At 64.5% G+C, this 43,343-nt stretch carries 34 protein-coding genes and 2 riboswitches; of the genes, 17 read left to right on the forward strand and 17 right to left on the reverse strand.

Annotation, left to right across the window (positions count from 1 at the left end; translation table 11 throughout):
• Positions 1-143: 143 nt before the first annotated feature.
• From ISS20_RS07455 to ISS20_RS07495, 9 genes are all read right to left on the reverse strand, one after another.
• Positions 144-3,797, reverse strand: a complete 3,654-nt coding sequence (locus ISS20_RS07455; RefSeq protein WP_291435223.1) for a hydantoinase B/oxoprolinase family protein — start codon at positions 3,795-3,797, stop codon at positions 144-146.
• Between the two features lie 48 nt (positions 3,798-3,845).
• Entirely contained in the window at positions 3,846-4,394 is a 549-nt protein-coding gene (locus ISS20_RS07460; RefSeq protein WP_291435225.1) for a hypothetical protein, read from the reverse strand.
• Positions 4,395-4,425: 31 nt separating this feature from the next.
• Entirely contained in the window at positions 4,426-5,391 is a 966-nt protein-coding gene (locus tag ISS20_RS07465; protein WP_291435227.1) for a TRAP transporter substrate-binding protein, read from the reverse strand.
• Between the two features lie 42 nt (positions 5,392-5,433).
• Entirely contained in the window at positions 5,434-6,732 is a 1,299-nt protein-coding gene (locus ISS20_RS07470) for a TRAP transporter large permease subunit (protein ID WP_291435228.1), read from the reverse strand.
• A 21-nt stretch (positions 6,733-6,753) separates the two neighbouring features.
• Positions 6,754-7,263 (reverse strand): TRAP transporter small permease, encoded by a 510-nt coding sequence (locus tag ISS20_RS07475; RefSeq protein WP_291435230.1) that lies wholly within the window; start codon positions 7,261-7,263, stop codon positions 6,754-6,756.
• 101 nt (positions 7,264-7,364) lie between these two features.
• Positions 7,365-8,330: a TRAP transporter substrate-binding protein gene (locus ISS20_RS07480; protein ID WP_291435232.1), complete on the reverse strand. Its 966-nt coding sequence runs from the start codon at positions 8,328-8,330 to the stop codon at positions 7,365-7,367.
• Positions 8,331-8,355: 25 nt separating this feature from the next.
• Entirely contained in the window at positions 8,356-9,150 is a 795-nt protein-coding gene (locus tag ISS20_RS07485; protein ID WP_291435286.1) for a putative hydro-lyase, read from the reverse strand.
• Positions 9,151-9,455: 305 nt separating this feature from the next.
• A complete protein-coding gene (locus tag ISS20_RS07490; protein ID WP_288851336.1) occupies positions 9,456-10,367 on the reverse strand; it encodes a LysR family transcriptional regulator in 912 nt (303 codons plus the stop codon).
• Between the two features lie 253 nt (positions 10,368-10,620).
• Positions 10,621-11,079: an Lrp/AsnC family transcriptional regulator gene (locus ISS20_RS07495; RefSeq protein ID WP_056067700.1), complete on the reverse strand. Its 459-nt coding sequence runs from the start codon at positions 11,077-11,079 to the stop codon at positions 10,621-10,623.
• 447 nt (positions 11,080-11,526) lie between these two features.
• Between ISS20_RS07495 and ISS20_RS07500 the strand changes: the two genes are divergently transcribed.
• From ISS20_RS07500 to ISS20_RS07545, 10 genes are all read left to right on the forward strand, one after another.
• Complete coding sequence (locus ISS20_RS07500) at positions 11,527-12,498, forward strand: TRAP transporter substrate-binding protein (RefSeq protein ID WP_056067699.1); 972 nt, start codon at positions 11,527-11,529, stop codon at positions 12,496-12,498.
• Between the two features lie 125 nt (positions 12,499-12,623).
• Positions 12,624-13,118 (forward strand): TRAP transporter small permease, encoded by a 495-nt coding sequence (locus ISS20_RS07505; protein WP_291435240.1) that lies wholly within the window; start codon positions 12,624-12,626, stop codon positions 13,116-13,118.
• On the forward strand, positions 13,115-14,392 hold the full coding sequence (locus ISS20_RS07510) for a TRAP transporter large permease (protein ID WP_146871063.1): 1,278 nt from the start codon (positions 13,115-13,117) through the stop codon (positions 14,390-14,392). The genes ISS20_RS07505 and ISS20_RS07510 overlap by 4 nt, the downstream gene beginning before the upstream one ends.
• Positions 14,393-14,397: 5 nt before the next feature.
• Positions 14,398-14,503: riboswitch (glycine riboswitch) on the forward strand.
• Between the two features lie 13 nt (positions 14,504-14,516).
• A riboswitch (glycine riboswitch) is annotated at positions 14,517-14,645 on the forward strand.
• A gap of 49 nt (positions 14,646-14,694) precedes the next feature.
• A complete protein-coding gene (gene gcvT / locus ISS20_RS07515) occupies positions 14,695-15,837 on the forward strand; it encodes a glycine cleavage system aminomethyltransferase GcvT (protein WP_291435244.1) in 1,143 nt (380 codons plus the stop codon).
• An 86-nt stretch (positions 15,838-15,923) separates the two neighbouring features.
• Positions 15,924-16,298: a glycine cleavage system protein GcvH gene (gene gcvH, locus ISS20_RS07520; protein ID WP_291435246.1), complete on the forward strand. Its 375-nt coding sequence runs from the start codon at positions 15,924-15,926 to the stop codon at positions 16,296-16,298.
• A 130-nt stretch (positions 16,299-16,428) separates the two neighbouring features.
• A complete protein-coding gene (gcvP, locus tag ISS20_RS07525; RefSeq protein WP_291435248.1) occupies positions 16,429-19,332 on the forward strand; it encodes an aminomethyl-transferring glycine dehydrogenase in 2,904 nt (967 codons plus the stop codon).
• A gap of 190 nt (positions 19,333-19,522) precedes the next feature.
• Positions 19,523-19,891 carry an FKBP-type peptidyl-prolyl cis-trans isomerase gene (locus tag ISS20_RS07530; RefSeq protein WP_291435288.1) on the forward strand — a complete coding sequence of 123 codons (369 nt, stop codon included), beginning with the start codon at positions 19,523-19,525 and terminating at the stop codon, positions 19,889-19,891.
• A gap of 4 nt (positions 19,892-19,895) precedes the next feature.
• Positions 19,896-20,939 carry a MerR family transcriptional regulator gene (locus ISS20_RS07535; protein ID WP_291435250.1) on the forward strand — a complete coding sequence of 348 codons (1,044 nt, stop codon included), beginning with the start codon at positions 19,896-19,898 and terminating at the stop codon, positions 20,937-20,939.
• Positions 20,940-21,017: 78 nt separating this feature from the next.
• Positions 21,018-22,298 carry an acyltransferase family protein gene (locus tag ISS20_RS07540; protein WP_291435252.1) on the forward strand — a complete coding sequence of 427 codons (1,281 nt, stop codon included), beginning with the start codon at positions 21,018-21,020 and terminating at the stop codon, positions 22,296-22,298.
• On the forward strand, positions 22,288-23,658 hold the full coding sequence (locus ISS20_RS07545; protein WP_255409859.1) for an MFS transporter: 1,371 nt from the start codon (positions 22,288-22,290) through the stop codon (positions 23,656-23,658). The genes ISS20_RS07540 and ISS20_RS07545 overlap by 11 nt, the downstream gene beginning before the upstream one ends.
• Positions 23,659-23,721: 63 nt before the next feature.
• On the opposite strand, the gene ISS20_RS07550 is transcribed toward ISS20_RS07545, so the two are convergent.
• Entirely contained in the window at positions 23,722-24,378 is a 657-nt protein-coding gene (locus tag ISS20_RS07550; RefSeq protein WP_291435257.1) for an NAD(P)H-dependent oxidoreductase, read from the reverse strand.
• Positions 24,379-24,615: 237 nt separating this feature from the next.
• Between ISS20_RS07550 and ISS20_RS07555 the strand changes: the two genes are divergently transcribed.
• Positions 24,616-26,826, forward strand: coding sequence for an ATP-binding protein (locus ISS20_RS07555; protein WP_291435259.1), 2,211 nt, complete (start codon positions 24,616-24,618; stop codon positions 26,824-26,826).
• Complete coding sequence (locus ISS20_RS07560; RefSeq protein WP_291435261.1) at positions 26,813-27,475, forward strand: RluA family pseudouridine synthase; 663 nt, start codon at positions 26,813-26,815, stop codon at positions 27,473-27,475. Before ISS20_RS07555 ends, ISS20_RS07560 begins: the two co-directional genes overlap by 14 nt.
• A gap of 72 nt (positions 27,476-27,547) precedes the next feature.
• Here the strand turns inward: ISS20_RS07560 and ISS20_RS07565 are convergent, their stop codons facing one another.
• The gene (locus tag ISS20_RS07565) at positions 27,548-28,453 is read right to left on the reverse strand and encodes an EamA family transporter (protein ID WP_291435263.1); all 906 of its coding nucleotides are present in this window, start codon (positions 28,451-28,453) and stop codon (positions 27,548-27,550) included.
• Between the two features lie 75 nt (positions 28,454-28,528).
• Between ISS20_RS07565 and ISS20_RS07570 the strand changes: the two genes are divergently transcribed.
• The 4 genes from ISS20_RS07570 (at position 28,529) to ISS20_RS07585 (ending at position 32,293) form a co-directional block, all read left to right on the forward strand.
• A complete protein-coding gene (locus ISS20_RS07570; protein WP_291435265.1) occupies positions 28,529-29,041 on the forward strand; it encodes a MarR family transcriptional regulator in 513 nt (170 codons plus the stop codon).
• A gap of 42 nt (positions 29,042-29,083) precedes the next feature.
• Positions 29,084-29,845, forward strand: coding sequence for an SDR family NAD(P)-dependent oxidoreductase (locus ISS20_RS07575; protein ID WP_291435267.1), 762 nt, complete (start codon positions 29,084-29,086; stop codon positions 29,843-29,845).
• 91 nt (positions 29,846-29,936) lie between these two features.
• Entirely contained in the window at positions 29,937-31,121 is a 1,185-nt protein-coding gene (gene bktB / locus ISS20_RS07580) for a beta-ketothiolase BktB (protein WP_291435270.1), read from the forward strand.
• Between the two features lie 188 nt (positions 31,122-31,309).
• Positions 31,310-32,293, forward strand: a complete 984-nt coding sequence (locus tag ISS20_RS07585) for a tripartite tricarboxylate transporter substrate binding protein (RefSeq protein WP_291435290.1) — start codon at positions 31,310-31,312, stop codon at positions 32,291-32,293.
• A gap of 192 nt (positions 32,294-32,485) precedes the next feature.
• On the opposite strand, the gene ISS20_RS07590 is transcribed toward ISS20_RS07585, so the two are convergent.
• The 4 genes from ISS20_RS07590 to ISS20_RS07605 all read right to left on the reverse strand — a co-directional run bounded on the left by ISS20_RS07590 (position 32,486) and on the right by ISS20_RS07605 (position 37,536).
• Entirely contained in the window at positions 32,486-32,923 is a 438-nt protein-coding gene (locus tag ISS20_RS07590; protein WP_291435272.1) for a universal stress protein, read from the reverse strand.
• Positions 32,924-33,035: 112 nt separating this feature from the next.
• Entirely contained in the window at positions 33,036-33,815 is a 780-nt protein-coding gene (locus ISS20_RS07595) for a 2OG-Fe dioxygenase family protein (RefSeq protein WP_291435274.1), read from the reverse strand.
• 127 nt (positions 33,816-33,942) lie between these two features.
• Positions 33,943-34,434, reverse strand: coding sequence for a hypothetical protein (locus ISS20_RS07600; protein WP_291435276.1), 492 nt, complete (start codon positions 34,432-34,434; stop codon positions 33,943-33,945).
• 204 nt (positions 34,435-34,638) lie between these two features.
• Positions 34,639-37,536 carry an EAL domain-containing protein gene (locus ISS20_RS07605; RefSeq protein WP_291435278.1) on the reverse strand — a complete coding sequence of 966 codons (2,898 nt, stop codon included), beginning with the start codon at positions 37,534-37,536 and terminating at the stop codon, positions 34,639-34,641.
• Positions 37,537-37,724: 188 nt separating this feature from the next.
• Between ISS20_RS07605 and ISS20_RS07610 the strand changes: the two genes are divergently transcribed.
• Entirely contained in the window at positions 37,725-38,099 is a 375-nt protein-coding gene (locus ISS20_RS07610) for a PilZ domain-containing protein (protein WP_291435280.1), read from the forward strand.
• Between the two features lie 31 nt (positions 38,100-38,130).
• Here ISS20_RS07610 and ISS20_RS07615 read toward each other — a convergent pair whose 3' ends face one another.
• Entirely contained in the window at positions 38,131-39,816 is a 1,686-nt protein-coding gene (locus ISS20_RS07615; protein ID WP_291435282.1) for a long-chain fatty acid--CoA ligase, read from the reverse strand.
• A gap of 175 nt (positions 39,817-39,991) precedes the next feature.
• Positions 39,992-43,343 (reverse strand): DUF3418 domain-containing protein (locus ISS20_RS07620; protein WP_291435284.1); only part of this gene is annotated, 3,352 nt, incomplete at its 5' end.

The raw sequence follows: 43,343 nt of genomic DNA on the forward strand, positions 1-43,343 counted from the left end.
TTCATGAGCGTTCTCCTGTTTCATTTCCCGCACCGTGCGGGGGTCGAAGTCGGTGGTGACCAGCGCCGTGCGCCATGCACCGTGCGCCTCTAAAGGCTCACAGCACACAACACCTGCCCCACCGGGGTCAGCGGGCCATCAAGTCAGGACGTGACACATTCGCCAAAGCCACCACCGCCGGGGGTGGCGATCTCGAACACATCGCCGGGCTCCATCAGCGCTGCGCCAATGTGGCCCAGCTCCTCCACCTGACCGTTGGCACGCAGCACGCGGTTGGCACCAGGCCTGCCCGGCTGGCCGCCCGCCATGCCAAAGGCGGGGTTCAGTCGCCCGTTGGACAAGATGCTGGCCGTCATCGCCTCCAGGAAGCGCACGCGCCGCACGCCGCCATCGCCACCCGCCCAGCGGCCTGCGCCGCCCGAGCCGCGCTGGATCTCGTAGCTGTCGAGCACCACCGGGAAGCGGAACTCCAGCACCTCGGGGTCGGTGAGGCGCGAGTTGGTCATATGGGTCTGGACCACGCTGGTGCCGTCAAAGCCGCGCACCGCCCGGCCCGACGCGTCCAGCACCGCACCCGCACCGCTACCACCGGCAATGGTTTCGTAGTACTGGTACTGCGCATTGCCGAAGGTGAAGTTGTTCATGGTGGGCTGGCTGCCCGCCATCACGCCCAGGGCGCCAAACAGCGCATTGGTGATGCAGGTGGAGGTCTCCACATTGCCTGCCACCACCGAGGCCGGCGGGTTGGGGTTGAGCATGGAGCCTTGCGGAATGATCACCTGCAGGGGCTTGAGGCACCCGGCATTGAGCGGGATGTCGTCGTCCACCAGCGTGCGGAACACATACAGCACGGCCGCCATGCACACTGCGCGCGGGGCGTTGAAGTTGTTCATCTGCTGCGGGCTGGTGCCTGCAAAGTCGATGACCGCGCTGCGCTCGGCCACATTGACCTTGACCGACACGCTGATCTGCGCGCCGTTGTCCAGCGGCAGGGTGAAGCTGCCGTCCTTGAGCTGGGTGATCACACGGCGCACCGACTCTTCGGCGTTGTCCTGCACATGGCACATGTAGGCCTGCACAACATCCAGGCCAAACTGGTCCACCATTTTCGACAGCTCCTGCACGCCTTTTTCGTTCGCCGCGATCTGTGCGCGCAGGTCGGCCAGGTTCTGCTGCGGGTTGCGGCTGGGGTATGGCGTGGTGCCGCCGCCCGTGGCCAGCAGGGTGCGCACCTCCTCTTCCAGAAAGATGCCCCGGTCCACCAGCTTCACGTTGTTGATCTGCACACCTTCTTCATCAATGCGTGTGGAGAACGGTGGCATGGACCCCGGGGTGGTGCCGCCAATGTCCGCATGGTGGCCCCGGCTTCCCACATAAAACGTGGGTTCGTTGCCCTCGGCCACGTACACCGGGGTGATCACCGTCACGTCCGGCAGATGGGTGCCGCCGTGGTACGGGTCGTTGAGCATGTACACGTCGCCCGGGTGCATCTTGCCCGCGTTCTCGCGGATCACGGTCTTGATGCTCTCGCCCATGCTGCCCAGGTGCACGGGCATGTGGGGCGCGTTGGCGATCAGGTTGCCGGCCGCGTCGAACAGCGCACAGCTGAAGTCCAGACGCTCCTTGATGTTGACCGAATACGCCGTGTTCTGCAGTTGCAGCCCCATCTGCTCGGCGATGTTCATGAACAGGTTGTTGAAGACCTCCAGCAGCACCGGGTCCACCGTGGTGCCTGCGGCGTACTGCACCTTGCGGGCCGTCACGCGGTCCAGCACCAAATGGTCCAGGTCGGTCAGGCGCGCAGACCAGCCGGGCTCCACCACGGTGGTGGTGTTCTTCTCGGCAATGATGGCGGGGCCGGGGATCACGTCGCCGGGGTGCAGGTCCTCGCGCACCACCAGGGCCGCATCGTGCCATGCGCTGCCCGAGTACATCTTGACCACCTCGCGCTGCGGATGCTTGCGGTGCGAGTGCACGGGCAAGCGCGGCTCGGCGGGGGCGTCACCGGCAATCATGGCCTCGACCGACACGGCCTCCACCACCAGGCCCTTGCCCACCATGAGGAAGGCAAAACGCTGGCGGTAGGCGGCCTCAAAGGCCGTCTGGATGCTGGCCATGTCACCAAACGGCACGACCAGGGCCGAGTCCGTGCCCTCGTAGCGCACATGCACGTTGTGGCGCACCTGCACGGGGTTGGTGCTGACCTGCTGGCGCTCCAGCTCAGCCTGCGCGGCAGAACCCAGCATATCCAGGCGCTCGGCGATCAAGGGCAGAGATTCAGCCGCCAGCGGCATCTCCACCGCCTGCTCGCGGATCACGGTCTGGTCGGCCAGGCCCATGCCATAGGCGCTGAGCACCCCCGCCAGCGGGTGCACGAACACGCGCGACATGCCCAAGGCATCGGCCACCAGGCAAGCGTGCTGGCCGCCTGCACCACCAAAGCACTGCAGGGTGTAGCGCGTCACGTCATAGCCGCGCGCCACGCTGATCTTCTTGATAGCGTTGGCCATCTGCTGCACGGCAATCTGGATGAAGCCTTCGGCCACTTCCTCAGGCCTGCGCTGGGTCTGCACAGCAATTTCCTCAAAGCGGGCGCGCACCGCGTCAGCGTCCAGCGTCTCGTTGGCTGCGGGGCCAAACACACTGGGGAAGTAGCGCGGCTGCACCTTGCCCACCATCACGTTCGCGTCGGTCACGGCCAGAGGGCCGCCCCGGCGGTAGCTCACGGGGCCGGGGTTGGCACCGGCACTTTCGGGGCCCACGCGGAAGCGCGATCCGTCATACGCCAGCACCGATCCGCCTCCCGCCGCCACCGTGTGGATGCTCATCATGGGCGCACGCATGCGCACACCGGCGACGTGGGTTTCGAACTCGCGCTCGAACGCACCGGCGTAGTGGCTCACATCCGTGGACGTGCCCCCCATGTCAAAGCCAATGACTTTTTCGTGCCCGGCCAAGCCCGCCGTGCGCGCCATGCCCACAATGCCGCCTGCGGGGCCGGAGAGGATCGCGTCCTTGCCCTGGAAGGTACCCGCATCGGTGAGACCGCCGGACGACTGCATGAAGAACAGCTTGACGCCTGGCATTTCGCCGGCCACCTGTTCCACGTAGCGGCGCAGGATGGGCGAGAGGTAGGCATCCACCACCGTGGTGTCACCCCGGCTCACGAACTTCATCATGGGGCTGGTTTCGTGCGAGGTGCTGATCTGCGTGAAACCCACCTCCTTGGCAATGCGCAGGGCCGCCTGCTCGTGCTGGGTGTACCGGTACCCGTGCATGAACACAATGGCCAAGCTGCGCAGGCCACGCCCGTAGGCGGCCAGCAGGTCACCACGCAAGGTAGCCTCATCCAGGTTCTGCAGCACGTCGCCATGGGCACCCATGCGCTCGCGGGCCTCGATCACCTCGGTATAGAGCAGCTCTGGCAGCTGGATATGGCGGTCAAACAGACGCGGGCGGTTCTGGTACGCAATGCGCAGCGCATCGCGAAAGCCGCGTGTGGTGACGAGCAGCGTGGGCTCGCCCTTGCGCTCCAGCAATGCGTTGGTGGCCACCGTAGTGCCCATCTTCACGCATTCCACCAGCGCGGGGGTGACGGGCTCGCCGGGCTTCAAACCCAGCAGGTGGCGAATGCCCGCCACGGCGGCATCTTTGTATTGCTCGGGGTTTTCGGACAGCAGCTTGTGCGTGGTGAGCGAGCCGTCGGGCCGCTTGGCCACAATGTCGGTGAAAGTGCCGCCCCGGTCGATCCAGAACTGCCAGCGTGGGGTGTGCGATTGAGGTGTCATGGTGGTCATGTGTAGTGGCTCCGAGATAAAAAATGGAAAGAGGTGGTGGCTTTGTGGCTAGGCGATGGCAAGGTTGGCGGGGGCCAGCCTTTGCATGACCTGCCACACGGCAGGAATGGGGGGTGCGGTGGCCAGAGCCCGCTCCACGGGGCACCAGGGGCCCGCCAGCGCGGCAGCCCAGGCCATCACGGGCAAGATGTCGGCGGGTGGCAGCGTCTGCATGGTGTCGATCACGATGCGCAGCTCTTGCGCCAGGCGGTTGCCGGGAGCAAATCGCCAGTGGTACTGGCCGCCTGCCACACACACGGCGCGGTTGTCCTTGGCCGTCATGGCAGACAGCCACAGGCAGTGAAAGTCTGCGCAGGCCGGGGCTGGAGGCTCGGTCAGGCAAAAGGTGTAGGCGTTTTCGTAAGCGCGGCCAAAGTTGCGCACCAGGGTCTCGGCAATGGCCTCGCGGCCCAGGGTGCATGCCGGGGCCTGCCCGTCGCCCTGGCGCATTTCCATCTGCAGCAGCGCGCCACCGGCAAAGGCTTGCGCGATGAGGTGCGGGCGATTGAGATCCTTGGCGCGCAGGTACATCTCGATGGTGTCCGAGGGCGTGTGCATGGTGCTTCTCCTGAAAGGCGTGCAGGAAAGGTCAGCGCTGCGTGTAGTACGGGATGAAGATCTGGTTGGCCTCGCTGCCCACCGAGCGCACCCACTCGCGCGAGAACCGTTCGCCCAGGCGCTTGAGCTCGGCATCAAAATCCGCTGGCGCACGATCCACCTTGATGCCCTTGCGCTGCAGCTCCGCCACCGACTCTTCGGCCACCGCAGCGCTCATGGCCCAGCCGCGCGTTTCTGCCTCGACGGCGGCCTTGGTCACCGCCTGGCGAGCGGGTGCAGGCAGTGCGTCAAAAGCCTGCTGGTTCACAAAAACGATGTTCTTGGGAAACCAGGCGTTGATGCCGTAGTACTGCTTGATCTGGCCCCAGACCTGGTTCTCGACCCCCGTGAGGGCCGAGGTGATCATGGAATCGAGCTTGCCGGCCGATAAGGCCTGGTTGACTTCGACCATGGGCACGTCTACAGGTGTGGCGCCCAGCAGCTCAGCAATGCGCACCGTGCCGGGGTTGTAGGTGCGCATGCGCGTACCTTTGAAGTCCGCCGATGAGCGCACCGGACTGATCGAAAAAAGCCCCTGAGGAGGCCACGGCACGGCGTACAGCGCCTTGAGACCTTTGCTGGCCATGTGCGCCTCTATCAGCGGACGCTGAACATCCCACATGCGCCGCGCGTCGGCATAGCTGCGCACCACGAAGGGCACGGCATCGGCCCCGGCAATGGGAATGTCCCGCACCAGGTTGGTCATGATGGTCTCGCCCGCCTGGACCTTGCCGTCCTGCACCGCCTGCGGAATCTCACCCAGCTTGAACAAGGCGTTGTTGGAGTGGACCTCGATGCGCAGCGCGCCTGCCGAGGCACGCTCCACATCCTGCGCAAACTGCACGAGGTTGCGGGTATGAAACGACTCCGCGCGGTAACCGGTGGCCAGTTTCCACTGGGTCTGGGCGTGCAGCACCGGGGCCACGGCGAGCGCGGCCAACAACACCAAAGTTTTCATGGAGAACTCCTGCGCGGACGTTTCAGGCGTGGGGGCTGGGGGTCAGCCTTGCATCTGGCGTGGTAGCCAGAGCACGACATCGGGCACGAAGTACGTCATCACGACGGCCACGATCATCAGAGCGAACAGAGGCAGCGCCGTGCGTGCAATCCAGGTCACTTCGCGCCGCGTCATGCCCTGCAACACGAAGAGGTTGAAGCCCACAGGCGGCGTGATCTGCGCCATCTCGACCACCAGCACGATGAAGATGCCGAACCACACCAGGTCAAAGCCTGCGGCCTCCACCGTGGGCAGCAACACAGCGATGGTCAGCACCACCATGGAGATGCCGTCCAGGAAGCAGCCCAGCACAATGAAGAACACGATGAGCAGCAGCATCAGCGCAAAGGGCGACAGGTGCAGCGCGCCGATGAACTCGGCCAGGTGCCGCGGCAGGCCAATGAAGCCCATGGCCAGCGTAAGGAACGCGGCACCCGCCAGGATGAGGCCGATCATGCAGTACACGCGGCATGCGGCGACCAGCCCTTCCTTGAAGCGCTCCCAATTCAACGACCCCTCGATCTTGGCCAGGATCAACGACCCGGCCACACCCAGCGCCGCAGCTTCGGTGGCGGTGGCGATACCGCTGTATATGGCGCCCAGCACCACGATGATGAGCGACACCACAGGGATCAGATGGCGCGACGCATAGAGCTTCTGCACAAAGCTCAGGCGGGCATCAGGGGCTGGCACCTTGTCCTTGTTGAACAAGGCCCACACGATGATGTAGCCCATGAACAATGCAGCCAGCATCAGGCCTGGAATCACCCCAGCCAGGAAAAGCTTGGAGATCGATACATTCGCTGCCACGCCATAGACGATCATGATGATCGACGGCGGAATCAGCAGGCCGAGGGTACCCGCACCGGCCAGCGTGCCCACTGAGATATCTTCCGGATAGCCGCGTTGCTTGAGTTCAGGCAGCGTGATCTTGCCGATGGTGGCGCAGGTAGCAGCCGATGAGCCCGAGATGGCGGCAAAGATGGTGCAGCCCACCACATTCACATGCAACAGGCGGCCTGGCAGGCGCTCCAGCCACGGCGCCAGGCCCTTGAACATGCTGCTCGATAGCTTGCTGCGAAACAGGATTTCGCCCATCCACAGAAACAGAGGCAAGGCAGTCAGCGTCCAGCTGGAGGTAGACCCCCAGATGGTCAGCATCATGCTGTCTCCCACTGGGCGGTTGGTAAAAAACTCCATGCCGACCAAAGCCACTGCCAACAGTGACAGGCCGATCCACAGGCCCGATCCGAGCACTGCGAACAGCACCAAGATCAGGCCCAAAGCAATGATGACGTCCATGATGATGTCTCCTGGATCCAGTTATTCGGAACGGGCTGCTTCGGACACAGCCATGAAAGCCACACCCTGAAAGCGCAGCACCAGCGCATGGGCAAACGCCAGCGCAAAACCAATACAGCCCATGGCCATGCTGATCTGGGGAATCCACAGCGGCGAGGCGTCGGCTGCGGGCGAGATGTCGTGGGTGATGTAGGAGATCCACACCGATCGCACGGCATAGCAGGCGATGTACACCGAAAGCACCAGCGCGCTGACCAGGCAGAACCACTCAAAAGCGCCGCGCCAGCGTGCAGGCAAACGGTCAAGAACCAGAGTCACGCGGATGTGGTCGCCGTTTTGCAGCGTGCTGGGCAGCGCAAAGAACAAGGCGGCTGCAATCGCGTATCCCGCATAGGCGTCGAGTCCGTCGATATTGAGGTGGATGACTTCGCGGGCAAAAACGCCCAGCGTGACTGCGCCGAACGCAGCCAGCATCGACAGGCCGGACAGCAGCATCAGCAGCCTGTAGAAATTTCGGACGAGTTTGTCCATGGCGTACTCCTGTAACGCTGAAAAAAGAGGGGGAGCGGAAACGAGAATGTGGGGGTAGCGCGCGCTGCGCTACCCGGCCCCGTGGGGGCCAGGGAACGCGACTACTTCTTGCGGTAAGCGTCGATGATGGCCTGCCCATCGGCCCCGGCCGATTTCACCCAGTCGGCGGTCATGGATTCGCCGATGCTCGCCAGCTCCTTCTTGATGCTGTCGCTGGGTTCGGCCACCGTCATGCCTTTGGCCGACAGTTCCTTGATGAACTCCTTGTCCACACGCTCGCTGGTGGCCCAGCCGCGTTCCTCGGCGGCAGCTGCAGCCTTGAGCACAGCGTCCTGCAGGGGCTTGTCGAGGGCATCGAAGGCCTTCTGGTTCACCACCGTGGCGTTTCGGGGCAGCCAGGCGCTCACGGGGTAGAAGTACTTGACCTGCTCATACAGCTTGGACTCCACACCGCTCGCGCTTGATGTCAGGAAGTTCTGCACTGTGTTCGTAGCCAGGGCCTGGCCCAGCTCCGACAGCTGGATGGTCACCGGCTGCGCCTTGAGCAGCTGGGCAATGCGCGTGGTGGCGGGGTTGTACGCGCGCATCTTGGTGCCCGCAAAGTCTGCGGGCGCGCTCACCGGCTTGAGCGAGTACAGCGATTGGCCAGGCCATGGCACCGAGAAAAGCACCTTCACGCCCTGTGCTGCGAGCAGCTTCTCTTGCGCAGGCTTGGCGGCCAGGTACAGGCGCTTGGACTCTATATAGGTCGTCGCCAGGAACGGGACTGAATCCACGCCAAACAGAGGGTTCTCATTGGTAGCGCCCGACAGAATGAACTCTGCCGAAGGCACCTGACCGGTCTGTACCGCGCGCTTGATCTCGTTGGCCTTGTACAGCGAACCACCGGGGTGCAGGGTGATCTTGAGCTTGCCGCCGGTGAGCTTGTCCACTTCATCGGCAAACTGCTGCACGTTTTGCGTCTGGAAGCTGTTGGCGCCATAGCCTGTGGGCAGATCCCACTTGACCTGGGCCTGTGCCGCGCACACGCTGAGTGCGGCTGTCATACACAGTGCAAATTTTTTCATGGGGAGACTCCTGGGGGTAAGCCGCTTAGAAGCTGGCGAGTTGGTGGTTAAGAAGGTCGGTGATCAACATGCAACCCGGGGCGTGGGTGATGCAGAAGGCCGGTTGGGCATTGAGGATGGCCGATTGCGGTGTCACGCCGCAGGCCCAGAAAACAGGGATCTCACCGGGCATCAGCGCCACGGCATCCCCGTAGTCGGGATGGGCCAGATCGGCGATGCCGATGAGTGCCGGGTCACCGATATGCACAGGCGCGCCATGCACATTGGGAAACCGCGAGGTGACCTGTACAGCCCGAATCACATCTGCTGCCGGCATGGGACGCATGGTCACCACCATGGCGCCACCAAAGGGGCCAGCGGGCTCGGTTTGCACATTGGTGCGGAACATCGCCACGTTCTTTCCTTCGTCAATATGGCGCAGGCGGATGCCTGCCTCGATCAACGCGGACTCGAACGAGAACGAGCAACCGAGAACGAAGGTGACCAAGTCAGATCGCCAGAGGCTGGCGATGTCCGCCACCTCTTCCGACATTTCACCGTGACGCCAGATACGATAGAGCGGTACATCGCTGCGGATGTCGATATCTTTGCCCAGCGAGGGCAAGGTGAACTGTCCGGGCTCGCTGACCGCCAGCACAGGGCAAGGCTTGGGGTTGCGTTGACAGAACCGGAGGAAGTCACTAGCAAGCACCTCGGGGAGGATGACCACGTTGCCCTGGACATGGCCATCCGCGAGACCACTGGTATGCGATGTCCACAGGCCCTTGCGGATGGTGTCACGGACATGGATCGGGTTACTGGCACCTTCGGAACCAAACACCGCGAGCGAATTTTCTTGAACGAAGTCCACCGTTTTTCCTTGCATTGAGAAATGTCAATTGCATGACGTTGGGCAGATTGTGTTGGGCGGTGATAGCCCCTGGCAAATTCAAAAAATTTCTATCAGCTCATCGATTTTTTCCATGCACTTCATTGGGGAGAGTCGAACCAACTTGGTGCCGAGGGAAAACCCTGGGAGGGAATTTACGGGTAAACCCTGACACCAACGAATCCCTGGATTGCAGGAAAAAATGGCATGCGCCGCGCACACCCGACAGGGTGCACCGAAGCTTTTTGACGAAAGGCTCAGCCCTTGCGAGGGCGGCGGACTGGCGCGGGCTGTTGCTGCTCAATGAAGTCCAGCGCCGACCGCACCACGGCCTCCATGGCGGGTGACGAGGGGTCTTCGCGGTAGCTCACATGGATGGGCAGCGGCCGCAGTGCGGTGTCGCAAGCCAGTGCACGCAGGTCGGGGAACGCGAGCAGGCGCTGCACTGCCAGGCGCGGCAAAGTGGCCACACCAAAGCCGCCCTGCACCAGCTGCACCATCGCAGAAATCGACGAGATGGTGTGCACGCAACGCGGCTCTACCTGGGCCTGGCGCAGCGTATCGAGAAGGGACACGTGCGGCTGCGAGCCACGCTGAAACGTCAGGATGTCAGCGCCTGCAAAGTCTTCCAGCGCATAGCGGCGCTTGCGGTGCGTCTTGCTGTTGCCCACGAACACCATCTCCATGGGCGTCACCGCCTGGCTGCGGATGCCATCCGCGGCCGCCGGCAGGGCTGCGAAAACGGCATCCAGCGTGCCGCGGCGGATCTGGTCGAGCAACACGGGGGTGGTCTCGACCGTCAGCTCTAGCTCCAGCAACGGGTTGTCCTTGCGCAGCTGTTCCACCCACGGAATGAGCCACGAGTGCAGTACCGATTCGATGGCGCCCAGACGAATCGATACTTCCAAAGGGCCGCCTGATCCCATCTCGGTCTTGAGCTGGCGCTGTAGCTCCAGCATGCGCTTGGCGTACACCAGGAACCGGGCACCGGCCACCGTGAGCTTGAAGTGCTTGTCACGCCGGTCCAGCAACAGCACGCCCAGCTCCTCTTCGAGTGCGGAGATGCGGCTGGACATCGCGGACTGGGTCAGGAAAAGCTTCTCGGCGGCGCGTGTCACGCTCTTGAGAGAGGCCACCCAGTAAAAGGCTTCGACAAAACGCAGGTTCATGGTGTTTTTCGGAAGGGCTGGGTGTGCCTGTGTACCAACGGCTTTGCGCACTGCCCAGACGGGCGCACTGTGATGGTGCGCGGTGTCGGAATCCACATGCCTTTTTCCGGCAAACACCGCGCTGTAAAAGCCATTGTGCCGTCGCATTTCAAGGACACAACGCAGAACTGCTCGCAGTGGGGGCGCTGGCTAAAAGTGCGTTGCCAGTTTTCTGCAAGGAACCTGTGGCGTCTTGCCACGCCACACCACCGGCCTACCCGGTGAACAAGGGCAGGTCTGCCTTCTTCAAGGTCCGCAGCACAAAGCTGGAGCGGCTGTGCCGTATGCCTTTGATCTTGTAGAGCTTCTCGCGCAGCAGGCGCTCGTAATCGCGGGTGTCCTTGACGACGATGCGCAGCAGGTAGTCGTAGTCACCGGAGACCAGGTGCGCCTCGATCACTTCGGGAATGCTGGCCAGTGTCTCGCCAAACTTTTCGAGCGTGTTGTCGGAGTGGCTGTCGAGCGTGACCTGCACCAGCACCGTGTCGGCCAGGTCCAGCGACTGGGGGTTGATGCGCACCGTGTAGCCCTGGATGACACCGGCCTCTTCCATCTTTTTGATGCGCCCCCAGCAGGGCGACGGGCTCAAGCCCACGGCCTGCCCTATCTCTTGCAGGCTGGCGCGAGCGTTGGCCTGCAAGACAGCGAGAATTTTTCTATCCAGTCGATCCATCGGCCGGATTATTCAGCAAATCATGCGAATGCAGAAAATTATTCTGCACATTCAGCGAAATGCACCAAGTTCAGCAAATTCATCTGCAACACCCGGCGCATACTTCTTCCATCAAGGCGCTCTTACCGGAGCGCACAAATTGACAAGGCCCCGGCTGGTTACCGCCAGCACGGGGCCCTTGGCATTCCAGATGCCTCCCCAGATTGAATAGCCGCTTGCATCCGTCGGCTGCATGCGTCCTGTGTCCGAACCTCAGCGCCCCATTCCAAAGAGGTGTCGCCAATGCAACTGCAAACGCGGGGTTGACCAGTTGATAAGCACGCTTACCAGCACAAACCCGGATGCCTGCGGCCATGCTGCACCGCCATAATTTGACTGAGGCCAGGGGTGGCTCTGCAAGGAGCCCAAGTGCCCCGTTCCCCTGCCCCAACATCAACAGGAGACACCATGCAATTGACCAAACTCGTCGTTGGACTGAGCCTTGCGCTCGGCTTTGTGGCCACCGCTGCTGCGCAGACCACTATGCGCATCAGCATCTCGACGGCCCAGAACTCCCACCAGGGTGTAGCCATCGACACGTTTGCCAAAGAGGTCGAAAAACGCACAGGGGGCCGTTACAAGGTACAGACCTTCTACAACGGTGCACTGGGTGGCGAGCGAGAGTCGATTGAAGCGGTGCAGCTGGGGACACAAGAGCTGGCGTTCAGTTCTACAGGCCCAGTGCCCAACTTTGTGCCTGAGACCAAGATCCTGGATGTCCCCTTCCTGTTCCGCGACAAGGCCCATGCACGCGCGGTGCTGGATGGACCCATCGGCCAGGACCTGCTGTCCAAGTTCGATGCCAAGGGTTTCAAGGCGCTGGCATGGGCCGAGAACGGCTTCCGCCACATGACCAACAGCAAGCGCGACGTGAAAGAGCCCGGCGACCTGAAGGGCCTGAAGATGCGTACGATGGAGAACCCCGTGCACATCGCCGCTTACAAGGGCTTTGGCATCATCACCACGCCCATGGCCTTCCCTGAAGTGTTCACGGCGCTGCAACAAGGCACGGTGGACGGTCAGGAGAACCCGCTGTCCGTCATCATCTCGGCCAAGTTCGATCAGGTGCAAAAGCACCTGACGCTCACCGGCCACGTCTATTCGCCCTGCATCTTCGTGATGAACAAGGCAGCTTTCGACAAGCTCTCGGCGGCCGACAAGCAGGCCTTCATTGACGCCGCCAAGGAAGGCACCAAGGCCAACCGTGCACGCGTGGACGAAGACGACGCCAAGGGCGTGGCCGACCTCCGCGCCAAGGGCATGACAGTGATCGACAACGTGGACAAGGCCAAGTTTGTGGCGGCACTGGCCCCCGTCAACGCCGAGTTTGAAAAGCAGTTCGGCAAGGCTGCCATCGACAAGATCCGCGACGTCAAATAATTCTGTTCATTGCTATTACCTTTGTAGCTGACAACGCCCGTAGCCATTGCGCTATCGGGCGTTTTTATTCTTGAACGATCGATGGTTCTGATCACCTCCCACCTACCCATGGTTGGCACCGCCCCATGAAAAACGCTTTTCTTACCTTTGAGCGATGGACCACCTTCATCGCCATGCTGGGCGCTTGCGCCATGCTGACCCTGGCTTCGGCCCTGGGTATGTTCCAGATCGTGACTCGCTTTGTGCTGGAGCAGCCTGCTGAATGGACCGAAGTGCTCATCCGCTTCAGCCTGATCTGGATGGTGTTCCTGGCCATTCCGGCCGCGTTTCGCCAGGGCGCGATGGTGAGTGTGGACGTGCTGTACCGCTGGAGTCCGCCGCGCATCAAACGGGTGCTGGACTGGGTGGTGACACTGGCAGCCCTGGTCCTCATCGGCATCATCATCTGGTACGGCTGGGACTATGCACGCCGGGGCGGCGTGCAAAGCATGGCCGGGCTGGAATCCGTGTCCATGTTCTGGGCTTACCTCGCCATGCCTGTGGGTGGCCTTTTTTGTGTGGTCGGCATCATCGGCAACCTCATTGATCCCCTGCGTATGGAACTGGAGACTGCTCAATGAGTTTGGTCATGATTTCAACGATGGTGCTGTGCTTTGCACTCACCGTCTCAGTGGCTGTGTCCATCGGTTTGGCTTCCATCCTGGGCATCCAGGCCTCCAATGCGAACATGCTCATCTCCGTCAAGGAGATGTTCGGAGCCATCAACAAGTTTCCTTTGGCAGCCATCCCCTTCTTCATCCTCGCGGGCAACCTGATGGAAACTGGCGGCATCTCGCGCCGTCTGGTGGAGTTTGCCAAGAGCATCGTCGGCGGTGTGCAGGGCGGCCTGCCCATGACCTGCGTGCTGACGTGCATGATCTTTGCTGCCGTGTCGGGCTCGTCGGTCGCCACTACGTTTGCGATTGGTGCCATCCTGATTCCGGCGCTCATCAAGCACGGCTACCCCACGAGCTATGCGGCAGCGCTGCAAGCCACCAGCGCAGAGCTGGGTGTGATCATCCCGCCCTCCATCCCCATGATCCTGTACGGCGTGAGTGCCGAGGTGTCCATTGGCGAACTCTTCATCGCTGGCTTCGGCCCAGGGCTGCTCATCAGCGCCGCGCTGATGCTGTTTGTCTGGGTGTATTGCAAATACAAGGGCTGGGGCAAAAACGATGGTGATGGGCGCATGCCCTTTGGCAAGGCCACGCTGCAGGCGGGCTGGGCATTGCTGATGCCCGTGATCATCCTGGGCGGCATCTATGGCGGTGTGTTCACCCCCACCGAGGCATCGGCCGTTGCAGTGTTCTATGCGTTGATCGTCGGCGTCGTGATCTACCGCGAGATCAAGCTCAAGGACCTGTTCGCCATTCTGCGCAAGTCGGCCATCTCGTCGGCGGTGATCATGTTCATCATTGCCAACGCCGGGTTGTTTGCGTTCCTGATCACGCGCGCTGGTGTGCCAGATGCCATCGGCCGCTGGCTGGAGGCTGTGCTGCAGTCCCCTGCCCTGTTCCTGCTGGGCGTGAACGCGGCGCTGTTCGTGATTGGCATGTTCATCGAGACCAGCGCGGCGATCATTGTGCTGGCCCCCATCCTGGCGCCTGTAGCGATGCATTTCGGTATTGATCCGGTGCACTTCGGTCTCATCATGGTGGTGAACCTTGCGCTGGGCATGATCACGCCACCTTTTGGGGTCAACCTGTTCGCGGCATGCACCGTGGCCAGAATCTCGCTGGACCGGATCATCAAGCACCTGCTTCCCTTTGTCGGAGTGATTCTGGTGTGCCTGATGATCATCACCTATGTGCCATCGATCTCGCTGGCACTTCGGGATCTGGTCTACGCAAAGTAGTTAGAATCGCCGGGTCAGGAGAGAGTGCTCCGTCTTGTCCTCAGGACGCGCAGCACCGCCGAAGGCGCAGGCACCCGCCGAACGCTCAGGCAAAAGGACTGACAACCGCCCGCAGCGATGCGGGCGTTCCCTTGCTGGAGAGAGATGGCCCCACAGTAAAACTGTGTGCAGGCCATCCACCGAAGGAGCAAACCGCACGGCCAGCCAAGGCGCTGCGGTGAATCTCTCAGGTAAAGCGGACAGCAGGGCAAATCCCGTGACCATCTTGGTGGTCGCGGCCCCCATTTGCCCCGGAGTCCGCCATGTCAGCCACCGTCCCCCTGCTCACCACGCCCCTGAACGCCCTGCACATCGAACTGGGCGCCCGCATGGTGCCGTTTGCAGGCTATTCCATGCCCGTGCAATACCCCGCTGGCCTGATGGCCGAACACCAGCACACGCGCAGTGCTGCGGGCCTGTTCGATGTCTCGCACATGGGCCAGCTCAAACTCATCGGCGCCGGTGCCGCTGCAGCCTTTGAAACCCTGATGCCTGTAGACGTGATCGACCTGCCCGTGGGCAAACAGCGCTACGGCCTGCTGCTGACCGATGAGGGCACGATCATTGATGACCTGATGTTCTTCAACCAGGGCGTGGTGAATGGCGAGCCCACCCTGTTTGTCATCGTGAACGGTGCTTGCAAGGTGGCCGATATCGCCCACATTCAGGCGCGCATCGGCCAGCGTTGCAAAGTGGTGCCCATGCCAGACCACGCCCTGCTAGCACTGCAGGGCCCACAGGCCGTCACCGCCCTCACCCGCCTGGCCCCCGGCGTGGAAAAGCTGGTGTTCATGACCGGTGGTGACTTCACGATTGCTGGCTGCGACTGCTTTGTGACCCGCAGCGGCTACACCGGCGAAGATGGTTTTGAAATCTCGGTGCCCGCCGCACAGGCCGACACCCTGGCCCGCGCCTTGCTGGCCCAGCCCGAAGTCAAACCCATTGGCCTGGGAGCGCGCAACTCGCTGCGTCTGGAGGCTGGCCTGTGCCTCTACGGCAACGACATCGACACCACCACCACGCCCCCCGAGGCCGCACTGAACTGGGCGATCCAGAAGGTGCGTCGCACCGGGGGTGCGCGCGCTGGCGGCTTCCCTGGCGCAGACAAGGTGCTGGCGCAAATCGACAACCCCGCCAACCTGCCCCGCAAACGTGTCGGCCTGGTCGCGCTGGAACGTGTGCCCGTGCGCGAACACACCGAACTGCAAAGCACCGATGGCCAGAAGATCGGCGAAGTCACCAGCGGCCTGCTGGGCCCCACGGTGAACGAACCTGTGGCCATGGGCTATGTGGCGCCCGCCTTTGCCGCCATTGGCACCCGCGTCAATGCCATCGTGCGCGGCAGGGCCGTGCCCATGGAAGTGCGCGCCATGCCGTTCGTTCCAGCCAACTACTTTCGCGGTTGATTTCGCGGGCGGCAGCGCACAGATGCGGTCCGCGCCCGCTACATTGCTGATTCCTTTATTTATCCCGTTTGCTTGAGGAGCTTCCCATGACGATCAAATTCTCCAAAGACCACGAGTGGATCAACGCCGCTGATGCCAACGCCTCGGTGGTGGGTATCACCGTTCACGCGCAGGACGCGCTGGGCGATGTGGTGTTTGTGGACCTGCCCGAAGTGGGCAAAAGCTTTACCCAGGGCGAAGTGGCCGGTGTCGTCGAATCCGTGAAGGCCGCCGCCGACGTGTACATGCCCGTCACCGGCGAAGTGGTGGAAGTGAACGAAGCCCTGCGTGCCGACCCATCGCTGGCCAACAGCGACCCGCTGGGCGCTGGCTGGTTCTTCAAGGTCAAGCTGGCCGATGCCAGCCAGCTCGACGCCTTGCTGGACGAAGCCACGTACACCGAGTTCGCCAAGAACGCCTGACACCGATCGTTCTCCAGGGCATGGCGCCGTGCCATGCCGTGCCATGCCCTGCCCTGCCTGCGCACTACCCATGTGCAAGCGCCCTACCCCGGCATTGCCCCCAACCCGCTGCGACCTACGAGACTGCCCCATGCTGATGCAATCCGCCACCCCCCTTGGCGCGCTTGAAAACGCCACCGAATTCCTGCCACGCCACATCGGCATCGACGCAGCCGACGAAGCGCACATGCTGTCGGTGATCGGCGAGGCCTCGCGGCGCGCACTCATCGAATCCATCGTGCCGCGCTCCATTGCACGCAGCCGGGGCATGGACCTGCCTGCGACCCTTACCGAGGCCGCAGCGTTGGCAGAACTCAAGGCCATCGCGGGCAAGAACCAGCTGCTCAAGAGCTTCATCGGCCAGGGCTACTACGGCACGCACACTCCTGGCGTCATCCTGCGCAACATCCTGGAGAACCCCGCCTGGTACACCGCCTACACGCCCTATCAGGCCGAAATCTCCCAAGGCCGCATGGAGGCCCTGGTCAACTTCCAGACCATGGTGTGCGACCTGACGGGCATGCCGATTGCCAACGCATCCATGCTGGACGAAGCCACCGCAGCCGCCGAGGCGATGACGCTGGCGAAGCGCTCGGTCAAGAGCAAGAGCAACGTGTTTGTGGTGGCAGGCGACGCCCACCCGCAAACCATTGAAGTCATCCAGACCCGCGCCAAGCCCCTGGGCCTGGAGGTGCGCCTGGCCAATTCGGCCGAGGAATGGAACACTCTGCTGAATGGCGATTACTTTGCCGTGCTTGCCCAGTACCCCGCCACCAGCGGCCGCATTGACGACCTGCGCGCCGATGTGGAAAAGGCGCACGCCAAGCAAGCTGCCTTCATCGTGGCCGCCGACCTGCTGGCCCTCACGCTCATCACCCCGCCCGGTGAACAAGGTGCAGACATCGTGGTGGGCACCACCCAGCGCTTTGGCATGCCCATGGGCGCTGGTGGCCCGCATGCCGCCTTCATGGCATGCCGCGATGAATACAAGCGCAGCCTGCCCGGCCGCTTGGTGGGCGTGAGTGTGGACGTGCATGGCAAGCCCGCCTACCGCCTGGCACTGCAGACACGCGAGCAGCACATCCGCCGCGAAAAGGCCACGTCCAACATCTGCACGGCCCAGGTGCTCCCGGCCGTCATCGCCAGCATGTATGCCGTGTATCACGGCCCCGAAGGCCTCAAGCGCATTGCACAGCGCGTGGCCAGCTACACCGCCATCCTCACGCAAGGGCTGCAGCAGCTGGGTGCGCCTGTGAGTGCACAGGCCGCGTTCGACACCGTGAGTCTGCATACTCAAAACGCTACACAATCCATAGCATCCAAGGCAATCAGCCTCGGCGCCAACCTGCGGATTTACTTCAAAGAGTACCTGTGCATCTCGCTGGACGAGACCACCACGCGCGCCGACATCGAGCTGCTGTGGAAGATCTTCGCCAAGGACGGCCAGGCGCTGCCCACCTTCGATGCGTTTGAAAAGGGCGTCGAGTCGCTGATCCCCACCGAGCTGCGCCGCACCAGCAGCTACCTCACGCACCCCGTCTTCAACACACACCATTCCGAAACCGGCATGCTGCGCTATATCCGCCAGCTCTCCGACAAGGACCTGGCGCTGGACCGCAGCATGATCCCCTTGGGCAGCTGCACCATGAAGCTCAACGCCACCAGCGAGATGATCCCCATCACCTGGCCCGAGTTTGCCAACGTGCACCCCTTCGCCCCCGCTGACCAGCTGGTGGGCTACAAGGAGCTGGACGAGCAACTGCGCGCCTGGCTGTGCCAGGCCACCGGCTATGCGGGCATCAGCCTGCAACCCAACGCAGGCTCGCAAGGCGAATACGCCGGCCTGCTGGCCATCAAGGGGTACCACGAGTCGCGTGGCGAAGGCCACCGCAACATCTGCCTCATCCCCAGCAGCGCGCACGGCACCAATCCCGCCAGCGCCCAGATGGTGGGCATGCAGGTGGTGGTGACTGCCTGCGATGCCAATGGCAACGTGGACCTGGTAGACCTGAAAGCCAAGTGCGAACAGCACAGCGCCAACCTGGCGGCTGTGATGATCACCTACCCCAGCACGCACGGCGTGTTCGAGACCAGCGTGAAGGAGCTGTGCGCCCTGGTGCACAGCCATGGTGGCCGCGTTTACGTGGACGGCGCCAACATGAACGCCCTGGTGGGTGTGGCAGCCCCCGGCGAATTTGGCGGCGACGTGAGCCACCTGAACCTGCACAAAACCTTCTGCATTCCCCACGGCGGTGGCGGCCCCGGCGTGGGCCCCGTGTGCGTGGTGCAAGACCTGGTGCCCTTCCTGCCCGGACACGCCACAGCAGGCGTGGCGGGTGGCGTGGGTGCCGTCAGCGCCGCCCCGCTGGGCAATGCCGCCGTGCTGCCCATCAGCTGGATGTACATCCGCATGATGGGAGCTGAAGGACTGCAAGCAGCCACCGAGACGGCCATCCTGAGCGCCAACTACATCAGCGCCCGCCTCAAGGACCACTATCCCACGCTGTACGCCAGCGAGGGCAAGGACGGCAAGCCCGGCCACGTCGCCCACGAGTGCATCCTGGACCTGCGCCACCTCAAGGACACCAGCGGCGTGATGGCCGAAGACGTGGCCAAGCGCCTCATCGACTATGGCTTTCACGCGCCCACGCTGAGCTTCCCGGTGCCCAACACGCTGATGGTGGAACCCACCGAAAGCGAAACCCTGTCCGAGCTGGACCGCTTCATCGACGCGATGATTGCCATCCGCGAAGAGATCCGCCAGATCGAAAACGGCGCGCTGCCGCAGGACAACAACCCGCTCAAGAACGCGCCGCACACCGCAGAAAGCCTGCTGAGCGGCGAGTGGAACCGCCCCTACACCCGCGAAGCAGCCGCCTACCCCGTGGCTGCTCTGCGCCAGTCGAAATACTGGTCGCCCGTGGGCCGCGTGGACAACGTGTGGGGCGACCGCAACCTGAGCTGCAGCTGCATTCCGGTGAGCGACTACGCCTGACCCTGCGGCGAAGGCCACGACGGCCTTGCCATTCAAAGCCCTGGTGCTCAACCGCCCAGGGCTTTTTCGTTGGACGGCCCACACAGGCAGATGCATGAACACGAATAAGATCGCGGCTTGCGTTGTGATTCACACCTTTTAGGAGCCCCCTTTGCGAAACCTCTTGTGCCTTTTGCTTGCCAGCGCCGTGATGGCTCCCGCCGCCATGGCCCAGTCCTCCAACCCCGTCACCACCGCCAGCGGCCTGGTCTATGAATCGCTCAAAGACGGCACGGGCGAATCGCCCAAGGCCACCGACACGGTCAAGGTGCATTACAAGGGCACGTTCCTCGACGGCAAGGAGTTCGACAGCTCCTACAAACGCGGCGAACCCACCTCATTCCCACTCAATGGCGTGATCCCTTGCTGGACCGAAGGCGTGCAGCGCATGAAGCCGGGCGGCAAGGCCAAGCTGACTTGCCCCCCCGGCATTGCCTACGGTGCCCGGGGTGCGGGTGGCGTCATTCCCCCTAACGCCACGCTGAATTTCGAGATCGAGCTGATCTCCGTGGGCCGCTGACCCTATGCTGCTGAAGGTCGGTGACCTCGCGCGGCGCACCGGCCTCACGGTGCGCACGCTGCACCACTATGACGAGATCGGCCTGCTCAAGCCCTCGGGCCGGTCTGAGGCGGGGTATCGCCTGTACAGCCAGGCCGATGTGCAGCGGCTGCATGCCATTCAGACCATGCGCCAGATGGGTCTTGCGCTCAGCGACATTGCCGAGCTGCTGGCAGGCGAAGGGGTGGCGCCCCAGCGCATCATTGGCCAGCAGATCCGTGCGCTGGACCAGCAGATTGCCCAGGCCACCGAACTGCGCGGGCGGCTGACCATGCTGCGCGACGGCCTCATGGCCGGTGCTGAGCCCGACATGGGCAACTGGCTGGAAGCGCTCGCGCTCATGACCACCTATGGCAAGTATTTCAGCAGTGCAGAACTCAAGCAGATCTTCACGAACTGGGGCCTGATCGAGGGCGACTGGATCGTGGTCAAGGACCTGGTGCGCAGCGCCATGGACCGCCAGTTGCCGCCCGACTCCCCAGAAGTCCAGGCACTGGCCTACCGCTGGATGGCACTGATGCTGCACTGGATGGGGGGCGATCTGGACCTGCTGGACCGCTGGGGCCACATGTTCCGCACCGAGCCCAGCACCCAGGGACGCAACCACGCGCCACCCGGCGACATGATCGAATACGTGGAAACGGCCATCAAACTGCGCCTGGCCTTGCTGGAGAGGTACCTGACCCGCGACGACCTGCGCATGCTGGGCCACGTACCGCACACCGCATGGGCGGCGCTGGAACGCGACGTACAACAGCTACTGGCCCGCCAGATACCCACGAACCACCCCGACGCAGCGGCGGCAGCCCTGCGCTGGAACACGCTGTTCGACCAGCTGACCCGCAGCGATGCGCAATTGCGCCGGAAGCTGCTCACCGCGTCGGCCAACGAGCCGCTGCTGCAGGCGGGCTCGCCGCTGAGCGCGCCCGTGCGCGCCTACCTGCAGGCGGCGCTCGCGCTAGCCACACCCACTCCCGCCATCGCTGCGACAGTCTCTGCGCGCCGCTGAGACACTCACACCGTCTGCAAAAAAACCACTGAAAAGTGCTTGACCCTCACGCAACGTGAGGCCCCACAGTCGACCCCCATGAACGGATCGACGCACTCTCCCAACCCCTCCGCCCCCACCCGGCGGTTGCACGCCCTGGACAACCTGCGCGCCACCATGATGTGGCTGGGCATCGTGCTGCATGTCTCGGTCGTCTACATGAGCCGGCCTTCGCCCCTGCCCTGGCACGACGACCAGTCCAGCCCTCTGGCAGACCTGTTGGTGGCGGTGATTCATGCCTTTCGCATGCCCTTGTTTTTCATCCTCGCCGGATTCTTTGTGGCGGCACTGGTACACCGCCATGGGCTGACCGGCATGGTGCGCAACCGGCTCCGCCGTCTGGGCCTGCCGTTTGTACTGTTCTGGCCGCCGCTGTTCGTCGCTTGCGCGCTGCTCGGGCTGATGTTCCTGCACCGCATGGCCTATGGCACCTGGGGTGTGGACCGCAGCCTGTTGCCCCGAGGCCCCAACGTACCCCAGGGCCCGGCCACCATGCACCTGTGGTTCCTGTGGATGCTGCTGTGGCTCGCAGTTCTGACACCGGTGGCATGGACCGCCGTGCGCGCATTGCCCGCAGGAGTGCAGCAGGCCCTGCAACGCTGTGCCCTCTGGCTGGGTGGTACCCCTGCAGGCCTGGTGCTGCTCACGCTGCCGCTGGCCTGGATTGGCGCCAGCTACGACCATGGCATCGTGACGCCCAGCGGGTCCTTCTTGCCGCCGTTGGCGGAGTGGATACACAACGGGCTGTTCTACGGCTTCGGCCTGTGCCTGCATGTGCACCGCAAGGCGTTGATGGAGCGCTACGAACGGCACTGGCCTGCGCTGGTGGGCCTTGGGCTGGTGGGCTTTCTGGTCACTGCGCTGCTGTCGGAAGTGCTGGCACAGCCGGAAGCATCGGCCTTTGCACTGGTGCTGGTCACCGGGGCATTTACCGACCTGCTGGTCGCGCCGGTGTCTGCCACCCGTCACCTGCAGTTCTGGATGGCGCTGGCCTACAACAGCGCATCGTGGCTCTGGAGCTTTGCGCTGATCGGGCTGTTTCTGCGCCATGTCGGTCACCCCCGCGCCTGGCTGGCCTACCTGGCCGACAGCTCGTACTGGGTGTACTTGGTGCACCTGCCACTCACGATCGGCCTGGGTGCGCTGCTGTACGGCCTGCCCGTTCCAGCCCTGGCCAAGATGCTGATCAACGTGCTGGCCACGACCGCCCTGTGCCTGGCCAGTTACCACCTTTGCGTGCGTTTTACCGCTGTGGGCCGCTTGCTCACGGGGCGCACGCACACCCGTCATTCTTTGGGAGACCTCGTTCATGCGACCTGACACCTCACCCCGTCCTGCCCACCCACCCGGCGCAGGCCCTGCAATCCCACCCGCAGACCCGCGCGCCGCGCTGCTGCAGGACCCCAACTTCCGCTGGATGATTGGCGGCTCGGCCCTGTCCATGCTGGGCGACCAGTTCACGCTGATCGCACTGCCCTGGCTGGTGCTGCAGATGACCGGCGACACGCTGGTGCTGGGCACCGTGCTAGCCCTCATCAGCGTGCCGCGCGCCTTGTTCATCCTGATCGGCGGCGCGCTGGTAGACCGCCATTCGCCCAAGCAGGTTCTGATGATCACCAAATACGTCAACCTGGTCCTGCTGGCCGCGCTGGCGGGGCTGGTGTTTGCGGGCACGCTGTCGTTGTGGATGGTGTACGCGCTGTCGCTGGGCATTGGGCTTGCCACGGCCTTCAGCATTCCGGCGGGCACGGCCATGATGCCGTCGGTGGTGGCACGCCCCCAGCTGCAGGCCGCCAACGGCATCAGCCTGGGCCTGCGGCAGCTGACGATGTTCCTGGGGCCCTTGCTCGCGGGGCTGTTGATTGCACTGTTTGGCGCTGGTGGCGCAGCCCAAGCCGCCGCGGATGCGCCAGCACATGCCAACGCCACTGGCATCGGCATCGCCTTCGCGCTGGATGCGCTGAGCTTCGCCGTGTCGGCCTGGACGCTGTCCAAGGTGCAGACGCGTGCGGGCCTTGCGGACCTTTCCGCCCCCACGGCCGCGCCACAGGCGGTGCTCGCCTCGGTGGCGCAGGGCCTCGGTCACTTCTGGCGTGACAGCGAGCTGCGCACCTGCTTTTTGTATTGGAGCGCCATTGCCTTGTTCATCATGGGTCCCATCCATATCGCCATTCCGGTGCTGGCCAGCAGCAGCCCGCAGCTCGGTGCCGCCGCCTTCGGCATCATCGTGGGCGCCCACGGCGCGGGCACGCTGCTGGGCATGGTGGTGTCGGGCATGGTGCCCCGGCTGCGGTTTGGCAGCCTGGGCATGACTATCCTGGCGTTCGACGCCATCATTGGCGCGCTGTTCATGCCGCTGGGTCTGATCACCGCCGTGTGGCAAGGCGCGGTGCTGATGCTGGTCATCGGACTGCTCGGCGGCTTCATGCAGGTGAGCGTGTTCACATGGATCCAGCACCGGGTCCCCCCCGCCCTGCTGGGCCGCGCGATGAGCCTGTTCATGTTCATCTTCATGGGCCTGGCGCCAATCTCTGCCGCCGTGACGGGCTGGGTGATGAAGAGCATCACGCTCACCCAGCTGTTCGCGGCCAGCGGCGGAACGCTGGTGGTGCTGGCGGCACTGGCCTTTGTGCTCACCCCCATGCGCCGCGTGACGGATGCAGCGCCCGCCACACGCTGAGGCTCCCCACGAAAAAAAGGCTGGACCCCTGTCCAGCCTTTTTTGTGCCTGAGGAGGAGATCCTCAGACTTCGGTCACGAACTGCTCGCGGGGGCGGCGCACCTTCTTCAGGCTCACCAGCCAGTCGCCTTCGTCGGCGCGGTAGCCCAGCGGCAAGATGGCGACGCTGCGCAGGCCGCGCGCACGTAGGCCCAGGATTTCATCCAGCGCGTTGGGGTCGAAGCCTTCCATGGGCGTCGAGTCCACTTCTTCAAACGCTGCAGCGATCAGGGCTGCGCTCATGCCGATGTAGGCCTGGCGGGCTGCGTGCTGGAAGTTCACTTCGGCATCGCGCTGGGGGTAGCTGCTGAGCAGCATCTGGCGGTAGTTTTCCCAGCCTTCGTTCTTGAAGCCACGCTGGTCATTGGTCAGGTCGAACATCATGTTGATGCGGTCGGCCGTGTAGTTGTCCCAGGCCGCAAACACCAGCAGGTGCGAGCCGTCGGTGATCTGGGCCTGGTTCCAGGCGATGGGCTGGATCTTGGCGCGCACGGCGGGGTCGGTCACCACGATGATCTCGAACGGCTGCAGGCCGCTGGAGGTAGGCGCCAGGCGGGTGGCTTCAAGAATGCGCTCCACCTTCTCTTGCGGCACCTTCTTGGCAGGGTTCATCTTCTTCGCGGCGTAGCGCCATTGCAGCTTGTTCAGCAAGGGTTGGGCGAGAGTGGTGTCAGTGGTCATGGCAGGGTCCTGATAGAAGTTGTGGATCGAGGGATGTGTCGATGGTGGAACTGTAGGCACCCCACAGTGGTTCGGTAAGCCCTGCCAAAGAAACGGATTGTTCGCAATTCATCAACAATCGACCCAAACGCGCGTTGAAATCGCAATTTGATGGTGCCACCGCCATCGCGTGGTGCCAGATGGGCAGGCGTACACTTGAGAGAGCCCGGGCACGCACCCGGCTGACCGCGCCCCTTCATGAGTGAACCCGACCTGTCTTTTCTGGACCCTGCAGGCCGCCAGCCCGCAGCCGCAGAGCACATGCCCCGCCCGCCTGCCCCCCACTCCCGCACGCCCGGTGCCTCTGCCGATGGCCTGGTGGCGGAGCTGCGTGCTTACCAGGCCGAGCTAGAGAACCAGAACAAGGTACTGCGCTACAGCCAGGCCGTGGCCGAGAGTGCGTACGAACGCTTCGAGACTCTGTTTGCCAGCGTACCGCTGGCCCTCATGGTGGTGGACGATCACGACATGGTGGTGCAGGCCAACTCGATGGCACACCGATCGTTCCAGCCCACCGAGCGCGACCGGCCGCTGACTGCGCTGATGCCTTTTGTGTGCCCACAGGATGCCGCCCGCGTGCGTGAGGCCTTTGCCCAGGCGCAGGACCTGGGGCACAGCGAGGTCAAGGAGGTGGTGTTCACCATCAGCAATGCCACGCGCATCACCGGCGACCTGCACATTGCCCACATCGATGCACCGCAGACTAGCGGCCCGCCGCTGTCGCAGTTCTTGTGCGCGGTGATCGACCAGGGCCCGCTGCTGGCCGAGCGCCAGGCCTTGCAGCACAGTGCCGAGACCCTGCAGCAGCGCAATGAGCAAATCCGCGCCAGCGAAAAGCGGCTGGAGGCCGTCATCAACTCCGCGCTGGACGCCATCATCTGCGTGGACCAGCACCAGCGCATCACCGTGTTCAACCCCACGGCGGCGGCGCTGTTCCAGTGCAGTGCCAGCGACGCGCTGGGCAGCACCCTCGACCGTTTTTTGCCCGACGCGGCGCAGGCGCTGACGTTTGCCCAGCTCACCACGCAGGCCCTGCTGGGCGAGATGACCGCGCTGACTGCCAGCGGCAAAGAGCTGGCTGTGGAGGTGAGCGTGTCGTTCGAGCGCCATGCCGACGGCGAGACCACTACCGTGTTTGCCCGCGACCTGACAGGCCGCAAGAAGGCCGAGGCGCACCGCAATGAGCTGGAAGCCCAGCTGCGCGAGTCGCACAAGATGCAGGCCGTGGGCACCATGGCCGGCGGCATTGCGCACGACTTCAACAACATCCTGGGTGCCATCCTTGGCAATGTGGAACTGGCCAAGGCCGATTGCGCCACCCACGCGCCGGGCTCTCCCGTGCTGGAGAGCCTGCTGGAGATCGACAAGGCCGGCCGCCGCGCGCGCGACTTGGTGAGGCAGATCCTCACCTTCAGCCGCAACGAGCCCCCGCAGCGCTCGGCAGTGTCGCTGGCTGAGGTGGTGCACGACACCGAGCGCCTGCTGCGCGTGACCCTGCCCCCCGCCATTGAGCTGCACATGCAACTGCAGGCGGGCCTGCCACCCGTGCTGGCCGACGCCACACAGGTCGAGCAGGCCCTGCTCAATCTGTGCACCAACGCCGTCCACGCCATTGGTACCGAGCGCGGCAGCATCCATGTAGAGGCCGCCACCGTGCAGCCCGACCAGCGCCTGACCGAGCGCCTGGGCCTCGCGCCCATCGACTACGTGGCCCTGACAGTGCGCGACACAGGCCCCGGCATGGACGCCGCCACGCTGGAGCGCATCTTCGAGCCCTTCTTCACCACCAAGCCCGTGGGCCAGGGCACGGGCCTGGGCCTCGCGGTGGTGCATGGCGTAATGCGCACGCACGAAGGCGGGGTGGATGTGCACAGCGCGCCGGGCCAGGGCAGCCGGTTCACGCTGTACTTTCCAGTGGCCACCGGTGCGGCTGCCGGTGCACAGCCCAGCCCTGCCGCGCAGGCAGCGCCGCTGGCGGCCATGGCCTCAGCGCCAGCGCCTGCCGAACCACCCGGCAGTGCGCAGGGCAAGAAGCACCATGTGATGTACGTGGACGACGACCAGGCCCTGGTCTTTTTGGTGCAGCGCCTGCTGCGCCGCCGGGGCTATGAGGTGAGCGGCTACACCGACCCGCACGAGGCCACGGCTGCACTGCGGGCCGCCCCGCAGGCCTATGACCTGCTGGTCACCGACTACAACATGCCCGGCTTTTGTGGCGTGGACCTGGTGCGCGAGGCCCGCCTGATACGCCCCGACCTGCCCGTGGCCCTGGCCTCGGGCTATGTGACGGCGGAGATCGAACAGGCCGCGCTGGCCGAAGGCGCCCGGGCCTTGATCCACAAACCCAACGACGTGGAAGAACTCTGCGCCACCGTGCAGCGGCTGATCGTGGGCCATGACCCTGCCTGAACCCGTGGCAGATGGGGTGCAGGCGCTGTACGAAGACGACGACCTACTGGTGCTGTGCAAACCCTCCGGGCTGCTGTGCGTGCCCGGCCGGGGCCCCGACAAACAAGACTGCCTGAGCGCCCGTGCACAGCAGCACTGGCCCGGCGCGCTCATCGTACACCGGCTGGACCAGGCGACCTCGGGCCTGGTGCTCATGGCCCGCCACATCGATGCACAGCGGCGCCTGAGCCACGCCTTTGCCGAGCGACAGGTGCACAAGCGCTACCAGGCGGTAGTGCAAGGGCTGCTGGGCACAGCGGGCGGCGACTGGAGCGAGATCGAACTGCCCATCGCCGCCGACTGGGAGCGGCGCCCGCTGCGCGTTATCGACCACGCCGTGGGCAAACCCAGCCTAACCCGCTGGCGTGCACTGGCGCAAGACGCTGCGGCTCAGACCACGCGCATCGAGCTGGAGCCCATCACCGGCCGCACCCACCAGCTGCGCGTGCACCTGGCCGCCATAGGCCACGCCATCCTGGGCGACGGGCTGTATGCCGATGCCGCCACGCAGGCACAAGCCCCACGCCTACTGCTGCATGCCAGTCACCTAGCCTTTGGGCACCCCAGCACGGGGGAGCAGGTAGCGCTGGAGTGTGCGGCCGATTTTTAGCCAAATTGCCCGCTAGCGCTAGTAGAACATGCGCCAATCGCTATCTATTCAATAGCAAACAATACTTACTGGTCAGCGCCCGCCCGGCGGCACGGCGCGCGACATGGCCCACTGCACGGCCAATATGCTCGCCAGCACCACCAGCATGCCCACCAGCGATACCCCAGTCATGGCCTGCCCCAGCAGCGCCCAGCCCAGCAGCACCGCCGTGACCGGGCTCAGCAGCCCCAGCGACGACACCGCCACCGACGGCAGGCGCGCAATGCCACGGAACCACAGCGCATAGGCCACCAGCGCACCTGCCAGGCTGAGGTACAGATAGCCCGCGATGTGGGTGGAAGTGAGTGTGGGCAAAGGCGGGTCCACCGCCCAGGCCACCGGCGCCAGCATCACGCCGCCTGCCAACAGCTGCCAGCCGGTAAACGCCAGCACCGGCAAGTCAGACCGCCAGCGCCGCGACCAGAACGTGCCCGCTGCCATGCACAGCGTACCCACCAGCGCGGCAGCCACACCCACCATGTCCCAGCGCGCAGCGGGTGACAGCAGCAGCGCCGCCATGCCCAGCACACCCAGCGCCCCGGCCGCCAGCGCCAGTGCGGGCGGGCGCCGGTGGTCCAACGCCCAGGTCAGGCCCATCACCACCAGCGGCCCCACGGCTCCCACCACCGCGGCCACGCCACCGGGCAACCGGTAGGCCGCCACAAACAGCAATGCCTGGAACACGCCAATGTTCAGCGCTGCCAGCACCAGCAGGCGCCGCCACCCCACCCAGTCGCCCCAGGCCGGCCAGCAGCGGCACCACAGCACCAGCAGCAAGCCCGCGGGCAAGGTGCGCAGCAGTGCGGCGGTGAAAGGCCGGTCGGGCGGCAGCAGCTCGGTGGTGACGATGTAGGTCGAGCCCCAGATGACCGGTCCGAGCGCTGTGGTGAGCGCATCCAGCCAGGTCGAGGAACTTGCAGAAGCACGTGAAGCAGCCATATATTTATCTTCAAATCAAGACAAAAACTCTACCATACAATCTCGAATTCAAGATAAATCAACCACCACAAGCCCATGGCCAACCCACGCCAACCCGATGCCGTCGATGCCATCCTGGCCCAGTGGCAGCGCGAGCGCCCCGACCTGGACACCAGCGCCATGGGCCCCATCGGTCGCATCAAGCGCTGCGCCGTGCTGCTGCAGCGGCGGCTGGATGAGACCTTTGCCAAGTTCGGCTTGAGCACCTGGGAGTTCGACATGCTGGCCACGCTGCGCCGCAGTGGCGCGCCCTACTGCCTGGCCCCGACCACGCTGTTCTCCACACTCATGGTCACATCGGGCACCATGACGCACCGCATGGCCAAGCTCGAAGCCCAGGGCTGGATCGAACGCCTGCCCAACCCTGCCGATGCACGCAGCTCGCTCGTGCAGCTCACCCCTCAGGGGCTGGAGCTGATCGACCGCGCCGTGGAAGCCCATGTGGCCAACGAACACCGCATCCTTTCAGCCCTCAAGGCGGTCGACCTGGCGGCGCTGGACACGCGACTGGCACTGCTGCTGGCCACGCTCGAGTCCCCCACGGGCTAGGAATAGCGCCCCGCGCCGTGTACTGCGCAGTAACATGGCGGGATGCCTCAAAACCACCTCTACATCCTCACCGGCGCATCGCGCGGCATGGGCCTGGCCATGGCCCAGCAGCTTTTGCGCAGCGGCAACACCCTGATCTGTATCGCACGCAGTGCCAATGACGACCTGGCGGCCGAGGCCCGGGCCGCAGGCGTCGCCATCGAACAGTGGCAGCAAGATCTGTCGCAGGGCGAGCAGGCCGCCCACAAGCTGCAAGCCTGGCTGCAGGCCCAAGGCCCGCAGGCGTTTGCCAGCGCCACCCTCATCAACAACGCGGGCATGATCCCGCGCATTGCGCCGCTGTCGGCCAGCGACGCGGAAGACCTGGCCACCGCCCTGCGTGTGGGGCTGGAGGCGCCCATGCAGCTCACCGCTGCTTTCCTGGGCGCGACGGACAGCTGGACCGTGCCGCGCAAGGTGCTCAACATTTCCTCGGGCCTGGGCCGCCGGGCCATGGCCTCGCAGGCCGCGTACTGCGCCGCCAAGGCGGGCATGGACCATTTCACGCGTTGCGTGGCTCTGGACGAGGCCATCAAGCCCCATGGGGCCAAGGTATGCTCGCTGGCTCCCGGTGTGATCGACACCGACATGCAGGTCCAGCTGCGCGGCGCCGACCCGGCCGCCTTCCCGGACCGCCAGAATTTCGCCAACCTCAAGACGGGTGGCCAGCTCACATCGCCTGCCGACGCCGCCACCCGCGTGCTCGCCTGGCTGGAGCGCGCAGACTTCGGCACCCACCCGGTGGCCGATGTGCGCGAGGCGTGAGCCCATTTACTCCTACTTTGATAGCTGCAACCGCATGATTCACTAGCGCCTGCAGCCGTTTTGACCTGAATTTCTCTGAAAGGACCTCCCCATGACCCGTGAAGTCGTCGTCGTCAGCGCAGTGCGCACCGCCATTGGCACCTTTGGTGGCAGCCTCAAGGACGTGCCTCCCACCGAACTGGGCGCACTCGTGGTGCGCGAATCGCTCGCCCGCGCCAACGTGGAAGGCAAGGACGTGGGCCATGTGGTGTTCGGCCATGTGGTCAACACCGAGCCCAAGGACATGTACCTGTCGCGCGTGGCAGCCATCAACGGCGGCTGCGGCGAAGGCACGCCCGCCTACAACGTCAACCGCCTGTGCGGCTCGGGTCTGCAGGCCATCGTCAACGCCAGCCAGTCCATTTTGCTGGGCGACACCGACGTGGCGATCGGCGGCGGGGCCGAGAACATGAGCCGCGTACCCTTTGCCAGCCTGAACATGCGCTGGGGCGCCCGCATGGGAGACACCAAGATGGTGGACATGATGATCGGCGCACTGCACGACCCCTTCCACAACATCCACATGGGTGTGACGGCCGAGAACATCGCCGCCAAGTGGGGCATCAGCCGTGAAGACCAGGACAAGCTGGCGGTTGAAAGCCATAACCGCGCAGAGCGCGCCACGCAGGCCGGCGTGTTCAAGGACCAGATCGTGCCCGTCACCTTGAAGAGCAAGAAGGGCGACGTGCAATACGCCACCGACGAGCACTTCCGCCCCGGTGCCACCATGGAAGACTTGGCCAAGCTCAAGCCCGTGTTTATCAAGGAAAACGGCACGGTGACTGCCGGCAACGCCTCCGGCATCAACGACGCCGCCGCTGCCGTGGTGCTGATGGAAGCCGGTGCCGCCAAGGCCCGTGGTGCCAAGCCCCTGGCCCGCCTGGTAGCCTATGCCCACGCGGGCGTCGACCCCAAGTACATGGGCATCGGCCCCGTGCCCGCCACGCAGCTGGCGCTGAAGAAGGCGGGCCTCACCGTCAACGACCTGGACGTGATCGAGGCCAACGAGGCCTTTGCGGCCCAGGCCTGTGCCGTGACCCGCGACCTGGGCCTGGACCCCGCCAAGGTCAACCCCAACGGCTCGGGCATTTCGCTGGGCCACCCCATCGGCGCCACCGGTGCGCTCATCACCGTCAAGGCCATCCATGAGCTGCAACGCATCCAGGGCCGCTATGCGCTGGTGACGATGTGTATTGGTGGCGGCCAGGGCATTGCGGCGATTTTTGAGCGCCTCTGACCTGCACGCGGGTGCGCACATTGCCATCGCCACCCGCGATGCTGCCACCTGCTATTGGCAACGCGAGCGCCACAGTCGATCAGCGATCATTGGCGCCCGCTGCCCCAGATCAGCCGGGCAACCGCAGCCGCACCCAGCGGCCTGGCGGCGACCCGCACACCACTGAACCGATGGAGACACCTCTCACCATGATGCGCACCCTGCTTTCCTTCTTTGCCCTCGCCTTCGCGCTGGGCACCACGGCCCACGCCCAGGCGCCTGCGCCCGCTGCGGCATACCCCGCCAAGCCCATCCGCCTGATCGTGCCCTTCCCGCCCGGCGGCGGCACCGACATCCTGTCGCGCCTGGTGGCCACCAAGCTCACCGAAAGCGCCAAGTGGACCGTGGTGGCCGACAACCGCGCCGGCGCAGGCGGCACCATCGGCATTGGCGAGGCCGTCAAGGCCGCGCCCACGGGCTATGACCTGGTCATGGGCCAGAAAGACAACCTGGTGATCGGCCCCTGGCTGTACAAGAACCTGCCCTGGGACCCCACCAAGGACCTGACCGCCGTGGCCCATGTGGCCTACACGCCTGTGGTCATTGCCACTAGCGCGAACTCCAAGTTCAAGACGCTGGCCGACGTGGTGGCTGCCGCCAAGGCAGCGCCCGGCACCGTCACCTACGGGTCGCCCGGCAACGGCACCTCCATCCATCTGGCGGGCGACCTGTTCGAGAAGGCTGCGGGCATCAAGCTCAGCCACATCCCCTACAAGGGCTCCAACCCCGCGCTGATGGATGCGTTGTCGGGCAATGTGGACCTGCTCATGTCCTCGGTGCCGTCGGCCATGGCCCAGATCAAGTCGGGCAAGCTGCGCCCGCTGGCCGTGACCTCGGCCAAGCGCAGCTCGTCCATGCCCGAGGTCCCTACCGTGTCCGAATCGGGCTTCAAGGACTTTGATGTGAGCACCTGGTACGGCGTGTTCGCTCCCGCTGGCACACCCGCCGCCGTGGTGAACGTCGTCAACGCAGAAATCAACAAACTGTTGGCCACCCCCGAAATGAAGGCCGCCATCCATGCCCAGGGCGCCGAGCCCGAGGCCATGTCGGCCGCCCAGCTCAATACGCTGCTCAAGGCCGACTACGCCAAGTGGAAGGGCATTGTGGAAGCCTCTGGCGCAAAGATTGAGTAGCCCCCCTGAGTCGCCTGCGGCGCCTTCCCCTGGGGAGACGCACCCGGTGGCCTGGCAGAGCCAGATCCAAGGGTGCACTGGCCTGGGGCGTGCCTGTCCCAAGCGCAGATGGCTACGGGTGGTGCGCAGCGTCATCGAGAACTGAAATAAAAAACGGCTCCTTTCGGAGCCGTTCTTCATGGGGGAGCGTGTTCAGTCCCTCACAACCAGCACGGGGATGTGCACCACACCCAGCACACGCTGCGTAACGCTGCCCAGCACCAGCTTTTCCAGGCCGCGACGGCCGTGCGAGCCCATCACAATGAGGTCGGCGCCGGTGCTCTCCAGTGCACGCAGGATGCCATCGTGCACCGCATGCCCCTCGCCCACCACGGTGGTGACCTGCACGCCCGCATCAGCCATGGCCTTCTTGGTGGCGTCCAGCGCGGCGTTGGCCTCGGACGTGGCGGCGCTGATGTACTGCGCCTGGCCGTAGGCAAAGTCGGCGCCCACGCCCGTGAAGGGATAGGGGTCGATCACATAGACCGCCGTGACGGCGCTGCCAAAGGTCTTGGCAAGACCTGCGGCCTTGGATACGGCCAGCATCGAGGTCTTGGAACCATCGACAGGAACCAGAATGTGCTTGAACATGGTGCTACTCCTTGGGTTGAACGGTGTGACGGGCTTGTGGCCCCACAGTGACCAGTGTGAACGCCCACCATACCGCGCATCTTGATTCGCATCAAATCCGGTGCACTCCCGTTCAAGCCCCCGAGGGTGCCAGCCCCACCACATCCGCGCCTTGGAAGCTGTCCCGGCGGCAGGTCACCACCAGAGTGTCGCGGTATCCCCCCGCAGCCAGCGGCTGGATAGGGGTAGATTCGTGGATCATGCGCGCATCGTCCAGCAGCAGCAGCGACCAGGGCTCGGTCAGCGTAAAGCGCTGCCCGCTGGGGCCGGCCGCTTCAAACACCCGCGTCTCGCCACCCTTGACGCCCTCGCGCCCCACCAGAAACACCGCCACCAGATCGACGCCGTCGCGGTGGGCGCCCTCGGGTGTGGGGCGGCCGATGCCGTCCGTGGTGTCGATGCGAAACTGGTGTGCTTCCACAAACCAGGGCACCGGTGCCTGTGGGACCGCAAACACTGCGTCCGACACGCTTGCCAGCGCGGCCAGTATTTGCCGCCACACAGGCAGAGCCACCGTGGCGGGCTCCATGGGTGCAAACCAGCGCTCCATGCCGCCATGCAGCGCGTTGTACTCTACCGGCTGCCAATGGGCGCGGTGCGGCACCTGCTGCATCTGACCGTCCTGCAGCACAAAGCAGGCATGGCGGCGGCGGCGGTAGCGCCCGCCGTCCTTCAAGAACTCATCGGGCGGCAAGGCGGCCCAGTCGCTGTTCAGGGCCAGCAGCGCAGACAGCTCGCAGCCAACCCACTCGGCAACGGCCGCAGGACTGAGCACGGCAAAGCCGCTGCTGCGCAGCTGGCTGGCAACGTCAGCCGGAGTGGTGAAAGGGGGAGAAAAGGAGACTTGGGCCATAGGGGCCCGAGCTTAACCGCAGGCGCTGGCGCGAGCTCTGCGATGGCACAAACATCATGTGCGGTGCAGGGGGCTGCGCCCGGCTCACTCTGCGTATACGGCTGCAACGCCGGGTTGAGCAAGCCGTTCAGTCCCGGTTGCCATGGCCCTTGCCACGTCCTTCGCCCCGGCCATGTCCACGATCATGGTCACGGTCGTGTTTGCCGCCGCGCCCGCGGTCATCATCCCAGCGCTGGTCATCGCGCCCTCGCGGGCCTTGGTATGGGTTGCCACGGCGTGGGGGCGGCTCTTGCACAAAGTACACCGGCTGGCTGCAGGCGTTGTAGCGGGAGCAGTGTTTGCCCCAGTTCTTCGCATGGCCGGGCGGCACATACAGGTAGATGGGCGCACGTGGCACCACCACGGCAGGACGCTGGATGATGACAGGCTCTGCGTAGATCAGCGGCGGTGGTGGCGCGTTGCCGATGTTGATACGGCCATACACACCGGGTGCCAATTCCCCCCCTACGGTGGCGTTGACATAAGCCTGCGCATGTGCGCCGCCCGCCAAGCCAAGCAGCAAGGCAGCAGCCGCGCCAGAAACAAGAAGACGGATCGCGGGAAGGATGGTGTTTTTCATGGATAGCTCCTGCTGTCTGCCACACCAAGTACGCAGACAGTGCACACATGCGGTGGGCGGCCCCATGTCGATCACAAGGCCTGCCGCACCTTACACCCTTCACACGCTACAAATTGTCAGCCAATGGCGACAGTTGTCGGCTGCAGATGAGGTGGCGCAAAGCTGTGGGCGCCCTGGCCCAGGCGCCGCGACCATGAAAAGGCGCTATAACGCCGCCGCACTGGCGGCCGCCGGCAACAGCGCCTCAGCCGGCCCCGGGCGCCCGAACAGGTAGCCTTGCCACATGTAGCACCCCAGCCCGGCCAGCATGTCGCGCTGCTCCTGGGTTTCCACCCCCTCGGCGATCACTCCCAAGTCCAGGCTATGCGCCAGGGTGACGATGGTGCGGGCGATGCTGGCGTCGTTGGCATCGGTGAGCAGGTCGCGCACAAAGCTCTGGTCGATCTTGAGCTGGTCCAGTGGCAAGCGTTTGAGGTAGCTCAGGCTCGAATATCCCGTGCCAAAGTCGTCCAGCGAGAAGCCCAGGCCCGATGCACGCAGGGTGTCCATGCGCTGTATGGTGTCCTCCACATCGTCCAGCAGCAGGGTCTCGGTCAACTCCAGCTTCAGCCGGTGCGGGTTGGCGCCGGTTTCTTCCAGCAGGCCCAGCACGTCATCCACAAAATGGCTGTGGCGGAACTGCCGTGCACTCACGTTCACCGCCAGGGTCCAGTGGGCGGTCTGCGGGTCGCGGGCCCACTCCACCAGTTGCAGACAGGCGGTGCGCAAAATCCACACGCCCAGCGGCACGATGAGGCCCGAGGCCTCTGCCACCGGAATGAACTCGGCCGGCGATACCAACCCGCGCTGCGGGTGCTGCCAGCGCACCAATGCCTCGGCGCCCACAATGCCTTGCTGCTGGTGGATCTGTGCCTGGTAGTGCAGCAAGAACTGCCCTTCGCGCAGCCCCTCGCGCAAACCCGCCTCCAGCAACGTGCGCGCCGTCACATTGGCCTGGGTGCGCGGATCAAAGAACCGCAGGGTGTTGCGACCAGCCCCCTTGGCCTGGTACATGGCCATGTCGCCGTGCTTGAGTAGTTCATCCACCGAGCCGCGCGCATCGGCATACAGCGCGATGCCGATGCTGCAGGAGCTGTGGTGTGCATGGCCTTCAAGTTGATAGCTCTGGCTGAGTGCTTGCAGCACCGTTCGCCCTACCGTCTCGGCCTGCGCGGCCGCTTCGTGCACCTGCGGGCTGAGCCCTTCCAGCAACACCACAAATTCGTCCCCACCCAGGCGTGCGACGGTGTCCCCCATGCGTATGCAGCCCCCCAGGCGCGCGGCCACCTGGCGCAGCAACTGGTCGCCCAGCTCGTGGCCCTGGGTGTCGTTCAGGTCCTTGAAGTTGTCCAGATCCACAAACAGCAACGCGCCGCCCGCGCCCGAGCGCGCACTGGCGGCCAGGCTGTGCTGCAGGCGGTCATTCATCAGCCGGCGATTGGGCAGCCCCGTGAGCGGGTCATAGAAAGCCAACAGCCTGATCTCTTCCTCGGCCGCCTTGCGGCTGGAGATATCCGTCTGCGTGCCAACGTAATGGGTGATCTCGCCGCGCGGCGAACGCACGGTGGTGATGGTGATCCAGGCCGGGTATTCGGTGCCGTCCTTGCGCCGGTTCCATACCTCGCCCTGCCACATGCCGGTGGAGCGCAGGGTGTTTTTCATGACCGCGTAAAAAGACGCATCCTGGCGGCCCGAGTGCAGCAGGCGCGGCGTCTGCCCCACCAGCTCGTCAACCGTGTAGCCAGTCAGCCGCGCATAGGCCTGGTTGGCCTTGAGGATGCGCTGGTCCGGCCCTGTGACGATCATGCCCTCGAACGACTCAAACACCGTAGCCGCAATCTGCAGCGACTCTTCAGCCTTGCGGCGCTCGGTGATGTCGGTCGAGATGCCGCATAGCGCATAAATGCTGCCATCTGCGTGGCGCAGGGGTATCTTGATCGACAGGAACGCGCGGGTCTCGCCCGTTGCGGCGGGCGTGTTCACCTCCTCTGCCTCCAGCGTCTCGCCCTCCTCCAGCACCCGCCGGTCATTGGCTCGCAGCCGTTGCGCCGTGGCCGTATCGAAAAACGCAGCGTCGTCATGGCCCAGCACCTCGTGCGCAGGCCTGCCAAAGTAATGCAGCGTATGGTGGTTGGCGTACTGGTAACGGTAGTCCTTGCCCTTGATGTAGATAAACGCCCCCACACTGTCCAAAATGGTGGCGAGCTTTTGCTCGCTGTCCTGCAGGTGGCGCGTACGCTCTTGCACCTGGCGACGCAGGATCGCAACCATCAACGCCGCCAGCAAGCTGAATGCCACCAGGCCCGCAAGCCCTCGCCACACCCAGGGAGAAATCTGTACTCCAGGGTCCTGCCCACCCCAATGGCGCATCACTTGGGCATAGGCAGGGTCGGCGCCACTGCGCCAGTCTTCGACGGATCGGTCAATGGCAGCCAGCACGTCGGCATTGCGCCCGGGGCCGGTCGCAAAGAACAGCGCAGCGGGCTGGAACACGATGCCCGTGTCCACCACGCCATAGCGGGCCGAATGAAAATTGCCGAACAGGTGGTTGGAGATGACCGCATCGGCTTCACCCCGCTGCACCATGGCAAACGCATCTATCAGGCTGGGCGCATCCAACAAGGTCACCTGAATGCCAAAGCTGTCCACCATGTTCAAGAACGTGGACCGCTGCACGGACCCCTTGAGTACCGCTACCCGCTTGCCTTGGAGGTCAAACAACGAGTAGATGTGCGCGTTCGATGCCCTGTAAATCTGCGACCAGCTGTGCAGCACTGGCAGGCGGTGAAAGTCGTACAGAATCTCGCGCTCTGGCGACCGGGCCACATCGGGCATCAGGTCGAGCTGGCCCTGGCGCAGCGCATCCAGGCAGTCCTGCCAGCTGCAGGGCACGTATTTGATGGTCCACTGCTCACGCGCAGCCACCAGTTGCAGCAGGTCCACAAAAATACCTGCAGCCTTGCCATCGGCATCCACAAACACCTTGGGCTCGTTGGAGTACACACCCACCCGCAGCTCGCGTGGGGCCGCAGCAATGCTGGCGCTGGCCGTCAAGACTGCCACCCACACAATGCCTTGCAAGCATGCCGCCCAAAGGCGCGCCGGCCAGTTCACGCCAGGTTTCACATCGGACCCCACAGGTGATGGTGGGCCCATGTTAACGAATGCTTGCAAAAACCTCCAAAGGTTAACTGCCGCGCTCCGGTTGGGTTAGCATGCGCCTATCCCCCCGCTTCGCCCAGGAGACAGCGATGCCCCATGAACGCCGCCACTTCGTCCGCGTCGGTTTTGATGCACCGGCCCTGCTGACCACCTCCACCGATGCGTTCAGCGTGCACGTGCTGGATCTGTCGCTCAAGGGCGCTTTGATCATGGTGCCCGCGCAGGCCGCGCTGGATCAAGGCACGTTGTGCCAGCTGACCATTCCCCTGGCCGACACGGGCAACCACATCGCCATGTCCACCGAGGTGGCCCACGTGCAAGGCCTGCACACCGGGCTGCTGTGCAAGGGTATCGACCTGGACAGCGTCACCCACCTGCGCCGCCTGATCGAGCTTCAGCTGGGCGACCCCGCCCTGCTGGAGCGGGACCTGGGCGAACTGACAATGGCCAGCTCGGCACACTAATCACCGCTGCAGCCCGGTCGAGACAGACCTGTCACTGCGCTTCCTGCTCCTGCAGCGCGCGCCACATCACCTTGCCGCTGCCACTCTTGGGGAGCGCGCTCACAAATTGCACGATGCGCGGCACCTTGTACACCGCCATGTTTTCGCGGCACCAGTCGATGATCTGCTGATCGGTCGTGTCCTTGTGGGTGGCGCGCAGCACCACTACCGCCTTCACAGTTTCGCCCCGGTAGCTGTCCTTGGCGGCGATGATGCAGGCCTCCTGGATGGCGGGGTGGCGGAACATCAGCGCCTCCACCTCGGCAGGCCAGACCTTGAAGCCACTCGCGTTGATCATGCGCTTGAGCCGGTCGGTCAAAAAGAAATAGCCGTCCTCGTCCATGCGGCCCAGGTCTCCCGAGCGGAAGAAGCGCTTGCCCTCGAACTCGATGAAGGCCGAGGCCGTGGCATCGGGCCGCTTCCAGTAGCCCTCGAACACTTCAGGGCCATGGATGATGATCTCGCCCTGCTCTCCCACGGGCAGCTCCTGCAGCGTGTCGGGGTCAATCACACGCGCATCCGTGCTCATGAACGGAATGCCCAGGCACTGCTGCTTGGGGTGGTCCGGCGGGTTGGAGTGCGACGGCGCCGCCGTTTCGGTCAGACCATAGCCCTCGGCATAACGCAGGCCATATTGCTCCAGCAGGCGCTGCGCCACTGCCTGCGGCATGGCTGCGCCGCCGCCGCCGATGTAGGCCAGGCTGGACAGGTCATAGCTGGCAAAGTTGGGACTGCCCAGCAGGTCGATGACCATGGTGGGAATGTTGGTCCAGGTGGTGACCTGGTAGCGCGATATCAGGCGCCCCGCCAGGTCGCGATCCCACCGGGGCATGATGACCAGCGTGGCTCCGCAGTAGATGGCCGTGTGCATCACGCTCACCATGCCGGTGATATGGAACATGGGCACCACCGCCAGTGTGACGTTGTCGGCCGACCCATTGCCCCACAGCGCACCCGCCACTGCGTTGTGCATGATGCTTTTGTGCAGGTGCATGCAGCCCTTGGGCAGCCCCGTGGTGCCGCTGGTGTAGGGCAGCAGCGCCAGGTCGGCGGGGCCTACCGACAGGGCGGGTGGCGCATCCGCACAGGCCAAAGCATCCGCCCAGGCGTAGGCCTGACCTCCGTCCATCGCAGGCAGCGGGTGGCGCGTGCCCAGCCAGTCCATCCAGGTCTCGGGCGGCGCGTTGATGCCGGTCACGTTCACATCGAATGCATCTGAAAACTGCGTGACCACCAGGTGCGCCAGGCGCTCGCCAGGGGCCAACGCATTGCTGGCCTTGGCCATCTCGGGGGCCAAGTCACCCGTGGTGATCGCCACCTTGGTGTCGGGGTCGGTGATGTAGTGCTTGAGCTCCTCGGCCCGGTTCATGGGGTTGACCGGTACCACCACCGCATTGGCCCGCAGGATCGCAAAGTGCGCCATCACGAGTTGCGGGCAGTTCTGCATGCACAGCACCACGCGGTCGCCCCGCTGCACACCCAGTTGCGCCAGCCGCGCGGCCAGGCGCTCCGCGCCTTCCATCAGCTGCCGGTAGCTGGTCGTGGCCCCAAAAAAGACTAGCGCCGCCTTGTCGGGGTAACGGCGCGCATTGATGGCCAGGTTGTCCCACAGCGAGGTGGCAGGCAGCGTGATGGCATGGGGAAGGCGGCGGGGCCAGAACTTGTGGTGAGGGCGCATGGGGCAGACAGACTCCTTGTGCCCTCCAGCCTAGATGGCCCACCAAAGCCAAGCAAGGGGGATGCCCCCATGATCGTCGCCCATGTGACGCGTGGTGGCCTGCCTGGGGCTGGGTCATCTGGTCCAGCACCCCATAACGATCCGAGCTGATTCAAGCTGATCCGCGCTGATTTGCTCAGCTCTGTATCTGCGCCCACAACTTGTCCAGCCGCTTCACGCTCACCGGCTGCGGCGTACGCAGCTCTTGCGCGAAGAAGCTCACGCGCAGTTCCTCCAGCAGCCAGCGCAGCTCTTGCATGCGCGCATCCACCGCCCCCTTGCGCTCGGCGACCAGGCGCCAGTAACGTTGCTCTTGCGGGCGAAGTTCGGCCAGCTTGGCGGCGTCGCGGGCGGGGTCGGCGCGGTATTTATCGAGCCGCAGGGTGATGGCCTTGAGGTAGCGGGCGTAGTGGGCCAGTTGCGCCCAGGGGGCCACGGCGATGAAGTTCTTGGGCACCAGGCGCTGCAGTTGCTGCAGGGCGTCCGCTGTCGCGTCGGGCGCGTTCTTGGTGTCTTTGATCTTGCGCGCGGCGGCCGCGTATTCGGTGAGGATGGTGGCGGCCAGGCGCGCGACCTCGTTGGCTATCAGCGTGAGGCGGCCCCGGCCCTCTTCCACGCGGCGCTTGAAGGCATATTCGTCGGTGGGCAGCGGGTCGAGCAAAAAGGCGCGGTCCAGCGCCACGTCGATGATCTGGATGCGCAGCTCTTCCTGCGTGCCCAGGGGCATGTAAGCCACGGCCATCTTCTGCAGATCGGGGATGTTCTTTTCGAGGTACTTGAGCGCGTCCTTGATCTGCAGCGCAAACAGACGGCGTAGGCCCGCGCGGTGTTTGGCGGCGGCCACCTCGGGTTCGTCGAATACTTCAATGGTCACGGCATCGCCGCCGTCGATGAGGGCCGGAAAGCCGATCAGCGTCTGACCGGCCTTCCTGATCTCCATGAGTTCGGGCAGCTCGCCGAATGTCCAGGTGGTGTAGCGCTGGCCTGCAGGGGTGGAGGGAGCCGCGGGTGTGGAGTGCGCGGCGCTGGCTGACTTGGCCGCTGGGCCTGGGCTATTTGCTCCTGGTTTGATAGCACTCTGGGCATGATTCTCCGCCGCTTGCGGCGCTTTTTGCTTCAAATCCGCAGTGTCGGCGGCTGTACCGCCCAATTTGAGCCCCGCCAGCGCCTGGAAGGCACCGCGCGCCTTGGCGCCCCACTCGGCCTTGAGTGCGCCCAGGTTGCGGCCGTGGCCGAGCTGGCGGCCGTGCTCATCCACCACGCGGAAGTTCATGAACAAATGCGGGCTGAGCATGTCGAGCTTGAAGTCGGCGCGCTTCACGTCGAGCGAGGTTTCGTCGCGCACCTGCTTGAGCAGCACATCGGTCAGGCTGCCCGTGCCAAAGCGTTCGGGTGCGCCGAGCAGCTCGGCCAGGCGTGTGGCGCTGTCGGGCAGCGGCACAAAGCGGCTGCGCGGGCGCTGCGGCAGGCTTTTAAGCAGCGCCTGGATCTTGTCCTTGAGCATGCCAGGCACCAGCCACTCGCAGCGCTCGTCGCTCACCTGGTTGAGCACAAAGAGCGGGATGGTCACGGTGATGCCGTCGCGCGCATCGCCGGGCTCGTGCAGGTAGCTGGCAGCGCAGTCCACCCCGCCCAGGCGCACCGTTTTGGGAAAAGCGTTGGTGGTGATGCCCGCGGCCTCGTGGCGCATCAGCTCTTCGCGGGTGAGCTTCAGCAAGTCGGGCTGCTTCTTGGACTCCTCGCGGTACCAGGCTTCAAAGCTGTGGCCGCTGCAGACATCGGGCGGCAGCTGCTGGTCGTAGAAGGCGTAGATGAGTTCCTCGTCCACCAGCACATCCTGCCGGCGGGATTTGTGCTCCAGCTCTTCGACCTTGGCGATCATCTTCTGGTTGGCAGCCAGAAAGGGCAGGCGCGTCTCCCAGTTACCGCCCACCAGGGCTTCGCGGATGAACACCTCGCGCGCGGCGTGCGGGTCTACCTTGCCAAAATTCACGCGGCGGTTGTTGTAGACCACGATGCCGTAGAGCGTGGCGCGCTCCAGCGCGATGACCTCGGCAGACTTTTTCTCCCAGTGCGGGTCGAGCAATTGCTTGCGCAGCACATGCCCGCCAATCTGCTCCAGCCACTGCGGCTCGATGGCCGCAATGCCCCGGCCAAACAGGCGCGTGGTTTCCACCAGTTCCGACGCTACGATCCAGCGGCCCGGCTTCTTGTTCAGATGCGCGCCGGGGTGTTTGTAGAACTTGATGCCGCGCGCGCCCAGGTACCAATCTTCCTCGTCGCTCTTGGCGCCCACGTTGCCCAGCAAACCAGCCAGCATGGACAAGTGCAGCTGCTCATAGCTGGCGGGCTGGGTGTTGATTTGCCACTTGTGCTCGGTGACCACCGTGAGCAGTTGGGTGTGGATGTCGCGCCACTCCCGCAGGCGGCGGATGCTGATGAAGTTCTGGCGCAGCAGCTGCTCGTACTGGCGGTTGCTGAGCTTGTGGGTGGCGGCGGGGGCGGGTGCGGTGGCGGTAGCACTGGGCGGCGCCTCCACAGGGCTTCTGCCGCTGCTACGCTGCGCCACAGGCAAGAAGGCCTGCGACGGCGCTTTCTGCGCGGCCATGGCCTTTTGGGCACGGGCTGATGGCAGGCTGGGCGCCCCGCCCCGGGCCTCGTTGATCCACTTCCACAGCTTGAGGTAGCCGCTGAACTCGCTCTTGTCGTCGTCGAACTTGGCATGCGCCTGGTCGGCCTGCTGCTGCGCCTCCATGGGGCGGTCGCGCACGTCCTGCACGCTCAGTGCGCTGGCGATGATGAGCACCTCGTCCAGCGCCTTGCGGTCGCGCGCCTCGATGATCATGCGGCCCACGCGGGGGTCCAGCGGCAGGCGCGAAAGCTCCACGCCCATGGGGGTCAGCTCGTTGGCGTCGTCTACCGCGCCCAGCTCGGCCAGCAGCTGGTAGCCGTCGGCAATCGCGCGGCCCGAGGGCGCCTCGATGAAGGGGAACTGCGTGACGTCGCCCAGGTGCAGCGACTTCATGCGCAGGATGACGCCTGCGAGCGAGCTGCGCAAAATTTCGGGATCGGTAAAACGCGGGCGGCCATTGAAACCCGCCTCATCGTACAGGCGGATGCAGATGCCGTTGGCCACACGCCCGCAGCGGCCTGCGCGCTGGTTGGCCGCCGCCTGGCTGACGGGCTCGACCAGCAGCTGCTCCACCTTGCTTCTAAAACTGTAGCGCTTGACGCGCGCTGTACCTGCGTCAATGACGTATCGGACGCCCGGCACCGTGAGCGAGGTTTCGGCCACGTTGGTGGCCAGCACGATGCGGCGGCCCGTGTGGCCGTCGAAGATGCGGTCCTGCTCCGCCTGACTCAGGCGCGCGAACAGCGGCAGCACCTCGGCATTGCGCATCACCGGCTGGTGCGACAGGTGCTTGCGCAGGTGGTCGGCGGCCTCGCGGATCTCGCGCTCGCCGGGCAAGAAGACCAGGATATCGCCC

The sequence above is a fragment of the Acidovorax sp. genome, assembly GCF_016783915.1.
Lineage (GTDB): Bacteria > Pseudomonadota > Gammaproteobacteria > Burkholderiales > Burkholderiaceae_C > Acidovorax.

What these genes read in the sequence shown, in the direction of transcription:
- gcvH (WP_291435246.1), top strand. Translation starts at nt 15,924, where the DNA reads ATGACGATCAAATTCTCCAAAGACCACGAGTGGATCAACGCCGCTGAT.
- ISS20_RS07540 (WP_291435252.1), top strand. Translation starts at nt 21,018, where the DNA reads ATGAACGGATCGACGCACTCTCCCAACCCCTCCGCCCCCACCCGGCGG.
- ISS20_RS07465 (WP_291435227.1), bottom strand. Translation starts at nt 5,391, where the DNA reads ATGAAAACTTTGGTGTTGTTGGCCGCGCTCGCCGTGGCCCCGGTGCTG.
- ISS20_RS07505 (WP_291435240.1), top strand. Translation starts at nt 12,624, where the DNA reads ATGAAAAACGCTTTTCTTACCTTTGAGCGATGGACCACCTTCATCGCC.
- ISS20_RS07600 (WP_291435276.1), bottom strand. Translation starts at nt 34,434, where the DNA reads ATGAAAAACACCATCCTTCCCGCGATCCGTCTTCTTGTTTCTGGCGCG.
- ISS20_RS07535 (WP_291435250.1), top strand. Translation starts at nt 19,896, where the DNA reads ATGCTGCTGAAGGTCGGTGACCTCGCGCGGCGCACCGGCCTCACGGTG.
- ISS20_RS07555 (WP_291435259.1), top strand. Translation starts at nt 24,616, where the DNA reads ATGAGTGAACCCGACCTGTCTTTTCTGGACCCTGCAGGCCGCCAGCCC.
- ISS20_RS07565 (WP_291435263.1), bottom strand. Translation starts at nt 28,453, where the DNA reads ATGGCTGCTTCACGTGCTTCTGCAAGTTCCTCGACCTGGCTGGATGCG.
- ISS20_RS07575 (WP_291435267.1), top strand. Translation starts at nt 29,084, where the DNA reads ATGCCTCAAAACCACCTCTACATCCTCACCGGCGCATCGCGCGGCATG.
- ISS20_RS07550 (WP_291435257.1), bottom strand. Translation starts at nt 24,378, where the DNA reads ATGACCACTGACACCACTCTCGCCCAACCCTTGCTGAACAAGCTGCAA.
- ISS20_RS07590 (WP_291435272.1), bottom strand. Translation starts at nt 32,923, where the DNA reads ATGTTCAAGCACATTCTGGTTCCTGTCGATGGTTCCAAGACCTCGATG.
- ISS20_RS07475 (WP_291435230.1), bottom strand. Translation starts at nt 7,263, where the DNA reads ATGGACAAACTCGTCCGAAATTTCTACAGGCTGCTGATGCTGCTGTCC.
- bktB (WP_291435270.1), top strand. Translation starts at nt 29,937, where the DNA reads ATGACCCGTGAAGTCGTCGTCGTCAGCGCAGTGCGCACCGCCATTGGC.
- ISS20_RS07585 (WP_291435290.1), top strand. Translation starts at nt 31,310, where the DNA reads ATGATGCGCACCCTGCTTTCCTTCTTTGCCCTCGCCTTCGCGCTGGGC.
- ISS20_RS07530 (WP_291435288.1), top strand. Translation starts at nt 19,523, where the DNA reads ATGGCTCCCGCCGCCATGGCCCAGTCCTCCAACCCCGTCACCACCGCC.
- ISS20_RS07560 (WP_291435261.1), top strand. Translation starts at nt 26,813, where the DNA reads ATGACCCTGCCTGAACCCGTGGCAGATGGGGTGCAGGCGCTGTACGAA.
- ISS20_RS07495 (WP_056067700.1), bottom strand. Translation starts at nt 11,079, where the DNA reads ATGGATCGACTGGATAGAAAAATTCTCGCTGTCTTGCAGGCCAACGCT.
- ISS20_RS07470 (WP_291435228.1), bottom strand. Translation starts at nt 6,732, where the DNA reads ATGGACGTCATCATTGCTTTGGGCCTGATCTTGGTGCTGTTCGCAGTG.
- ISS20_RS07490 (WP_288851336.1), bottom strand. Translation starts at nt 10,367, where the DNA reads ATGAACCTGCGTTTTGTCGAAGCCTTTTACTGGGTGGCCTCTCTCAAG.
- ISS20_RS07510 (WP_146871063.1), top strand. Translation starts at nt 13,115, where the DNA reads ATGAGTTTGGTCATGATTTCAACGATGGTGCTGTGCTTTGCACTCACC.
- ISS20_RS07460 (WP_291435225.1), bottom strand. Translation starts at nt 4,394, where the DNA reads ATGCACACGCCCTCGGACACCATCGAGATGTACCTGCGCGCCAAGGAT.
- ISS20_RS07455 (WP_291435223.1), bottom strand. Translation starts at nt 3,797, where the DNA reads ATGACCACCATGACACCTCAATCGCACACCCCACGCTGGCAGTTCTGG.
- ISS20_RS07595 (WP_291435274.1), bottom strand. Translation starts at nt 33,815, where the DNA reads ATGGCCCAAGTCTCCTTTTCTCCCCCTTTCACCACTCCGGCTGACGTT.
- ISS20_RS07480 (WP_291435232.1), bottom strand. Translation starts at nt 8,330, where the DNA reads ATGAAAAAATTTGCACTGTGTATGACAGCCGCACTCAGCGTGTGCGCG.
- ISS20_RS07500 (WP_056067699.1), top strand. Translation starts at nt 11,527, where the DNA reads ATGCAATTGACCAAACTCGTCGTTGGACTGAGCCTTGCGCTCGGCTTT.
- gcvP (WP_291435248.1), top strand. Translation starts at nt 16,429, where the DNA reads ATGCTGATGCAATCCGCCACCCCCCTTGGCGCGCTTGAAAACGCCACC.
- gcvT (WP_291435244.1), top strand. Translation starts at nt 14,695, where the DNA reads ATGTCAGCCACCGTCCCCCTGCTCACCACGCCCCTGAACGCCCTGCAC.
- ISS20_RS07570 (WP_291435265.1), top strand. Translation starts at nt 28,529, where the DNA reads ATGGCCAACCCACGCCAACCCGATGCCGTCGATGCCATCCTGGCCCAG.
- ISS20_RS07545 (WP_255409859.1), top strand. Translation starts at nt 22,288, where the DNA reads ATGCGACCTGACACCTCACCCCGTCCTGCCCACCCACCCGGCGCAGGC.
- ISS20_RS07615 (WP_291435282.1), bottom strand. Translation starts at nt 39,816, where the DNA reads ATGCGCCCTCACCACAAGTTCTGGCCCCGCCGCCTTCCCCATGCCATC.
- ISS20_RS07610 (WP_291435280.1), top strand. Translation starts at nt 37,725, where the DNA reads ATGCCCCATGAACGCCGCCACTTCGTCCGCGTCGGTTTTGATGCACCG.